The sequence below is a fragment of the Kocuria kalidii genome, from assembly GCF_044462225.1.
GTDB classification, from domain to species: domain Bacteria; phylum Actinomycetota; class Actinomycetes; order Actinomycetales; family Micrococcaceae; genus Kocuria; species Kocuria kalidii.
In genome coordinates, this window is record NZ_JBISWJ010000099.1 from 57,672 (window position 1) to 111,815 (window position 54,144).

General features: G+C 70.6%; 60 protein-coding genes and 1 other RNA gene (2 of these 61 running past the window's edge). 47 read left to right on the forward strand and 14 right to left on the reverse strand.

All coding sequences use genetic code 11. From position 1 onward, the window contains the following. The 3 genes from ACH9D3_RS14890 to secA all read left to right on the forward strand — a co-directional run. Positions 1–253, forward strand: the 3' end of a protein-coding gene (locus ACH9D3_RS14890) for a phosphoribosyltransferase family protein (protein WP_396411530.1). The gene continues 548 nt to the left of window position 1, outside the view; 253 of the gene's 801 nt are visible here — the last part of the coding sequence; its start codon lies beyond the left edge, outside the window; the stop codon is at positions 251–253. An 89-nt stretch (positions 254–342) separates the two neighbouring features. Beyond that, a complete protein-coding gene (gene hpf / locus ACH9D3_RS14895) occupies positions 343–1,029 on the forward strand; it encodes a ribosome hibernation-promoting factor, HPF/YfiA family (protein WP_396400216.1) in 687 nt (228 codons plus the stop codon). A 184-nt stretch (positions 1,030–1,213) separates the two neighbouring features. Further along, the gene (gene secA, locus ACH9D3_RS14900; protein WP_396411531.1) at positions 1,214–3,946 is read left to right on the forward strand and encodes a preprotein translocase subunit SecA; all 2,733 of its coding nucleotides are present in this window, start codon (positions 1,214–1,216) and stop codon (positions 3,944–3,946) included. 18 nt (positions 3,947–3,964) lie between these two features. On the opposite strand, the gene ACH9D3_RS14905 is transcribed toward secA, so the two are convergent. Both ACH9D3_RS14905 and ACH9D3_RS14910 read right to left on the reverse strand, forming a co-directional pair. After that, positions 3,965–4,486, reverse strand: a complete 522-nt coding sequence (locus tag ACH9D3_RS14905) for an Rv3235 family protein (protein WP_396400218.1) — start codon at positions 4,484–4,486, stop codon at positions 3,965–3,967. Between the two features lie 52 nt (positions 4,487–4,538). Beyond that, positions 4,539–5,315, reverse strand: coding sequence for a LysM peptidoglycan-binding domain-containing protein (locus ACH9D3_RS14910; RefSeq protein WP_396411532.1), 777 nt, complete (start codon positions 5,313–5,315; stop codon positions 4,539–4,541). 205 nt (positions 5,316–5,520) lie between these two features. Between ACH9D3_RS14910 and ACH9D3_RS14915 the strand changes: the two genes are divergently transcribed. Then, entirely contained in the window at positions 5,521–6,084 is a 564-nt protein-coding gene (locus ACH9D3_RS14915) for a hypothetical protein (RefSeq protein WP_396411533.1), read from the forward strand. 24 nt (positions 6,085–6,108) lie between these two features. Here the strand turns inward: ACH9D3_RS14915 and ACH9D3_RS14920 are convergent, their stop codons facing one another. Further along, positions 6,109–6,324, reverse strand: a complete 216-nt coding sequence (locus tag ACH9D3_RS14920; protein ID WP_396400221.1) for a helix-turn-helix domain-containing protein — start codon at positions 6,322–6,324, stop codon at positions 6,109–6,111. Between the two features lie 242 nt (positions 6,325–6,566). Here ACH9D3_RS14920 and ACH9D3_RS14925 point away from each other — a divergent pair, with 242 nt between their 5' ends. Genes ACH9D3_RS14925 through ACH9D3_RS14935 form a run of 3 tightly spaced genes read left to right on the forward strand, consistent with a single transcriptional unit; the run spans position 6,567 to position 10,184 of the window. Continuing rightward, positions 6,567–7,220 (forward strand): SAF domain-containing protein, encoded by a 654-nt coding sequence (locus ACH9D3_RS14925; RefSeq protein WP_396411534.1) that lies wholly within the window; start codon positions 6,567–6,569, stop codon positions 7,218–7,220. Continuing rightward, the gene (locus ACH9D3_RS14930; RefSeq protein ID WP_396411535.1) at positions 7,217–8,581 is read left to right on the forward strand and encodes a P-loop NTPase; all 1,365 of its coding nucleotides are present in this window, start codon (positions 7,217–7,219) and stop codon (positions 8,579–8,581) included. Before ACH9D3_RS14925 ends, ACH9D3_RS14930 begins: the two co-directional genes overlap by 4 nt. A 49-nt stretch (positions 8,582–8,630) precedes the next feature. Continuing rightward, the gene (locus ACH9D3_RS14935; protein WP_396411536.1) at positions 8,631–10,184 is read left to right on the forward strand and encodes a histidine kinase N-terminal domain-containing protein; all 1,554 of its coding nucleotides are present in this window, start codon (positions 8,631–8,633) and stop codon (positions 10,182–10,184) included. A gap of 111 nt (positions 10,185–10,295) precedes the next feature. Here ACH9D3_RS14935 and ACH9D3_RS14940 read toward each other — a convergent pair whose 3' ends face one another. Further along, positions 10,296–10,544, reverse strand: coding sequence for a WhiB family transcriptional regulator (locus ACH9D3_RS14940; protein ID WP_017833636.1), 249 nt, complete (start codon positions 10,542–10,544; stop codon positions 10,296–10,298). Between the two features lie 285 nt (positions 10,545–10,829). Between ACH9D3_RS14940 and ACH9D3_RS14945 the strand changes: the two genes are divergently transcribed. The 9 genes from ACH9D3_RS14945 to ACH9D3_RS14985 all read left to right on the forward strand — a co-directional run bounded on the left by ACH9D3_RS14945 (position 10,830) and on the right by ACH9D3_RS14985 (position 20,443). Continuing rightward, on the forward strand, positions 10,830–11,228 hold the full coding sequence (locus ACH9D3_RS14945) for a hypothetical protein (protein ID WP_396411537.1): 399 nt from the start codon (positions 10,830–10,832) through the stop codon (positions 11,226–11,228). 149 nt (positions 11,229–11,377) lie between these two features. Beyond that, entirely contained in the window at positions 11,378–12,556 is a 1,179-nt protein-coding gene (locus ACH9D3_RS14950; RefSeq protein WP_396400226.1) for a glycosyltransferase family 4 protein, read from the forward strand. Between the two features lie 103 nt (positions 12,557–12,659). Continuing rightward, positions 12,660–13,847, forward strand: a complete 1,188-nt coding sequence (glf, locus tag ACH9D3_RS14955; protein WP_396400227.1) for a UDP-galactopyranose mutase — start codon at positions 12,660–12,662, stop codon at positions 13,845–13,847. Beyond that, positions 13,844–15,847 (forward strand): glycosyltransferase, encoded by a 2,004-nt coding sequence (locus ACH9D3_RS14960; protein ID WP_396411538.1) that lies wholly within the window; start codon positions 13,844–13,846, stop codon positions 15,845–15,847. The genes glf and ACH9D3_RS14960 overlap by 4 nt, the downstream gene beginning before the upstream one ends. After that, positions 15,847–16,707, forward strand: coding sequence for an ABC transporter permease (locus ACH9D3_RS14965; RefSeq protein WP_396411539.1), 861 nt, complete (start codon positions 15,847–15,849; stop codon positions 16,705–16,707). Before ACH9D3_RS14960 ends, ACH9D3_RS14965 begins: the two co-directional genes overlap by 1 nt. Positions 16,708–16,709: 2 nt before the next feature. Next, a complete protein-coding gene (locus ACH9D3_RS14970) occupies positions 16,710–17,474 on the forward strand; it encodes an ATP-binding cassette domain-containing protein (protein WP_396411540.1) in 765 nt (254 codons plus the stop codon). Positions 17,475–17,622: 148 nt separating this feature from the next. Then, complete coding sequence (locus ACH9D3_RS14975; RefSeq protein WP_396400231.1) at positions 17,623–18,543, forward strand: ABC transporter permease; 921 nt, start codon at positions 17,623–17,625, stop codon at positions 18,541–18,543. 2 nt (positions 18,544–18,545) lie between these two features. Further along, the gene (locus ACH9D3_RS14980; RefSeq protein ID WP_396400232.1) at positions 18,546–19,610 is read left to right on the forward strand and encodes a taurine ABC transporter substrate-binding protein; all 1,065 of its coding nucleotides are present in this window, start codon (positions 18,546–18,548) and stop codon (positions 19,608–19,610) included. Beyond that, on the forward strand, positions 19,607–20,443 hold the full coding sequence (locus tag ACH9D3_RS14985) for an ABC transporter ATP-binding protein (protein ID WP_396400233.1): 837 nt from the start codon (positions 19,607–19,609) through the stop codon (positions 20,441–20,443). Before ACH9D3_RS14980 ends, ACH9D3_RS14985 begins: the two co-directional genes overlap by 4 nt. 28 nt (positions 20,444–20,471) lie before the next feature. Here ACH9D3_RS14985 and ACH9D3_RS14990 read toward each other — a convergent pair whose 3' ends face one another. Both ACH9D3_RS14990 and ACH9D3_RS14995 read right to left on the reverse strand, forming a co-directional pair. Further along, a complete protein-coding gene (locus ACH9D3_RS14990) occupies positions 20,472–22,520 on the reverse strand; it encodes a DUF6541 family protein (RefSeq protein ID WP_396411541.1) in 2,049 nt (682 codons plus the stop codon). Between the two features lie 31 nt (positions 22,521–22,551). Next, complete coding sequence (locus tag ACH9D3_RS14995; RefSeq protein ID WP_396411542.1) at positions 22,552–24,603, reverse strand: DUF6541 family protein; 2,052 nt, start codon at positions 24,601–24,603, stop codon at positions 22,552–22,554. A 132-nt stretch (positions 24,604–24,735) separates the two neighbouring features. On the opposite strand from ACH9D3_RS14995, the gene ACH9D3_RS15000 reads away from it, so the two are divergent. Together ACH9D3_RS15000 and ACH9D3_RS15005 are read left to right on the forward strand one after the other, a co-directional pair. Next, on the forward strand, positions 24,736–25,401 hold the full coding sequence (locus ACH9D3_RS15000; protein WP_396411543.1) for a glycosyltransferase: 666 nt from the start codon (positions 24,736–24,738) through the stop codon (positions 25,399–25,401). A 40-nt stretch (positions 25,402–25,441) separates the two neighbouring features. Further along, complete coding sequence (locus ACH9D3_RS15005; protein ID WP_396400237.1) at positions 25,442–25,858, forward strand: DUF2304 domain-containing protein; 417 nt, start codon at positions 25,442–25,444, stop codon at positions 25,856–25,858. Between the two features lie 16 nt (positions 25,859–25,874). On the opposite strand, the gene ACH9D3_RS15010 is transcribed toward ACH9D3_RS15005, so the two are convergent. After that, positions 25,875–26,822 carry a glycerophosphodiester phosphodiesterase gene (locus ACH9D3_RS15010; RefSeq protein ID WP_396411544.1) on the reverse strand — a complete coding sequence of 316 codons (948 nt, stop codon included), beginning with the start codon at positions 26,820–26,822 and terminating at the stop codon, positions 25,875–25,877. A 335-nt stretch (positions 26,823–27,157) separates the two neighbouring features. Here ACH9D3_RS15010 and ACH9D3_RS15015 point away from each other — a divergent pair, with 335 nt between their 5' ends. From ACH9D3_RS15015 to ACH9D3_RS15075, 13 genes are all read left to right on the forward strand, one after another. Next, positions 27,158–28,291 (forward strand): ATPase, T2SS/T4P/T4SS family, encoded by a 1,134-nt coding sequence (locus tag ACH9D3_RS15015; protein WP_396411545.1) that lies wholly within the window; start codon positions 27,158–27,160, stop codon positions 28,289–28,291. Then, positions 28,191–29,603 (forward strand): recombinase family protein, encoded by a 1,413-nt coding sequence (locus ACH9D3_RS15020; protein ID WP_396411546.1) that lies wholly within the window; start codon positions 28,191–28,193, stop codon positions 29,601–29,603. The genes ACH9D3_RS15015 and ACH9D3_RS15020 overlap by 101 nt, the downstream gene beginning before the upstream one ends. A 320-nt stretch (positions 29,604–29,923) precedes the next feature. Then, complete coding sequence (locus tag ACH9D3_RS15025) at positions 29,924–30,094, forward strand: helix-turn-helix domain-containing protein (RefSeq protein ID WP_396411547.1); 171 nt, start codon at positions 29,924–29,926, stop codon at positions 30,092–30,094. A gap of 272 nt (positions 30,095–30,366) precedes the next feature. Continuing rightward, the gene (locus tag ACH9D3_RS15030; protein ID WP_396411548.1) at positions 30,367–30,867 is read left to right on the forward strand and encodes a hypothetical protein; all 501 of its coding nucleotides are present in this window, start codon (positions 30,367–30,369) and stop codon (positions 30,865–30,867) included. Then, complete coding sequence (locus ACH9D3_RS15035) at positions 30,864–31,079, forward strand: hypothetical protein (RefSeq protein ID WP_396411549.1); 216 nt, start codon at positions 30,864–30,866, stop codon at positions 31,077–31,079. Before ACH9D3_RS15030 ends, ACH9D3_RS15035 begins: the two co-directional genes overlap by 4 nt. After that, positions 31,076–31,864: a helix-turn-helix domain-containing protein gene (locus ACH9D3_RS15040; protein WP_396411550.1), complete on the forward strand. Its 789-nt coding sequence runs from the start codon at positions 31,076–31,078 to the stop codon at positions 31,862–31,864. The genes ACH9D3_RS15035 and ACH9D3_RS15040 overlap by 4 nt, the downstream gene beginning before the upstream one ends. Before the next feature lie 101 nt (positions 31,865–31,965). Further along, a complete protein-coding gene (locus tag ACH9D3_RS15045) occupies positions 31,966–32,130 on the forward strand; it encodes a hypothetical protein (RefSeq protein ID WP_396411551.1) in 165 nt (54 codons plus the stop codon). A gap of 251 nt (positions 32,131–32,381) precedes the next feature. Continuing rightward, positions 32,382–32,654, forward strand: a complete 273-nt coding sequence (locus ACH9D3_RS15050; RefSeq protein WP_396411552.1) for a hypothetical protein — start codon at positions 32,382–32,384, stop codon at positions 32,652–32,654. Positions 32,655–32,828: 174 nt separating this feature from the next. Beyond that, entirely contained in the window at positions 32,829–33,041 is a 213-nt protein-coding gene (locus ACH9D3_RS15055) for a hypothetical protein (protein ID WP_396411553.1), read from the forward strand. A 27-nt stretch (positions 33,042–33,068) separates the two neighbouring features. Continuing rightward, positions 33,069–34,076, forward strand: coding sequence for a hypothetical protein (locus tag ACH9D3_RS15060; RefSeq protein ID WP_396411554.1), 1,008 nt, complete (start codon positions 33,069–33,071; stop codon positions 34,074–34,076). Between the two features lie 250 nt (positions 34,077–34,326). Continuing rightward, on the forward strand, positions 34,327–34,719 hold the full coding sequence (locus tag ACH9D3_RS15065; protein ID WP_396411555.1) for an HNH endonuclease: 393 nt from the start codon (positions 34,327–34,329) through the stop codon (positions 34,717–34,719). Positions 34,720–34,969: 250 nt separating this feature from the next. After that, a complete protein-coding gene (locus tag ACH9D3_RS15070) occupies positions 34,970–35,353 on the forward strand; it encodes a P27 family phage terminase small subunit (protein ID WP_396411556.1) in 384 nt (127 codons plus the stop codon). A 427-nt stretch (positions 35,354–35,780) separates the two neighbouring features. Then, entirely contained in the window at positions 35,781–36,263 is a 483-nt protein-coding gene (locus tag ACH9D3_RS15075; RefSeq protein ID WP_396411557.1) for a hypothetical protein, read from the forward strand. A gap of 124 nt (positions 36,264–36,387) precedes the next feature. Here the strand turns inward: ACH9D3_RS15075 and ACH9D3_RS15080 are convergent, their stop codons facing one another. Then, positions 36,388–36,885: a hypothetical protein gene (locus ACH9D3_RS15080; protein WP_396411558.1), complete on the reverse strand. Its 498-nt coding sequence runs from the start codon at positions 36,883–36,885 to the stop codon at positions 36,388–36,390. 558 nt (positions 36,886–37,443) lie between these two features. On the opposite strand from ACH9D3_RS15080, the gene ACH9D3_RS15085 reads away from it, so the two are divergent. The 5 genes from ACH9D3_RS15085 (at position 37,444) to ACH9D3_RS15105 (ending at position 40,211) form a co-directional block, all read left to right on the forward strand. Continuing rightward, complete coding sequence (locus ACH9D3_RS15085) at positions 37,444–37,770, forward strand: hypothetical protein (protein WP_396411559.1); 327 nt, start codon at positions 37,444–37,446, stop codon at positions 37,768–37,770. Between the two features lie 183 nt (positions 37,771–37,953). Next, positions 37,954–38,244, forward strand: coding sequence for a hypothetical protein (locus ACH9D3_RS15090; protein WP_396411560.1), 291 nt, complete (start codon positions 37,954–37,956; stop codon positions 38,242–38,244). Between the two features lie 353 nt (positions 38,245–38,597). Further along, positions 38,598–38,780: a hypothetical protein gene (locus ACH9D3_RS15095; RefSeq protein WP_396411561.1), complete on the forward strand. Its 183-nt coding sequence runs from the start codon at positions 38,598–38,600 to the stop codon at positions 38,778–38,780. Between the two features lie 170 nt (positions 38,781–38,950). Further along, on the forward strand, positions 38,951–39,655 hold the full coding sequence (locus tag ACH9D3_RS15100; RefSeq protein ID WP_396411562.1) for an Ltp family lipoprotein: 705 nt from the start codon (positions 38,951–38,953) through the stop codon (positions 39,653–39,655). 313 nt (positions 39,656–39,968) lie between these two features. Beyond that, the gene (locus tag ACH9D3_RS15105) at positions 39,969–40,211 is read left to right on the forward strand and encodes a hypothetical protein (RefSeq protein WP_396411563.1); all 243 of its coding nucleotides are present in this window, start codon (positions 39,969–39,971) and stop codon (positions 40,209–40,211) included. A gap of 60 nt (positions 40,212–40,271) precedes the next feature. Here the strand turns inward: ACH9D3_RS15105 and ACH9D3_RS15110 are convergent, their stop codons facing one another. Next, on the reverse strand, positions 40,272–40,556 hold the full coding sequence (locus ACH9D3_RS15110; RefSeq protein WP_396411564.1) for a hypothetical protein: 285 nt from the start codon (positions 40,554–40,556) through the stop codon (positions 40,272–40,274). A gap of 734 nt (positions 40,557–41,290) precedes the next feature. Here ACH9D3_RS15110 and ACH9D3_RS15115 point away from each other — a divergent pair. From ACH9D3_RS15115 to ACH9D3_RS15145, 7 genes are read left to right on the forward strand one after another with little or no spacing between them, the layout of a single operon-like run. Further along, positions 41,291–41,482 (forward strand): hypothetical protein, encoded by a 192-nt coding sequence (locus ACH9D3_RS15115; protein WP_396411565.1) that lies wholly within the window; start codon positions 41,291–41,293, stop codon positions 41,480–41,482. Further along, entirely contained in the window at positions 41,479–42,336 is an 858-nt protein-coding gene (locus tag ACH9D3_RS15120; protein ID WP_396411566.1) for a type II secretion system F family protein, read from the forward strand. Before ACH9D3_RS15115 ends, ACH9D3_RS15120 begins: the two co-directional genes overlap by 4 nt. Next, entirely contained in the window at positions 42,333–43,277 is a 945-nt protein-coding gene (locus ACH9D3_RS15125) for a type II secretion system F family protein (protein WP_396411567.1), read from the forward strand. The genes ACH9D3_RS15120 and ACH9D3_RS15125 overlap by 4 nt, the downstream gene beginning before the upstream one ends. Before the next feature lie 53 nt (positions 43,278–43,330). Continuing rightward, positions 43,331–43,555: a hypothetical protein gene (locus tag ACH9D3_RS15130; RefSeq protein ID WP_396411568.1), complete on the forward strand. Its 225-nt coding sequence runs from the start codon at positions 43,331–43,333 to the stop codon at positions 43,553–43,555. Between the two features lie 2 nt (positions 43,556–43,557). Then, positions 43,558–43,974, forward strand: a complete 417-nt coding sequence (locus ACH9D3_RS15135; protein WP_396411569.1) for a TadE/TadG family type IV pilus assembly protein — start codon at positions 43,558–43,560, stop codon at positions 43,972–43,974. Further along, positions 43,955–44,410 carry a hypothetical protein gene (locus tag ACH9D3_RS15140; RefSeq protein ID WP_396411570.1) on the forward strand — a complete coding sequence of 152 codons (456 nt, stop codon included), beginning with the start codon at positions 43,955–43,957 and terminating at the stop codon, positions 44,408–44,410. Before ACH9D3_RS15135 ends, ACH9D3_RS15140 begins: the two co-directional genes overlap by 20 nt. After that, positions 44,407–44,892 carry a pilus assembly protein TadG-related protein gene (locus ACH9D3_RS15145; protein ID WP_396411571.1) on the forward strand — a complete coding sequence of 162 codons (486 nt, stop codon included), beginning with the start codon at positions 44,407–44,409 and terminating at the stop codon, positions 44,890–44,892. The genes ACH9D3_RS15140 and ACH9D3_RS15145 overlap by 4 nt, the downstream gene beginning before the upstream one ends. 119 nt (positions 44,893–45,011) lie before the next feature. On the opposite strand, the gene ACH9D3_RS15150 is transcribed toward ACH9D3_RS15145, so the two are convergent. Next, on the reverse strand, positions 45,012–46,172 hold the full coding sequence (locus ACH9D3_RS15150) for a sugar phosphate nucleotidyltransferase (RefSeq protein ID WP_396411572.1): 1,161 nt from the start codon (positions 46,170–46,172) through the stop codon (positions 45,012–45,014). Positions 46,173–46,260: 88 nt separating this feature from the next. Here ACH9D3_RS15150 and prfB point away from each other — a divergent pair, with 88 nt between their 5' ends. After that, the gene (gene prfB / locus ACH9D3_RS15155) at positions 46,261–47,382 is read left to right on the forward strand and encodes a peptide chain release factor 2 (RefSeq protein ID WP_396411573.1); all 1,122 of its coding nucleotides are present in this window, start codon (positions 46,261–46,263) and stop codon (positions 47,380–47,382) included. A 37-nt stretch (positions 47,383–47,419) separates the two neighbouring features. Here the strand turns inward: prfB and ACH9D3_RS15160 are convergent, their stop codons facing one another. Then, positions 47,420–48,694 carry a polysaccharide pyruvyl transferase family protein gene (locus ACH9D3_RS15160; protein WP_396411574.1) on the reverse strand — a complete coding sequence of 425 codons (1,275 nt, stop codon included), beginning with the start codon at positions 48,692–48,694 and terminating at the stop codon, positions 47,420–47,422. 178 nt (positions 48,695–48,872) lie between these two features. On the opposite strand from ACH9D3_RS15160, the gene smpB reads away from it, so the two are divergent. From smpB to ACH9D3_RS15175, 3 genes are all read left to right on the forward strand, one after another. Further along, the gene (gene smpB / locus ACH9D3_RS15165; protein WP_396400249.1) at positions 48,873–49,349 is read left to right on the forward strand and encodes an SsrA-binding protein SmpB; all 477 of its coding nucleotides are present in this window, start codon (positions 48,873–48,875) and stop codon (positions 49,347–49,349) included. An 85-nt stretch (positions 49,350–49,434) separates the two neighbouring features. Then, positions 49,435–49,820, forward strand: a transfer-messenger RNA (tmRNA) gene (gene ssrA, locus ACH9D3_RS15170). Between the two features lie 197 nt (positions 49,821–50,017). Further along, complete coding sequence (locus tag ACH9D3_RS15175; RefSeq protein ID WP_396411575.1) at positions 50,018–50,779, forward strand: DUF4190 domain-containing protein; 762 nt, start codon at positions 50,018–50,020, stop codon at positions 50,777–50,779. Positions 50,780–50,924: 145 nt separating this feature from the next. On the opposite strand, the gene hisN is transcribed toward ACH9D3_RS15175, so the two are convergent. From hisN to aroA, 3 genes are all read right to left on the reverse strand, one after another. Continuing rightward, positions 50,925–51,722, reverse strand: a complete 798-nt coding sequence (hisN, locus tag ACH9D3_RS15180; protein WP_396400251.1) for a histidinol-phosphatase — start codon at positions 51,720–51,722, stop codon at positions 50,925–50,927. Positions 51,723–51,790: 68 nt separating this feature from the next. Further along, positions 51,791–52,900: a GTPase RsgA gene (locus ACH9D3_RS15185; RefSeq protein ID WP_396411576.1), complete on the reverse strand. Its 1,110-nt coding sequence runs from the start codon at positions 52,898–52,900 to the stop codon at positions 51,791–51,793. Continuing rightward, on the reverse strand, positions 52,890–54,144 hold the 3' portion of the coding sequence (gene aroA / locus ACH9D3_RS15190; RefSeq protein WP_396411577.1) for a 3-phosphoshikimate 1-carboxyvinyltransferase. The gene runs 128 nt beyond the window's last position; only the last 1,255 of its 1,383 coding nucleotides appear in the window; the start codon falls outside the window, past its right edge; it ends in the stop codon at positions 52,890–52,892. Before aroA ends, ACH9D3_RS15185 begins: the two co-directional genes overlap by 11 nt.

The following is a 54,144-nucleotide window of genomic DNA, read 5'->3' on the forward strand; positions in this document are numbered from 1 at the left end:
GCTGGGCACCGCGGGCCGGCGTGCCCGCCCCTCGGGCTCCCTGCGGTGCGCCGTGCCGCGGGGAGCCCGGTGCGTCGTCGTCGACGACGTGCTGACCACGGGCGCGACCCTGGCCGAGGCGCGCCGCGCGCTCCGGGCGGGCGGGGCCGAGGCGATCGGCGCCGTGGTGCTGGCGGCCGTGCGGCCACCGGCGGTTCCGCTCACCGCTGATTCGCTCCCGGGACGGCCGGGACCTGGTGTACATCACCTGTGATTCCACTAACGTTGAGTCACGGGAAGCAACAATCCTCCCGGGTGGGCGGCCCCATCCGCCCACGTCACCCCCGAGATTTGGAGGGCATCATGGAACTGAACGTCATGGGACGCAACGTCGCCGTACCGGAGCGGTTCAAGGAGTACGCCGCCGAGAAGGTCGTCAAGTTCGAGGAGCTGGGCGAGAAGGTCCAGCGCATTGATGTCAAGGTCACGAAGGACCACGCGCTGCCCGGCCACCAGGGCATGGGCGTGGAGATCACCGTCTCCGGCCGGGGTCCCGTCCTGCGGGCCGAGGCCCGCGGGGACGACAAGTTCGCCGCCTTCGACGAGGCCTACAGCAAGCTCCTCGAGCGACTCCGCAGGGCGCGCGACCGACGCAAGGTGCACCGCGGCGCCCACCGTCCCACGGCCGTTCACGAAGCCACCGGCACCCTGCCCGTGGTCCCGAGTTCCGGGCCCATCTACTCCACCGCCGAGGAGCTCGCGAACGCCGAGCAGGAGGCGTTCGACCAGACCGTCAGCCTCTCCGACGCGGTCACCCCCGTCGAGATCCGGCGCAAGCGGTTCCCCGCCGCCGAGCTGAGCGTCGACGAGGCCGTCGACCACATGGAGCTCGTCGGCCACGACTTCTACCTCTTCGTCGACAAGGAGACGGGCGAGCCCTCCGCCGTCTACCGCCGCAAGGGGTGGAGCTACGGGGTGATCAGCCTCAGCGAGAACGGCGAGGAGTCGGAGGAGAGCGTCCGGGCCTACCAGACCGCACCCGCCGGCTGAGCACGCACGCCTGACGGACGGACCCGGCTGGGAGCCGGCAGGGTCCCGACCCGGAAGAGCCCGGTGGTCCCGGCCACCGGGCTCGTCCGCGCCCGACGACGGGGCCGACTCCCGTAGACTGGAGCAGGTGCCGGATCCCCCCATCAGTCCCAGCACGGCAGTCGAACACGAGGAGCGTGTGCACGTGGCGTCATTCCTGGAGAAAGTCCTCAGGACCGGAGACAAGAAGGTCCTGACGAGGCTGCGGTCCTACACGACCGCCATCAACAGCCTCGAGGACGGGTTCCGGGAGCTCAGCGACGCGGAGCTGCGCGCCGAGACGGACGTGTTCCGCGCCCGGGCCGCCGACGGCGAGTCCCTGGACCGGCTGCTCCCCGAGGCCTTCGCCGTGGTGCGCGAGGCCGCCTCCCGCACCCTGGGGCAGCGCCACTACGACGTCCAGCTCATGGGCGGCGCGGCCCTGCACCTCGGGAACATCGCCGAGATGAAGACCGGCGAGGGCAAGACCCTCGTGGCCACGGCCCCCGCCTACCTCAACGCCCTCGCCGGCAAGGGCGTGCACGTCGTCACCGTCAACGACTACCTGGCCGAGTACCAGGCCAACCTCATGGGCCGCGTCTACCGGTTCCTGGGCATGGAGACCGGTGTGGTGCTGGCCAACCAGGACCCGGCGACCCGCCGCCGGCAGTACGTCGCCGACATCACGTACGGCACGAACAACGAGTTCGGCTTCGACTACCTCCGCGACAACATGGCGTGGAGCCCCGACGAGCTCGTGCAGCGCGGGCACAGCTTCGCGATCGTCGACGAGGTGGACTCGATCCTGATCGACGAGTCCCGCACCCCGCTCATCATCTCCGGGCCCGCCTCCGGGGAGGCCAACCGGTGGTACACCGAGTTCGGGCGTCTCGTGCAGCGGCTGGACGCCGGCACGGACTACGAGGTGGACGAGAAGAAGCGCACCGTCGGCGTGCTCGAGTCCGGGATCGAGAAGGTCGAGGACTGGCTCGGCATCGACAACCTCTACGAGTCCCAGAACACCCCGCTCATCGGCTTCCTGAACAACGCCATCAAGGCCAAGGAGCTCTTCCGCTCCAACAAGGACTACGTGGTGCTCAAGGGCGAGGTCATGATCGTCGACGAGCACACCGGCCGCATCCTCGCCGGCCGCCGCTACAACGAGGGCATGCACCAGGCCATCGAGGCGAAGGAGGGCGTCGAGATCAAGGCCGAGAACCAGACCCTCGCCACGGTCACCCTGCAGAACTACTTCCGTCTCTACGACAAGCTCGCCGGCATGACCGGAACGGCCGAGACCGAGGCCGCGGAGTTCATGAACACCTACGGGCTGGGCGTCGTGTCCATCGACACGCACCGACCGCTCGTCCGGATCGACCGCTCCGACCTCGTCTACAAGAACGAGGTCGCCAAGTTCGCCGCCGTGGTCAAGGACATCGAGGAGCGGCACGCGAAGGGCCAGCCGGTCCTGGTGGGCACCGTGTCGGTGGAGAAGAGCGAGTACCTCTCCAAGCTCCTCGCGCAGCGCGGCGTCCGCCACGAGGTCCTCAACGCCAAGAACCACGCCCGGGAGGCCGCGATCGTCGCCCAGGCGGGCCGCAGGGGCGCCGTCACCGTGGCCACCAACATGGCCGGCCGCGGCACCGACATCATGCTCGGCGGCAACGCCGAGTTCAACGCGGTGGACCGGATGCGGGAGCTGGGACTGGACCCGCAGCGCGACGCGGAGGAGTACGAGCGGGTGTGGCCGGAGGTGGTGGCCTCGTGCGAGGAGGACACCCGGGCCGAGCACCAGGAGGTGGTCGCCGTCGGCGGTCTCTACGTCCTGGGCACCGAGCGCCACGAGTCGCGCCGGATCGACAACCAGCTGCGCGGGCGCTCCGGGCGCCAGGGCGATCCGGGGGAGTCCCGGTTCTACCTGTCCCTCGCGGACGACCTCATGCGGCTGTTCAACGCCGGCGCCGCCCAGCGGCTCATGGCCGGCGCGCCGGACGACACGGCCCTCGAGCACAAGATCGTCTCCCGCGCCATCGCCTCCGCGCAGAGCCAGGTCGAGGGGCGCAACGCCGAGCAGCGCAAGAACGTCCTCAAGTACGACGACGTCCTCAACCGCCAGCGCGAGGCGGTCTACCGGGACCGCCGCAGGGTCCTCGAGGGCGACGACCTGCAGGAGCAGATCGCGCAGTTCGTCGACGAGGTCGTCAGCTCCACGGTCCAGGACCGCACGGCGGTCGGCCACCCCGAGGACTGGGACCTCGACGGCCTGTGGGAGGCCCTGCGCACGGTCTACCCCGTCACCCTCACGGTCGACGAGGTCGTGGAGGAGGCCGGGGGCCGCACGCGGCTCACCGCGGAGTTCCTGCGCGAGCAGGTCCTCTCGGACGCCCGGCTCGTCTACGACCAGCGGGAGGACGAGGTCGGCGCGGAGGCCATGCGCAACCTGGAGCGGCGCGTGCTGCTGTCGGTCATCGGGCGCAAGTGGCCCGAGCACCTGTACGAGATGGACTACCTCAAGGAGGGCATCGGGCTGCGTGCCATGGCCCAGCGCGACCCGCTCGTGGAGTACCAGCGCGAGGGCTACGCGATGTTCCAGGAGATGATGGGCGCGATCCGCGAGGAGACCGTCTCGACGCTGTACCGGATGGAGATCCGGCGCCAGCGCGTGGGCGCCGACGGCGGGCCCGCCGATCTGCAGATCCCGCGCCAGCCCAGCTTCCTGCAGTACACCGCACCCGCGGAGACCGGTGGCACGCAGACGCGCGTGGAGCCGGCCGTGCCCGCCTCGCGGGGCGCCTCGCCGGACGGTGCGGCGGAACCGGCCGCCGCCGGGACGGCCACCGACCGGACGGGACGCCGGGTCCGCGCCCGGGCCGGGAGCCCGGAGTCCTCCGAGGGCTGAGCGGGGCGGGGAGCCCGCTCAGCCGACCTCGAGCTGGGTGACGCTCCAGCCCCGGCCCAGGCGCTCGACGCGCATCGCCACGGCCCGGCTCCGCCGCGGTTCCACGACCACGAGCGCCACCTCGTAGACCCCGTGGTCCACCCGGCAGACCCGGCACCTGCGGACGTGGGGGTTGCGGTGCAGCTCCTGCAGGGCGGCCTTGCCCTCGAACTGCTCCTGCAGCAGCCGGAGCATGTCGGCGCGCTGCTGGAAGCGCTGCACGATCTCGGGAGTGGTCCACCGGCCCAGCTGCGCCGCCGGCCGGGTGCCGCCCAGCACCTCCACGGCCGCCTGGGCGATGGACCGCGCGAGGGCCGTGACCCGGCCGAGCTCGTCCTCCGTGTCGTGGTCCAGCACGCGCGTCGCACCCCACGTGTACCCACCGGCTGCCGTGGGCGGCACCGGCCGCGCCCGGCGGGCCGGCGGACCTGCCGCGGGGCGCCGGCTCCCGGGCGCGAGCTGACGGGCGACCGGGTCGGAGCCGGTGGTGGGTGCGTTCATGACGGGCCTCCTGGTGTCGGTGCTGCGGTCTCGTGCTGCGGGGGTCGGTGGGTCAGCGGTCCGCGGTGTCCGGCACCAGGAGCCGTTGGCCCGGGAGCAGCCGGTGGGGCCCGTCCACGAGGACGTGCCGGTTCAGCTCGTACCAGCGGGGCCAGGCGCGGGCGATCCGCTCGTCCGTGGCGTCCGGCCCGAGGTGCGCGGCGGTCAGCGACCAGAGCGTGTCCCCGCGCACGACCGTGACGGCGCCGTCCGTCGTGCGCGTCCGCGCCGACGAGTCGGCCTGCGGGGCGCAGGAGTCCTCCGGCGCCGCAGGCGCGGGCGCCGGTCCCGGGGCGGGAACGGTCCCCGGGCCGGGCGGCGGCTCCTGTGCCTCCGCGGTGGAGGCCGGCCCCCGTGCGTCCGGGCCGGAGGGCGGCGCCTCGCGCACCGCCGCCCCGCCCGACCAGAACGGGGAGGGCCTCTCGTCGGCGACCGCGGCCGGGACGGCCATGAGCTGGAGGCCCAGGGCCGTGGCGACCGCCCGGCGCAGCAGGACGGGGGAGCACCTCCCGCACACCTCCGCCAGCCGAACCCAGCGGCGGCGTCCGGCCAGCACCGCCAGCACGGCGAGGGCGGCGGCGAGCGCCCAGGCCAGGACCACGGCGCAGCCGGTCACCGCCGCCGCCAGGCCGATCAGCCTCCCGGCGTCGGGCCCACCGATCGGCCGGACGCGGCCCTCGGCGGCCAGGGCGGCGCCGCAGGCGGCGAGGCCCAGGCCCAGGACGGGGACCACGAGGGCCGGCCACAGCGGTCCCGGGATGCTGCGCTCGCGATCGGGCCTGCCGTCCACGTCGTCCCCCTCGGGTGATTCTGGACCGATTTGATGTCGTTTGATGTCGTTTGACGCTCTGGTGCATTGGTAGCACCGGTCAGGGTCGGCTGTAAAGGGTGCGATCACGTCGGTGGACCCGGACGGCCTTGACGGCCCCGGGGGCGGCGCCTACCTTGAGGCCCTGCGTGACCGGAGGTCCCGGGAGCCGGAGGGAGGCACCGCAGTGCGCTGGGAGCAGCTGTTCGCGGACATGGAGGCGCAACTGGCCTCGGCGCGCCAGCTGGATCTGGAGGAGGAGGCCGCGGAGCAGGCCCGGGCGGAGTACTCCCGGGTGCGGCTGGCGGACCGGCTGCGTCTCCGGCGCGGCGAACCCGTGCGGGCCCTGCTGACCGGGGCCGTGCCGGTCGAGGGCCGGGTGCGCGCCGTCGGGTCCGGGTGGGTCGCCCTCGAGGACAGAGGGGTCGAGCACCTCGTGCCGCTCGGAGCCGTCCTGTGGTGGGAGTCCCTCGGCCGCGGGTGGACCCCCGGCGAGGACGGGGTGGCGCTGCGGCTCGGCCTGGGTCACGCGCTGCGGGCGCTCGCCCGCGACCGGGCGAGGGTGCGCGTCCGGCTGGCCGGGGGCGGACCGCTCGGCGAGCTCGACGGAACGGTCGACCGGGTGGGCGCGGACTTCGTCGACCTGGCGCTGCACCCTGACGACGACTACCGGCGGCGGGGCAGCGTGACCGCTCTGCGCGCCGTGCCGTTCTCCGCGGTGGTCTGCGTGTCCTCCCTCACCGCCGGGTGACGGCCGCGCGCCGTGGGTCCCGGCTCAGTCCAGCGCACCGGAGCGCACGGCCTCCGCGGTCCGTTCGTAGCCGCGGGCGATGTACTCCTCCAGCTTGGCCGTCTCGACGCGCCACTGGCCGCGTCCGCCCACCTGGATGGCGGGCAGGTCCCCGCTGCGCACGAGAGCCCTCGCCTGCGTCGCCGAGACGTTGAGGATCTCGGCGACGTCCGCCAGGGTCAGGAAGCGCTGCTGCGCCATTCTCCGCCTCCTCGATCGTGGTTGCTCTCCTGTTCCAGTCTGCCACCGAACGAGCGGCGCGGGCTCCTGTCCACATGCGGCGACACCCCGTGCGGCGGGAGCGGTCCGGGGTGCGCCCGCGACGCGATGCTGTCCCCAGTTGTGCACCGACCCGTTCCCGGGGCCGTCGCCCGCGGGCAGAATGTGGGCGACGAGCGCGGTCCCCACGGCCGTGCCGGGCATCGACAGAGAGGCGGTCGCCGATGAGCGGCACGGTCCGGGGCGAGGAGGCCCCCTCGGCCCGGTTCCGGAGGCCGACCTGGCGGGATCCGCGGCTGCTCACCGGACTGCTGCTCGTGCTGCTCTCCGTCGCCGGGGTGACCGCCGTGGTGACCGCCACGAACCGGACGGATCCCTACCTGGCAGCCGCACGCGACCTCGAGGTCGGGCAGACGGTGACCGAGGACGACGTCGTGGCCGTCGACGTCCGGCTGCAGGACGCGGCGGACCTCTACGTCCCGGCCGACGCCGGTCCCGGACCGGGCGCGGTCGCCACGCAGCGGATCCCGGCGGGCCAGCTGCTGCCGGGGACCGCCCTGGGCACGGCGGACCGGCTGGACCGGAAGCCGGTCGCCGTCCCTGTCGAGCACCCCCTGCCCCACGACGCCGGAGCCGGATCGCGCGTGGATGTCTGGGTCGCCGCGCAGAAGCCCTCCGGGCGCGGCCACGAGCCGGCGCGCCTGCTGCTGCCCGCCGCCGAGATCGCCGGCGTACAGGCGGAGGAGACGGCCCTCGGCGCGGGCCGCGGCACGGTGGTGCACGTGCTCGTCGGCGAGGAGCCGATGGAGGAGCTCGTGGACGCGCTCGGCAACGACGCCCGGGTCACGCTCGTGTGGAATCCCGCGGGTGCGCCGTGACGGTCCTCCCGGTCATGGCCCTGGGGGTCTCCACCTGGCCCCTCGTCGACGGGATCGAACGGCTGCACGGTCCTGTCACGGTGGTCCGCCGCTGTCTCGACCTCACCGAGCTGCTGGCCGCGGCGCGCGCCGGACTCGGTCGGGCCGCTCTCGTCGCGGAGGGTGCCGAGGACCTCACGGCGAGCCTCCTGGAGCAGATCCGGCTCGGTGGCGCCGCGCTGCTCGTCATGGAGGGCCACGACCACCGCCGCCTCGCCGGACTGGGGGCCGTGGTCGTCCCGGAGCGTGCGGACCCCCAGGACGCCGCCCGGCTCGTCGAGGAGGCCGTGGCCGCCGCATCCGCGGCACCGAGTGCCGTGGGGTACTCCGACGTCGTCGCCGCGGACCCCGCGCGGGAGACGGCGGTCCCGGCCGGGGCGGCGGCGCAGGACGACTCGGACCTCGACGGCGCAGAGCCGCCGTCCGTCCGGCGCACCGGGCGGATCGTGGCCGTGTGGGGGCCCACGGGGGCGCCGGGCCGCACGACCGTGGCCATCAACCTCGCCGCGGAGCTCGCCCTCCTCGGCGAGGACACGGCCCTGGTGGACGCCGACACCTACGGGCCGTCGGTGGCCGCAGCCCTCGGGATGCTGGACGAGGCGGCGGGCCTGGCGCAGGCGTGCCGCCTGGCCGACCAGGGGCGGCTGGACGGCGCCGCCCTGCGCCGGACGGCCGCCGACGTGGCCGTGGCGGGCCGGACCGTCCGGGTGCTCACGGGGCTGACCCGCCAGGACCGCTGGCCGGAGCTGCGCTCGAGCGCCGTGGCGGCCGTGCTCGAGCGTTCGGCCCACGAGTTCGGGACCACGGTCGTGGACTGCGGCTTCGCGCTGGAGACCGACGAGGAGTTCACCGTCGACACCATGGCCCCCCGTCGGCACGCGGCGGCCCTGACGGTGCTGGAGCGCGCCGACGTGGTCGTGGCCGTGGGCGCCGCGGACACCATCGGCGTCCCCCGCCTGCTCAAGGGCCTGCCGGAGGTCGCCGCTTCCGCGCCCGGTGCCCGGCTCGTCGTCGCCGTCAACAAGCTGCGCCGGTCGGCGGCGGGGCGTTCCCCGGAGCTGGGGATCCGCGAGGCATGGGCACGCTTCGGGTCCGGGCCTGCGGTGGAGCTCTTCGTGCCATGGGACCCGGAGGCCCTCGACGAGGCGCTGCTGGCGGGTGCCGTCCTGGCCGAGACCGCGGCGGGCTCGCCCGTGCGGGCCGCGTTCCGGACCCTGGCGGAGCGCGTGCTGTCGCCACCGGAGGCGCCGGGGGAGGAGGCGGACCCGCCCGTGCGCGGTACTAGGCTGGGCGGCAGGATCGGCGCCTGGCTGCGGCGCTGATCGCGGGGGCGCCGTCCGGCCCCTCGGCCCCGCGACGACCGGAGACGATGTGCCGTTCACGGAACTCCCCAAGGACACCAAGGACTTCGGGCCCGCGGACCACGAGTGGCTCCACCTGCTCGTGGGGGACTGGCAGCTCATCTCCGACCTCGCCTTCGCCGACCTGATCCTCAGCTTCCCGGCCGACTACGTCCCCGCGGCGGGCAGCGGCAGCGGCCGGGGCATGCCGGCCCAGGGCAGTCCCTTCCGGGTGCTCGCCCACGTGCGGCCCGCGACGGGTCCCACGGTCTTCCACAAGGACATGGTGGGCGAGCTGCTGGCCGACGAACTGGCCGGTCCGCTGCGGGCCGCCTGGGTCGGCCGGCGCATCGAGCCGGTGCGCCCGGCCGGGGACCGGGCCGGCCCCGCCGCGCAGGTCAAGGTGGTGCCGCTCGTGCGCAAGGGCCGGACCCTCGCCCTGCTCACGCTGCACGCGGGCCGGGCGCCGGGACAGGTGGTCTCCCGGCAGGAGGTCGTCTACCGGGAGACCGCCGAGGTGCTGCTGCGGATGGCCAACGAGGGGCTCTGGCCGGACTTCTCCGCCCCGACCGGGTCGCGCCGGGGGGCGCCGCGCGTCGGGGACGGGGCGATCCGGCTCGACGCCGAGGAGCGCGTGACCTACGTCTCGCCCAATGCGGAGTCCGCGCTGCGGCGGCTGGGGATCGACGGCGAGCTCCTCGGGGAACGGCTCATGGACCTGGTGCCGCCCGTGCTGGGCCCGGGGGCGGACGCCGACGAGACCCTGGCCCCGGTGCTCAGCGGGCGGACCGCCTGGCGCAGCGAGGTGGAGGGGGCCCGGGTGAGCGTCAACTTCCGCTCGGTCCCGCTGCGGGACCGGTCCGGCCGGCTGGGCGCGGTGCTGCTCTGCCGGGACGTCACCGAGCTGCGCCGCCGGGACCTGGAGCTCGTGTCCAAGGACGCGACCGTCCGCGAGATCCACCACCGCGTGAAGAACAACCTGCAGACCGTGTCCGCCCTGCTGCGCCTGCAGGCGCGGCGGATGACGACGGACGAGGCGCGGCACGGCCTGGAACAGGCCATGCGCCGGGTCGCGACCATCGCGATGGTGCACGAGACCCTCTCGCAGGGCTTCTCGCAGAACGTCGACTTCGACGAGCTCGTCGCCCGGCAGTTCCGGCTCGCCGCGGAGGTCGCCTCTCCCGAGCAGACGGTGCGCACGCGCATGATCGGCGAGTTCGGCGAGCTGCCGACCCGTCTCGCCACCCCGCTGGCCCTCGTGATCAACGAGCTCGTCACGAACGCGGTCGAGCACGGTCTCGCCGGGCGGACCGGGACCGTGACGCTGGAGGCCGCCCGCATGGAGGACGAGGAGGGCGCCGGTCAGCTGCTCGAGGTCGTGGTCAGCGACGACGGCGCCGGCATGGGGGACGTCGTCATCGAGGAGTCCGGCGCCGGGGCCTTCCGCCGGGCGGGAGCCGGGGAGGGGCTGGGGATGCAGATCGTGCGCACCCTCGTGGCGGGCGAGCTCGGGGGCTGGATCCGCTGGGTGCCGCGGCAGGACGGGGGCACCCAGGTGACGGTGTGCGCCCGGGTGGACGAGTAGGCACGACCGGGCGGCCCGCCCCGCACCGCCGGTCCGTCGCGAGCCGGACCCGGGAAGCACCGAGGACCGGGACCCCCGTGGGGTTCCCGGTCCTCGGCGCGAGCGGAACGCTCAGGAGGCGCGGCGGGCCCGTGCGGCGCGGCGCTTGAGGGCGCGGCGCTCGTCCTCGCTCATCCCGCCCCAGACCCCCGCGTCCTGACCGGACTCGAGGGCCCACTGGAGGCACGTGTCCATCACCGGGCAGCTGCGGCACACGGCCTTGGCCTCCTCGATCTGGAGGAGAGCAGGTCCGGTGTTGCCCACGGGGAAGAACAGCTCGGGATCCTTCTCCAGGCATGCTGCGCGGCTACGCCAATCCATGGTCAGCGATCGCTCCTTTCAAGGACGGGTCCCGAGCACAGGGCAGGGGGATCCTGCGGAGGTGGTGTCCGGGACAAGAGAAAAGGCCCATTCGCACGGGCCTTGTGAAGAACTGTCGTCCACCTTCCCATGCCGCAGGGGTGTGGACAAGGGTTTTGGGGTCCGGGTCACACCGCGCCCGGTGAGGCGTTGCTCACAGCGGGCCGGGCACGGTCGCCGCCGGACTAGGGTGGCGGGGAGCGCGTCAGCCCGCGCCCGACGCCCGGCCGGAAGGAGACCGCCGCCATGCCCACCCCCTCCCGGGACCCCCGGCCGCGCGCGGTCGCCGTCCTCACGGCCGTGGTGCTGCTCGAGGCGCTGGTCCTGGCCGGCGCCGCGCTGCGGCTGGTCTGGACGCTCCTGTTCGAGGAGCCCCTGACCGTGGGCGGAACGGTCTTCCTCGCGGCGGTGTCCTTCGGGGGCGGTCTGTGGCTGCTGCACGTCGGCCGGGGCCTGTGGCGCGGCTTCCGGTGGCCCCGCGCCGCCGCGCTCGTGGTCCAGCTCTTCCTCCTGGTCGTCGCCTTCCCGCTGCTCCGGTCGGAGCAGTGGGCGGCCGGGCTGGTGCCGACCGTGCCGGCCGTGGTCGTCCTCGTCCTGCTGTTCCGCCCGGACGTGCTCGCCTGGACGAGCCGCACCGTCCGCTAGGCCCCCGCCGCCGTTCCCGGGCCCGCCGGGGCGCGCCCGCTCCGCGCCGGCCGACCCGGACCAGTACAGTTGGACCGCCTGCGCCCGGCGCCGTCGTGCCCGGGCACCGTCCCGTCCTCCCCGTCGAGCAGCTCCGAACAGGTGGTCCCGTGACTCCCCGTCGCATCGTCATCGTCAGCCGCATCTTCGCCCCCGAGCCGGCCGCGGCGTCCTTCCGCCTGCGTGCGCTGGCCCGCGGCCTGACGGAGGCGGGGGCGGAGGTCACGGTCCTCACCACCCGCCCACCGGCCGGGTCCCCGATCGAGCCGGAGCCCTACCGGGTGCGCCGGTGGCCCGTGCTGCGCGACCGGTACGACTACGTGCGGGGCATCGTCCAGTACCTCAGCTTCGACGTCCCCGTGCTCTTCCGGCTGCTCGCCACCCGTGCCGACCTCGTGGTCAGCGAACCGCCCCCCACCACGGGCATGGCCGTGCTCGCGTCCTCGGTGCTGCGGGGCCGGCCCTACGTCTGGTACGCGCCGGACATCTGGACGACCGCCGCCGAGAAGATGGAGGTCTCCCCGCTGGTCACGTGGGCCATGCGCACCATGGAGACCCTCGCGGCCCGGCGGGCCGCGGGCGTGCTCACCGTGTCCGAGGCGATGGGCCGGGAGCTGCAGTCCGTCACCGGCGTGGCGTGGGGAAAGGTGCTCGTGGCGGAGAACGGCATCGACACCGACGTCTTCCGCCCCGACGGTCCCGTGGCCGATCCCGGCGCGCCCTACTTCGTCTACGCGGGATCGATGTCCGAGTGGCAGGGCGCCGACGTCTTCGTCCGCGCCATGCCCCGGGTCCTCGCGGCCCACCCCGACGCACAGCTGCGCTTCTTCGGCCGCGGCTCGGACATCGACCGGGTCGAGGAGATCGCCGACCGCCTCGCGCCGGAGAACGTGCTCTTCGAGGGGCTGCGCCCCGCGGCCGAGACCGCCGAGTGGACCCGGGGCGCCGTCGCCGCCCTGGGCGCCGTGCTCCCGGGCATCGGCTACGACTTCACCAAGCCCACCAAGATCTACGCGGCCGCGGCGTGCGGGACGCCCGTCGTCTACGCCGGGGCCGGGGTCGCCGCCGAACTCGTGGAGGACGAGGGGCTGGGAACGGCCGTCGACCACGACGCCGACGCGGTGGCCGAGGCCATGATCGCCGCCCTCGACCGGCGGCTGGACCCGGCACTGGCCGAGGACGAGGACCGGGAACGCCGCCGGCGCGCCGCGTGGGCCGCCGAGAACGCCTCCCTGGGGGCCTCCGGGCGCCTCGCCGCCGAGTGGCTGCTTCAGGGCTTTCCCGACTGATCAGGTACTTTGGTACGCAGCGCACGCCCGGCGCGCCCGTGCCGCCCCCCACGGGCCGGACGCCGACCGGGCCGACCAGGACACCAACCTCAGGAGTTTGCCCGTGAACGCAGATCTCGTCGTCGTAGGGTCCGGCCTCTTCGGGCTGACCGTGGCCGAGAGGGCCGCCAACGAGCTGGACCTCAATGTGGCCATCATCGACCGTCGCTCCCACATCGGGGGCAACGCCTACACGGAGAACGAGGAGCAGACCGGGATCGAGGTGCACCGCTACGGCGCCCACCTGTTCCACACCTCGAACGAGCGGGTGTGGGACTACGTCAACCGGTTCACCGACTTCACGGACTACGTGCACCGCGTCTACACGCGGCACCACGACGAGGTCTTCCCCATGCCGATCAACCTCGGCACGATCAACCAGTTCTTCCGGGCGGCGCTCTCGCCGGCCGAGGCGCGGGCACTGATCCAGGAGCAGGCCGGGGAGCTGGCCGGGACGGACCCGCAGAACCTCAACGACAAGGGCATCCAGCTCATCGGCCGCCCGCTCTACGAGGCGTTCATCAAGCACTACACGGGCAAGCAGTGGCAGACGGACCCCAAGGACCTGCCCGCCTCGATCATCAACCGGCTCCCCGTCCGCTACACCTACGACAACCGGTACTTCAACGACAAGTACGAGGGGCTGCCGGTCGACGGCTACACCGCGTGGCTCGAGCGCATGGCGGACCACCCGCGGATCGACGTCCGCCTGGACACCGACTTCTTCGACGACGGCCACGACTACTCCCGCTCCGCCGTCTCCGGACAGGTGCCGGTCGTCTACACGGGACCCGTGGACCGCTACTTCGACTACGCCGAGGGCGACCTGTCGTGGCGCACCATCGACCTGGAGCAGGAGGTCCTGCCGGTCGAGGACTTCCAGGGCGCCCCGGTGATGAACTACCCGGACCCCGAGGTGCCCTTCACCCGGATCCTGGAGTTCCGCCACTTCTACCCGCAGCGCGACTACACCACGGACGCCACGGTGATCATGCGCGAGTTCTCCCGCTTCGCGGAGAAGGGCGACGAGCCGTACTACCCGGTCAACACCGCGGTGGACCGCGACAAGCTGCTCAAGTACCGCGATCTCGCCCGCGGCGAGGACAACGTCCTCTTCGGGGGGCGCCTCGGCACCTACAAGTACCTGGACATGCACATGGCCATCGGCGCCGCGCTGTCCATGGTCGACAACAAGCTCAAGCCCCACTTCACCGGCGGGGCCACCATCGAGAGCGGGGGAGTGGACGCGTGACCGCGACGACCCAGGACACCGACCGGACCGGCACCCGGAGCACCGCCCACCGGGTGCTGCAGGAGCTCGTCTTCCCGACGGCCGACCGGTCGCCCACCCAGCCGCTGTACCTGGACTCCCGGGCGGACACCGGCAGCTCCGTCCAGCAGGAGGACGCGAAGGAGCAGCGGCCCCAGATCGTGGTGAACGTGGGCTCCGAGGCCGTGAGCACCAACGGCGTGGCCATCACGGGCCGCACGTCCGTGCGCGTGCAGGCCCGCCGCACCGTGTCCTTCGCCACGTACTTCAACGCGTTCCCGGCCAGCTACTGGCGGCACAACACGCACCTGCGCGAGGTCGTGCTGCAGGTGCGCACCACGGGCCGCGGCACGGTCAACGTGCACAGCTCCAACGCGCGCGGCGAGTCCGTGCCCGTCTCCGTGCACGGCGTCTCCGGCGCCGAGCGGCTGACCGAGGTCCTGCTGCCCCTGAAGGCCTTCGCCGACGGCGGGTGGTACTGGTTCGACGTGGCCGCCGGGGACCAGGAGGTCGAGGTGCTGGGCGCCCAGTGGCTGGGCGACGGCGCGGGCACCACGGAGGGCTCCGTCACCCTCCAGATCACCACCATGAACAAGCCCTCCTACTGCCTCACCAACGCCCGCCTCCTGGACGAGCAGCGGGACAACCTCCCGCAGGTCGCGCAGGTCGTGATCGTGGACCAGGGCAACCAGAAGGTCGTGGACGAGCCGGGCTTCGACGAGGTCCGGGCACGCTTCGGGGACCGTCTGCGCGTCATCGACCAGGCCAACCTGGGCGGGGCCGGCGGCTTCGCCCGCGGCATGTACGAGGCCGTCCGCGCGGACAGCACCTACGTGCTGCTGATGGACGACGACGTCGAGATCGAGCCGGAGGCCGTGCGGCGGATCAGCGTGTTCGCCGACTTCTGCAAGCGGCCCACTCTGGTCGGCGGGCACATGATCGACCTGCTGAACCCGACGAAGATCCACAACTTCGGCGAGGAGATGGACCCGTACAGCTTCCAGTACGGTCCCGCGGGGGAGGGCGTGGAGATCGGCCACGACTTCCGGCGCAGCAACCTGCGCAGCACGTCCTGGATGCACCGCCGCATCGAGGTGGACTACAACGCGTGGTGGATGTGCCTGATCCCCACGCAGGTCGTCCGCGAGATCGGCCTGGCGCTCCCCGTGTTCATCAAGTGGGACGACGTCGAGTACGGCATCCGCGCGAAGGCGGCCGGCTACCGGACCGTGTCCCTGCCCGGTGTGGCCGTCTGGCACCTCGCCTGGGCGGACAAGGACGACACCATCAGCTGGCAGGCGTACTTCCACAAGCGCAACCAGCTCGTGGCGGCGCTGCTGCACTCCCCGTTCGACCGCGGGGGCGAGGTGCTCGGGCGCAACGGGGTCAAGGACCTGCGGCACCTGCTGTCCATGCAGTACTTCGCGGAGGAGGCCCGGGTCCTGGCCCTGCGCGACGTCCTGGACGGTCCCGAGGCCCTGCACGAGCTGCTGCCCCAGCGCATCCGCGACGTCCGCCGGATGATGACCCGGCACTCCGACGCCGTCTACCAGCCGGACCTGGACGCGTACCCGACGGTCGCGCCGTCGAAGCCGGTCCGCACGCGGCGCCTCTCCGCCCCGCACGGTCTGAAGGTGCTCACCTCCGCCACGACCGCCGTGGTGCGCCACCTCGCAGTGCGCCCCCCGGAACGGGCCGAGCAGCACCCGCAGGTGCACCTGCCCTACCAGGACGCGCGGTGGTGGCGGCTCGCCCGCTACGACAGCGCCCTGGTCTCCGCCTCGGACGGCACCGGCTACACCTGGTACAAGCGTTCGCCCCGTGAGGCCCGCGCCCTGATGGCGGAGTCCCTGCGGCTGCACGCCCAGCTGGCCCTGCGCTGGCCGGAGCTCTCCCGCCGCTACCGCGCCGCACTGCAGGACGTCACCTCCATGGAGGCGTGGGAGGCGACCTTCCGCGAGCACTCGGAGATCGGCGCCTGATGCCCGCGGCCACGGTCGTCCGGAGACCGTCCCCCGGCACGGGGCTCCCGGCGGTGTTCCGTCAGCGCTACCTGCTGAAGCTGCTCGTCGACAAGGAGCTGCAGATCCGCTACCGGGGCACGGTCCTCGGGCTCCTGTGGTCCTACGTCAAGCCGGGGATCCAGTTCGTGGTCTTCTACGTGGCGCTCGGCATCTTCCTCGGCCTGGAGCGGGGGATGGAGAACTACGCCGTCTACCTGTTCTCGGGGATCATCCTCATCAACTTCTTCTCGGAGTCCTTCGGCAACGCCGCACGGTCGATCGTGGCCAACGCCAGCCTGATCAAGAAGATCTACCTGCCCCGCCAGATGTTCCCGGTGGCCTCGGTGTGGGTGGCCGGCGTCCACCTGCTGCCGCAGCTGGCGGTCATGCTCCTGGCCGCCCTGATCGTCGGCTGGTCGCCCACGTGGCTCTCCCTGCTGGCGGTCCCGGGCGCCCTCCTGATCGTGGGTCTGCTGGGCGCCGGCCTGGGCATGCTCTTCGGCGCCGCCAACGTGTTCTTCCGCGACGCCGAGAACTTCGTGGACCTGATCGTCATGGTCAGCACGTGGTCCGCCCCGGTGCTCTACGCGTGGACCATGGTCCGCGACGTGCTCGGCCCGGTCTGGTTCGCGGGGTTCATGCTCAACCCCCTGACCGTAGCCGTGGAGCTCTCCCACGCGGCGTTCTGGCTGCCCACCACCACCCCCGGCGCCCACGAGGTCCCGCCCCACCTGTTCTCGCTGTGGACACCGGTGGCGCTGCTCGTGGTCACGGTGATCATGCTCCTGGGCGACCTGACGTTCCGTCGCCTCGAGGGCCGATTCGCGCAGGAGCTGTGACGATGACATCCGACCGGAGCACCGGCCCCGGCGAGCCCGCCGTGCTCGCCCGCCACCTCGCCAAGGAGTTCTCCCTCCGGCACGCCCGCTCGCTCAAGGAGACGGCGATGTGGCTGGCCCGGGGGCGGCGCCAGGACATCTCCAACCGGTTCCGCGCCCTGGAGGACCTCAGCATCAGCATCCAGCCGGGGGAGAGCGTCGCCCTCGTGGGGCTCAACGGCTCGGGGAAGTCCACGTTCCTCAAGCTGGTCTCCGGCGTGATGAGCCCCGACGGGGGCTCGCTCGCGGTCAACGGGCGCGTGGCGGGACTGATCGAGGTGGGAGCCGGCTTCCACCCCGACCTCACCGGCCGGGACAACGTGTACCTCAACGGCGCGATCCTCGGCATGACGAAGGAGGAGATCGACCGGAAGTTCGACCGGATCGTCGCCTTCTCCGAGATCGAGCAGTTCATCGACACCGAGGTGAAGTTCTACTCCTCCGGCATGTACCTGCGCCTGGCGTTCGCCGTGGCGGTGTTCACCGACCCGGACATCTTCATCATCGACGAGATCCTCTCCGTGGGCGACGAGCCGTTCCAGCGCAAGAGCCTGGGACGGGTCAAGGAGCTCTCCGCCGAGGGCAAGACCCTCCTGGTGGTCAGCCACGACTTCGACGTGGTCCGGAAGGTCTGCGACCGCGGGGTGTGGATCGAGCACGGCCGGGTGCGCAGCGACGGACCCATCGACCGGGTCATCGACGAGTTCCGCGCCGCCGCCGCCGGCTAGGCGAGCGGGCCCGGCAGCACGGCACGTCCGGCGGGTCCTCCCCTAGACTGGCCTGCAGTGCACGACTTCTGTACCGGAGCGCGGAGCGCGACGTGCCGGCCACGTCCCGCCCCGCACCCGGACGACGCCACCGAGACGGGGAGCTCGCATGACCGAGGACGTCACGGACCGGGAGGCACCACCGCCGGGAACGGAGCCGCTGGGCCCCGCTGCTTCGCGCGACTCGTCCCGGGCGGCGGCGGGCGCCCGCCGCGCCGCCCGCCGCCGGAAGGGCCGGCACCGGACCCTCCAGGCGGGCGTGCTGGTCGTCGTCGTGGCGCTGTGGTGGCTGATCACCGCGCTGCAGCTGGTCCCGGTCCTCTACCTGCCGTCCCCCGGGGCGGTGCTCAACGCCTTCGTGCAGGCGAACTCGTGCCGGCCGGTCGCCGAGGGCCTGTCCCGCACCGTGTGCGGCGAGTACAACTACTACCTGTGGGAGCACCTGCTCGCCTCGCTGCAGCGGATCGTGGTCGGCGTGGGCGGGGCCGTGGTCGTCGGACTCGCCGTGGGCTTCCTGATGGGCTCGTCCCGCTGGCTGCAGACCGCGTTCGAGCCGTACCTGAACTTCCTGCGCGCCCTGCCCCCGCTCGGCTACATCGGCCTGCTGATCGTGTGGCTGGGCATCGGCGACACGTCGAAGTACGTCCTGCTGTTCCTCGCGGCCTTCCCGCCGATCGTGATCGCCACGATCCACGGCGTCGGCGGGGTCCCCGCGGACCGGATCAACGCCGCGCTGTCCCTGGGCGCCTCCAGGGTGCAGACCGTGCGGCACGTCGTCCTGCCGTCCTCGCTGCCCAGCATCCTCTCCGGCATCCGCCTGTCCGTGGGCTTCGCCTGGACCACGGTGGTGGCCGCCGAGCTCAACAACGGCATCCCGGGGATCGGCGGCCTGGCCTACCTCTCCGGCACCCAGCTCAACACCCCGCTCACCATCGCCTGCATCATCACCATCGGGATCGTGGCGGTGGCGCTCGACACGCTCATCGTGTGGATCGGCCGCCTCCTGGTCCCCTGGCAAGGAAAGGCCTGACCATGCCCGTCACCTGGAAGCACACCCTCGCCCTCGCCGGCGTGCTCGGCGCCGTCGGCGCCACGACCGGCTGCGTCGAGTCCGGCCGCACGGCCAATCCGGACGCCGAGGTCGCCGTCGCGGACTGTCCCGTCGAGCCGGACCCGGGGATCACCACCACGGCGCGGATCGCCTGGCAGGCCATCCCCAACGCGGACCTGGCGGTCAAGGACATGCAGATGCTCGAGACGTGCATGCCCAACGCCGACATCAGCTGGTCCAAGTTCGACTCGGGCGCGGACGTGGTCCAGGCCTTCGGCGCCGGCTCCGTGGACCTCGGGCTGGTCGGCTCCAGCCCGGCGGTGACGGCCGTCTCCCCGCCCCTGGACATCGACCTGCGTGTCGTGTGGCTCCACGACGTCATCGGCGCCGCCGAGTCCCTGGTGGTGCAGGACCCCGCCGTCGACTCGGTCGACGGGCTCGCGGGGCGGACCGTGGCGGTGCCCTTCGGGTCCACCGCCCACTACTCGCTGCAGTCCGCGCTGCGGGAGGCGGGCGTCGACCGGGAGGTCGAGCTCATCAACCTGGCCCCGGACAACATGATCGCCGCCTGGGACCGGGGGGAGATCGACGCCGCCTGGGTCTGGGACCCCACGCTCACGGAGCTGAAGGACTCGGGCGAGGTCCTCCTCACCAGCGAGGAGACCGCGGAGGCCGGACACCCGACCTTCGACATGGAGGCCGCGACGTCGGAGTTCGTGGCCGAGAACCCGGAGTTCATGACCATGTGGACCACCCTCCAGAACGAGGCCGTCCAGCGCCTGGCCGAGGGCGACGCCGAGACGGTCGAGTCCCTGGCCGTGCAGCTCGGCCTCTCGCCGGACGTCGTGCGCACCCAGATCGAGGGGTACGTCTACCCGGACGCCGCCGCCCAGCAGGAGGAGTACTTCAGCGGAGCGCTCGGGGGCGTCCTGGCGGACACGGCAGGCTTCCTCGTGGACGTCGGCCAGATCGACACCGCGGCACCCGCGGAGACCTACCGGCAGATGCCGTACCCGGACGCGATCGAGGAGGTCGCAGCCCGATGAGCCCGTCGGGGGAGGGAGCGACGACCGGGTCCGCCGCCGCGGGGACCCACGGCGGGACGCCCACCCGGGACCTCGTCCTCGACGGCATCGCCCACCACTACGTGGCCGACTCCGGCGACGTCGTGCACGCGGTCTCGGAGACGACGCTGCGCATCCCGGGCGGGCAGTTCGTCGGCGTCGTCGGCCCCTCCGGCTGCGGCAAGACCACCCTCCTCAAGGTGCTGGCCGGTTTCCTGGCCCCGACGCAGGGCGAGGCCCGCTACGGGGACGAGGTCATCACCGGCCCGTCCCACGACCGCGGCGTGGTGTTCCAGCAGCCCAACCTCTACCCCTGGCTGTCGATCCGCAGGAACGTGGAGCTCGGCCCGAAGTTCCGCGGCGTGCCGAAGCCGCAGCGGGAGTCCCGCTCCGCCGAGCTCCTCGAGATGGTGGGGCTGTCCCGGTTCGGGGCTGCGAAGCCCTACGAGCTGTCCGGGGGCATGCAGCAGCGCGCGCAGATCGCGCGCGTGCTCGCCAACGAGTCGGAGGTGGTCCTCATGGACGAGCCGTTCGGCGCGGTCGACGCCATCACGCGCGAACGGTTGCAGGCGGACCTGCTGGGGATCCAGCGGCGGCGGCGCCAGACCGTCTTCTTCATCACGCACAGCGTCGAGGAGGCGGTGTTCCTGGGCGACCGCGTGCTCGTCATGAGCCCGCGGCCGGGCCGGATCGTCCTCGACGAGACCGTGGACCTCGCCTCGGTGTACGGGCCCGACGTGGGGGCCGAGATGAAGTCGACGCCGGAGTTCATCGCGCTCCGGGACCGCGTGGCGGCCGCCATCCAGGTGTCCTGACCGCGGGACCGGGGACCGGCCCGCACGCTCAGCAGGCCGTGACCTCCCACAGCTCGGCGTCGCCCTCCGAGGCCACCAGCTCGAAGGAGGTCTCCGGGGTCTCGCCCAGGGTGTCGATGGGCACGTACGGCCGCGCCCCCGGGGGGTCGGGCTCCAGGTACTGCCGGCCGAAGTCCAGGACGTAGTCGATGCCCTCGGACCGCGCCGTCCGGCAGGCCCGGGCGGGCTCGTCGGCGGTCAGGCCCGCCACGACCTCGGGCATCCGGGCGCGCTCCGGTCCGCCGATGTGGTACTGGGTCACCCGGCTCCCGGCCACCGCGTACGCCAGCGAGCCCCCGTTCCACGGGTTCACCAGGATCAGGTCGTCCTCGTCGGTCAGCCGCGGCAGCCGCTCGAGCAGGTCCCGCTCGTCCTCGGTGAGGATCCCGTCCGGCGTGTCCCAGCTGAAGCGCGCCCGGGTGTCCAGCAGGGTGTCGCGCATCGTGCGCACCTGGGTGAGCGGGACCGATGCGGCGACCAGGAGCACCGCCGTGCCGCCCGCGACCAGCCGCCGGACGCGGAGGGTGCGCCGCTCCGGGGCGAGGGCGGCCACGGCACCGCGCCGGAGCAGATCGGTGAGGGCGGTCGCACCCAGGGCGATCAGCGGGACGGCCACGACCGGGAGGCTGGCGGCCAGCCGGAAGGAGTCCTGGTACCACGAGCCCACAGCCCACTCCCGCCACGGGCCGGTGGGCGCGGAGGCCGCCACCACGTACAGGGACACGACCAGGAGCTGGGCGACCCCCAGCCAGCGCAGCTCGCGCCGCGCGAGCGTGGCGCCGACCCCGAGGACGGTGAGGAGCACCAGGAACCAGGGGACGTCCTGGCGGCCGTTCGTGGCGTAGAGGAGGGCCTCCCCGTAGGCGGCGGCGGGCGTGGTGTGCGCGAAGCGGATGAAGTCGTTCCCCAGGCTGTCCCACAGGTACGTCCACACGGCCGCCGACAGGGGCAGCAGCAGCACGACCAGCGCCGTCCTGCCGCCCTGCCGCGACGCGACCGCCCGCCGGAGCGCCCCCCACCAGGCCGTCAGGACCATGGGGACCAGCAGCACGAGCAGCAGCGTCCCGACGTTCGGGTGGGCCAGCATCGCCCCGCCCGTGACCACCAGCCAGCACAGGCCCAGGTGGACCAGCCGGGCGGGCGGGCGGCGGGCCCGGCCGGCCCGGGAGTCGGCGTCCAGTCCGAGCAGGGTCGCCAGGTGGGCCAGGGCCACCGGGGCCACGCTCAGTCCCAGCAGGTTCGGCAGCAGGGGGCCGAACTCGAGGACGGAGAACGGGAGGACGGCGAAACCGGCCGAGGCGACACCGGCCACGACCAGGGCCACGGGGGAGGGGCCCACCAGGGTGCGGGTGAGGAACAGGCACGACGCCGGCCACACCAGCGCCGCCACGACGAACAGCACCACGTTACCGGCGACCATCGGGCTCTGCTCCGCCAGGGGGTACGCGAGGCCCGCGAGCCCGTGCCAGACGGCGGGATAGATCGCCACGGCCTTCTCGGGATCGACCATCCGGCCGAGTGTCAGCGACGAGGCGGAGGCGGTGTCCACGACGTAGCGGACGGCGTTGAGGTGGAAGACGTTGTCGTAGCGCTGGGCGAACCGCCCGGGCTCCTGCACCACGAACAGCAGGCGGCGCACGAGCAGGGCGGCCCCGAGCAGCAGGCCCAGCACCACGGCCCCCCGGTACACCGTCACGGGGGGCAGCCCGAACATCCCGGTCCGGTCCGCGGCGGCGGCCGCGGCGCCGGGGCGCGTCCCGCCCGCCGGGCCGCGCGCCCGCCGGGACAGGAGCCCGACGACGCCGGCGAGCGCCCACAGCGCGAGGGTGAGGACGCCGAGGGTGAGCAGGGAGAACCCGACGTCCAGCAGGTCGAGCACGATCCCGGCCGTGCCGATGACCGCCAGGCCGTAGGCCGGGGCCGCGAGGGGGAACAGCGGCCTGACGTCGCGCAGCACGAGCTGGAGGGCGAGCCCGGGCGCCCAGAGCAGCACGACGACGAGCACCAGGGCCGGGACGTGCGGCATCCAGTCGCTCACCGGGAGCCCTTCCACGGGGTGCGGCGCGCGGTCAGGGGGTCTCGCAGCCGACGATCTCGTACAGGGCGGCCTCACCGTTGCGCTCGACGAGGACGAGATTGGACGTGTCCTCGAGGTCGTCGACCGAGTTCAGGGCGGTGTAGCCGAGCGCGCGCTTCTCGTCCGGGATGATGAACTGGGAGCCGAAGTCCAGCACGTAGTCGACACCCAGCTCCGCGACCGCCGTGCAGGCCGCGCTGCCCGGCGCGGCGTCGTCGACGCCCGCGACGAGGTCCTCCAGGACGGGTCCGGGGGTGCCGATGTGGTACTGCGTCACCGGCCGGTCCGCCACGGCGTAGGCGAGGGACCCCCCGTTCCAGGGGTTCACCGCGATCAGGTCCCCGGCGTCGGTCAGCTCGTCGAGGTCCTGCAGCAGCTCGTACTCGTCCTGGGACAGCAGGTTGTCGGGTCCTTCCCAGTCGTAGTGCCCCTTCGCCTCGCTGGTCGTCCCGGTGAGGGCGGCCACCTGCGACAGGGGCGCCACCAGCGCCAGCAGCACGACGGCCGCGACGGGGTAGGCGGCGGCGCCGACGCCCTGCCGGCGCGTGCCGGCACTCGTGCGGGCCGTCCAGACGGCAGCCGCCCGCACGAGGTGGGCGGCACCCAGCGCGATGAGGGGGACGCCGGTCAGGGGCAGGGTGGCCGCGAGGCGGTAGGAGTCCGTGTACCAGCCCGCGGTCAGCCACTGCCGCCAGGGTCCGTCCTCGCCGGCGGCGGCCGTGGCGTACAGGTACACGAACAAGAGGTGCGCGAGCACGAGCCAGCGCAGCTGCCGGCGGCTGAACGCCGCGTACACCCCGGTGGCGGTCAATACCACGAGCACCCACGGCACGTCCACCCGGCCGTCGGTGCCGTAGAACAGCCCCTCGCCCAAAGCCTGGGCGAAGGTGCCGCCGGGCGCCCACCAGAACTCGGTGGTCAGCGTGCTCCAGAGCAGCAGCCACAGGACGGCCGCGCCGACGGCGACGGCGACCAGCCGTCCCGCCCGGGCACGGCGACCCGTGCTCAGCGAGCTGCGCAGGCTCCGGGCGAAGGCCGTGACCAGCAGGGGAACGGCCACCACGAGCAGTGCCAGCACCGTGTTGGGCTGGGAGACGAGCAGCGCCCCGAGGGCCACGACGAAGCAGGCGAGCAGTCGCACGAGGCGCATCCCCCGGAGCGGGGCGTCGACGGGGTTCCCGGTCAGCGCCGGACCGAACGGCCGCACCATGAGCCCCAGCGCCACCGGCAGCACAGCCAGTCCCAGGATGTTGGGGAACAGCGGGCCGAACGTCATGAGGCCGAACGGGAACAGGCCGAATCCCGCGCTCGCGATGCCGGCGACGGCGGCCGCCACGGGCGACGGGCCGACCAGGACCCGGACCAGGTAGACGCACGACGCGGGCCAGACCAGGCCCGCCACGGCGAGCAGGGTGAGGTTCTGCGCCACCATGACGTTCTCGCCGGTGAGCGGCACCACGAGCGATGCCAGCTGGTGCCAGGCGGCCGGGTACAGCGCGATCGCCCGATCGGGCTCCATCATCCGGTTCAGGGTGAGGGTGGACCCGGAGCCGGTCTCGAAGATCCAGCGGACGGCGTTGAGGTGGAAGATGTTGTCCCACCGCTGGGCGAGGGCCTCCGGGCCGCCGATCACGGACATCATCCGGCGGAGCAGGAAGGTGCCGCCGACGACCAGTCCGGCCGCGGCACCGAGCGGGAACAGCCACGGCCGCCGGTCGACGTGCTCCAGCTCCGCGTCGTCACGGGCGTCCTCCGCGGACCGTGCGCCCTGTCCCGGGGGCCCGGTGCGGCCGGGGCCGGGCAGCAGGCGCCCCACCACCCACGCCAGGACCGCGAGCACCGCCGCGGCACCCGCCTGGGACGCCAGGCCGTACCGGATCCCGAGCAGGTCGAGCAGTACGCCCGAGAGGCCGACGACGGCCACGCTGAAGGCCGGTGCGGCGAGGAGCGTCCGGCCGGAACGCTCGCCGAAGGCCCACAGCAGCGCCAGCCCGGGCAGCCAGAGCACCGCCAGCAGGACCAGGAACGCCGGCAGGTACGGCATCCACGCCGTCAGCATGGCGGTCCGGCGTCGGTCGACTCGCGTGCAGGCACGATCTCGTCCTCGGGGCTCGGAGAAGGGGACGCCCCGAGTATAGGAGCTGGGCGTCGCCGCGCCCTGTGCAAGAATGTTCCGGTGAGTCGCGTCTGGATCGTCATGCCCGTGTTCAACGAGGCGGCAGTCGTGGGAGAGGTGCTGGCAGAGCTCCGGAAGACCTTCCCGCACGTCGTCTGCGTCGACGACGGCTCCTCCGACGACTCCGCCCGCATCTGCGCCGGGGCCGGCGCGGTCGTCGTCCAGCACCCCATCAACCTGGGGCAGGGCGCGGCGCTGCAGACTGGCTTCGAGTACGCCCTGCAGGACCCCGGGATGGACTGCGTGGTGACGTTCGACTCGGACGGCCAGCACCGCGTCGTCGACGCCTGGGACATGGTCGGTCGGATCCGGTCGGGGGAGGCGGAGGTCGTGCTCGGCTCGCGGTTCCTCGACCGGCGGACCAAGGTGTCCGCGCTCAAGCGGCTCGTGCTGCGCACGGCCGCGTACTTCTCGAGACTGTCCACCGGCATGGACCTCTCCGACGCCCACAACGGCCTGCGCGCCATCGACCGGGGCACGCTCGCGCAGATCCGGCTGACCCAGAACCGGATGGCCCACGCGTCCGAGATCGTCAACCAGCTCGCCGACATCCGGCCGCGCTGGGTCGAGCACCCGGTCGAGATCATCTACACGGACTACTCGAAGTCCAAGGGGCAGTCGCTGCTCAACGGCGTGAACATCCTCGCCGAACTGTTCGTCAAGTAGTCCGCACCCGGTCCGCACCACCGAAGGAGAGAGCCGCCCGATGATCTACGCCGTGCAGATCCTGCTGGTCCTGGCCGTGGCCTACGGTGCGCTCGCGCTGATCCGCGGCGGCGCCAACGCCAAGCACCAGGCGATCCGCCGGGTGCTTGGCCTGGCGTTCTTCGTCTTCGCGGCCCTGTCCATCTTCTTCCCCAACCTGCTCACGGAGGTCGCCCAGTTCCTGGGGATCGGCCGCGGCACGGACCTGGTGCTGTACGGGTTCGTGGTGATCTTCATGATCACCCAGGCCACCTCGGCGCTGCGCAACCGGCAGCAGGAGGTCAATGTGACCCGGCTGGCCCGGCACATCGCCGTCGCCGAGGCGGAGCGGCCGTGGGCGCCGGCTCCCGCCGACGCCGAGCCGGTCCCGGAGCGTCCCTTCGCGGAGACCTCGCCCGCCGAGCGTCCCGCCGACTGACCGGCCCCGGAACGGGTCAGGTCCCGCGGACCAGCCGGGAGAGCAGGTCCGGCCGGTCGGTCATGACGCCGTCCACGCCCCAGGCCAGCAGGCGGCGCATGTCCTCCTCCCGGTCGATCGTCCACACGTCCACCCGGAGACCGGCCTGCTGGGCGCTGCGCACGAGCTCGGGCGTGAGGATCCGCAGCCCCAGGAGGGTGTCGGGCGGCTGCAGCCCCTGGAACGGCAGGGCGTGGTGCCCGTGCCGGCCCAGGAGGCACAGGAGCCGGAAGGCCGCGAACTCCGTCACGGCGGCCGCGGTGGGGACCGTCCCGCCCGAGACCTGGCGGAACCGCCGGATCGAGGCCGTACGGTTCGTCGCGACGAGCGTGCGCCCCTCGGCGCCGGCCGCCCGGATGGTCCGCCAGACGATCGCCTCGGCGTCGGGGCGGTTGCCCTTCAGCTCGATCGCCACGCGACGGTCGGGGAACGCCTCGTAGACCTCTGCGAGCGTGGGGACGTGCACACCGCGCCCGCGCCAGGGAAAGGTCTCGCCGTCGCGCGTGAACGCGTGCCCCGCGTCCAGGTGCCGCAGGTCCGCGGTGGACAGCAGGGCGACGGCTCCCGTCCCGTCCGTGGTGCGGTCCACCGTGAGGTCGTGCATGAGCACGGCCGTGCCGTCGGCGGAGGCCTGCACGTCGAGCTCCAGCACGACGTCGCCGAGCGCCTCGGCGGCCCGGAACGCCTCGAGGGTGTTCTCGGGCGCGACCTCGGCGCCGCCCCGGTGGGCGAAGGTGGCCGGCCAGCCGGTGGGCACGGTCGCCCTCGGGCCCGGTGCCGGATCGTGCACGAGGCGGCCGAGGACCGCGCCGGCCGCGCCGGCGAGCTGGTTCCCGGCGAACGGCACGGACGCGCGCAGCAGCGCCCGGGTCCGTGCGGTGACAGCGGGGCGCGCGGCGTCCTGCGCGGCGGTCGAGTGGGTCACGGGGGGTCCTTCGGTCGGTGGCAGCAGCCGCAGCACGGGCAGTGCCGTGGCGGGACGCCCGGCACGGACCATGGTGGCACGCCGTGACCGTGGCAGGACGTGGACCCGGCCACGCGCCGGACGGAGCCGCGGAGGGATTTCCCATGTGACTGCATGCTGTGACAGATCATGAGTTTCCGGAGGGGAACAACGCCGCAGGTCAACGACGGCTGTCCACAGCGGGCGGGCACGGGGTTGCCGCCGGGACGGCGGACTGGCCTATGTTCCTGTGCATGCGCTCCGGGGGGAACGCTGCCGACGCGGAACCCGCGCCGGGGAACGGCGCAGGGGGACGGATGACGGCACTGCTCGCCGAGGACGCGCTCGGGCTGGTCGAGGCCGAGGTGCGCGAGCTGATCCGGCGCCGGGGCCTGGACCCGGTCCTGGAGCTCGAGCGGACCCGCGAGCTGGTCGACGCCGCGGTGCGCGACTACGACCAGCGATCGGCCCGCGGGGTGCTCCCGGCCCTGGCCGACCTCGACTCCGCCCGCCGGGTCCTGCTGGACCTGGTGGCCGGGTTCGGCCCGCTGCAGCCGCTGCTCGACGACCCGGGGATCGAGGAGATCTGGATCAACGGCCCGGCCGAGGTCTACGCGGCCCGCGGCGGGGAGTCCGCGCTGACGAGCCTGGTCCTGACGGAGCCCCAGATCCGCAACCTGGTCGAGCGGATGCTCAAGTCCTCCGGTCGCCGCCTGGACCTGTCCTCCCCGTTCGTGGACGCGGCGCTGCCCGACGGGTCCAGGCTGCACGTGGTGATACCGGACGTGACGCGCAAGCACTGGGCGGTGAACATCCGCAAGTTCGTCGCCCGGGCCCGGCGTCTGGACGACCTCGTGGAGCTGGGATCGCTGCCGCCGCGAGCGGCGCGGTTCCTCGACGCCGCCGTGGCCAGTGGCCTGAACATCCTGGTCTCCGGAGCCACGCAGGCCGGCAAGACGACCTTGCTCAACTGTCTGTGCGCCTCGATCGGCCCACGGGAGCGGGTGGTGACGGTCGAGGAGATCTTCGAGCTGCAGGTGCCCCTGCGCGACGTCGTGGGCATGCAGTGCCGCCAGTCCAATCTCGAGGGCACGGGCGAGATCCCTCTGCGGCGGCTCGTGAAGGAGGCGCTGCGGATGCGCCCGGACCGGCTCGTGGTGGGAGAGGTCCGGGAGGCCGAGAGCCTGGACATGCTCATCGCGCTCAACAGCGGGCTCCCGGGAATGTGCAGCCTGCACGCGAACTCCGCCCGGGACGCCGTCACCAAGATCTGCACCCTGCCCCTGCTGGCGGGAGCGAACATCAGCTCCCATCCGTTTGTCAATGCACAGCGGCAGCTAGGATGGGTCCATGCCCGTCGATTGCGTGATCTACGCCCGTATCTCCCAGGACTCCGAGCAGCAAGGGCTAGGCGTTGCCCGGCAGATGGAGGACGGGCGGCAGCTCGCTAAGCAACTCGGTTGGAACGTGGTGGGGGAGTACATCGAGAACGACACGTCCGCGTTCAGTGGGAAGCCTAGACCCCAGTACCTCGCAATGCTCGCCCGGCTCGACCGTGGCGGGATCGGCGGCGTCATCGCATGGCACCAGGACAGGTTGCACCGTTCACCGAAAGAGCTAGAGCGGTACATCGACGTTTGTGAGGCCCGGGGCGTGACGACTCACACCGTCCAGGCTGGGGAGATTGACCTCAGCACCCCGTCCGGTAGGGCTGTGGCCCGGACCCTGGGTGCGTGGGCGCGGTACGAATCCGAGCACAAGTCCGAGCGAGTGCGTCGGAAAATGCTCGAGCTGGCACAGCACGGCAAACGCCCGGGTGGGCCTATCCCGTTCGGGTACGCGCTCGAGGACGGCAAGCCGGTGGTCGTTGAGAAACATGCGGAGGAGGTCCGGAAGGCTTATGCGGCTGTCCTCGCGGGCCGGTCCATCGGCAGCATCGTGAAGGATTTGAACGTCCGTGGGATCAAGACCGGCAGGGGAGGAGAGTGGACCTCGACCAGCGTCCGCAACTTGATTCTGAGGCCGGCGAATGCGGGACTGACGAAGTATCAGGGCGCTGTGATGGAGGGAGTCACCAGCATTTTTCCGCCCATCGTGTCTGAACACATTTGGAGGGCGGCTGTAGGGGTCGTGAGTGACCCGTCACGGCGTCAGCACCGTGAGGATGCTGTGCGGCACCTCCTGTCCGGTCTCGTGTGCTGTGGCGGCTGTGGGGAGCCAATGAGGATCACGGCCCGCGCGAAATCGCAGCGCGGCGACTCAGGCAGGTTCTTGTACGTGTGCCGGAGGAAGGGGCCGGGGCCACATGTGGCGCAGCGAGCGGACCCGCTTGAGGAGTACGTGAGCGAAGTCGTCGCCGGTTACCTCGAGCTTGATGCAGTTGCGGAGGGGCTGGCGCGGCGTGATGCCCCGGAGACGGACACGGGCGTTCTCAGGGCCGAGGAGAAGGCCATACAGGACCGACTGACGGGTGCGGCAGATATGTTCGCGGCGGGGACCATCACGGGTGGACAGCTCGAGACGATTACGGCGACGACCAGGGGGAGACTCGCGGAGGTTCAGGAGCAGCTTGCCCGGGCGCAGGGTGCCGGGAGCCTCGTGGGCATCGCCGGCCCCGGTGCGGCTGGACGGTGGGAAGCAACCGACTTGGAGGGGCGCAGGGCGATCATTGGCTTCCTCGTGACCGTGAGCATCGCCCCGGTGGGGAAGGCGAGGCCCCGAGTCTTCGATCCGTCCCGGGTGTCCTTCGAGTGGAAGATCTAGGCGCTGTGGACGCGCGTACCACTGGAATGGCGCCCAGGGGCAGCGGTCCGCGTACATCGTTCCTTGTCAGAGGGCCTATACACGAACCGAAAGGAAAAAGCCAACATTCAAGCTAAAGGGGTTGTGCCCACGCGCAACATGCCGTAACATTGATCTCGGAAGCAGTATGCCTGTCGGCAGTGACCGGTCCGCAGACTAGCCTCCACCACAACTGAATAGCAGCGCCCCAAGGCCGACACATCCCGTGTCGGCCTTTCGCATTTAAGCCCCGAGCCCCGCCTAAACAGCGGGGCTCGACCTATTTAACGGAGTAACTCACCATGCAGCTTGTCACCGTCGCTAAAGCGGCCGAGGCCCTGGACCTCTCCACACGAACCCTTCAGAACATGTGCTCAGACGGACGACTGACGGCATACCGGCTATCCGGTGGGCGGTCCGTTCGCGTCGACCTCGACGAGCTCATGTCTCTGTTCGGAGTCAACGACCAGTGAGCCGATACGCGGAGCACGTCGCCGCAGTCCTCGCCACGGCACCACGGCCAACGGCAGAGGCCCTCGACGTCATTCACGCCAATCTCGCAAAAGCAAGCGGCCCCGGTGCTTCATCCGCCAAGACGCGCACCAGGACCGCTCATAGAAATGGATAGGTACTCCATCATGATTGACGACCATAAGGCCGCACCCTCGATTCTACCCGGCGATGCCGGCGTGTGGCATAAGGGCGACCGCCGCCGCTGGGTCGAGCATCGAAGGGCGGTCGTAGCATGAGCACCCACGCCAGCTTCGTCGCTGAGATGACTTCGACCCACGGCCCCGAATGGTTAGCCCGGTGGGAGAGCGCTACTGCGGGTGTTGTCCGCGAAGCTGTCCAGGTACGTGAAGACGCCGAGCAGCAGGCCCTCCAAGCCGAGTACAGCCAATGGATGCAGGAGAACGCGCAGGGCGTCCCGGTCACCCCGCAGGAGCCCGCACAGCCGCTTACAGCTCCGCCAGTGGAAGGCGACGACTTCGCGGCCGCAGCAGCCGCAGCACTCGACCGGATCAAAGGCGGCAAGGGCGACATGCTGTTCGGCATCTCCGAGAACCTGCAACCAATCCCGGCATCGGCGTACAAGGCCCGGCAGGATGCTTTAAAGCGGTCCAGGGCTTCGTCGTACATGGGAGGTCCCGTGGACCACGCGGGGCGCGTCCTCGTCCCCTACGACGGCCCCAACGCCTGGCACCTCGACCACCGCAACCCGTTGAACCGGAGGAACACCCCATGAGCCGCAAGCACCGGAGTAGCAGGGTCGGCAGGACCATCACCACGCCCGAGGTTCCCCTCCGGCTCTTGGCTGAGCACGCCGGCATGAGCGCCACCGAAGTGGCCGACGCGCTCGAGGACCTCATGGATCGCGGCTACGTCACGGCCCTGTCCATGAACCCGTGCCATGACGCCATTGCGTGGGCGGTCCACACTCCGGGCGGTGACGCATGAGCGACGGCACGAAGGTCTGGTTCGACTTCTTCAACGCCTACACCCGTGCGCCGAAGGAACTACTACCCCACGCCAGCAGGACCATCCTGGGCAGCTTGCTCTCCTTCGCCAACGGCCCGGACCGGCCCCCGGTGCTCGGCAACGCACGTCCCGGCGTGGACAGGCTCGTGACCCTCCTCGGCATGAGCGAGTCCACCGTCCGCAAGGCGCTGTCCGACCTCCGCCATACCGGTTGGATCACGTCGACAAGTGGTGCGCGTGGTGGCACCCACTACGCAACCACGTACCAGCTACAAGTGCCCACCGAAGTGCGGGTGTTCCTAGACCATCGCGATGCTGAGATGAAGGCGCGTCGTGACACCAGATCCGATGATGAAACCCATACCCCTCCGAAAAGTCCGAGCCCAGGGGTCCGGGAACCTGGAGGGGAGGGGTCCGAAAAGTCGGACCCTACCTACTCATTACCTACTCATGTACCTACTCAAGCGTTTCACGGGCAAAACTGCGTTTTGACCCCGCGAGAAGTCGTAGGGGAGCAGAACTGGAAGAAACTCCTCGACAACGTACAAGCGCTAGCAGCGGATCAGTGGAGCGCCGAAGCGGGGGACAACCTAGAAGAGACACTGCGGGAAGCGACCTACGAAGAAATAGCTGACTGGCAAGTCAACTATTTTCACACGCCGCCGCAAGCAGCAGTGGACCGGAGACTCGCCGGGAAATGGCTAAACACTCTCTTCAACACTGCACGGTCCGAAGGGTTCGACTACGCACCAGTGCCCGCCTAAGAGGCTAAAAGACCCAGACCTCATATCCTCACCATCGAAGGCCCATAAACGCTCTCAGCGGCGCCTATGGGCCTTCCCCATGCCCAAAAGAGAGACCCCGCATGAACTCCGAACTGAATCAGACACTTGTGGCCATGAGCATCACCCTTGCCAGCATTAGCACCCGCTTGGATCGAATCGAAGAACGCCTCGACAGCGCGCACCAACACCTGGATGAACTGATCCTCGAAACCCGCCGCCCTTGGAACTCGAAGTGGGCCGCGTGATCATCATCAGCCCAATTGCAGAACTGGCATTCAATGTCCTCGCCGCAGTAGCAGACCTACTTAGCTGAAAGGCAAAACCAATGACCACAAGAGTCAAGCCCTACACCTGGCACAACGGCGCCCAGGAAACCCCCGGTGCCCAGATCCGCCATTCCGGACGAGCGCAAGTATTTGTCCCGCTCGAAGAACTCGTCCGAGTCAGCAACGAACTCATCGACATCGTAGAGCAGCACGACCGAAAGGCTAACTAAATGTTCACGACCAGCCCCACCCGATACGACCAGAACGCGCTCCACTCACAGACGATCACGGCTTCCCCCGCGTTCATCAGAAACGACGAGGGAGATCACATCCCCGGCGTGGCCCTGTTCACCCGGGGCAAGGTCGCAATCGTCGTCACCACAGACGCAGCGCAGCGCGTGGCCCTCGAGATAGTCGAAGCCCTTGAGAAGCACAAGACGACGAAGCCGGTGAAGCGCGCCACCAGCACCAACGACGCCTTCGCAGACCTCGCGGACCGGTGACCACATGATCCCGAATCACCAACCATTCGTCGCGGTATTCGCGGACGGCACGACAATCCCCGCCGCAGCGTGGAACCCCAAAGGCCGGGCCATGATCCCAACCCCAGCCGGCGACCTCGTCATGGCCGCACAGCAACCCCGATTCATGCACATCACCGTGAAGGAGAACTAACCGTGGAAATCAGCACCACGTCCACCGACGACCTCAAGCAGCACCTCACCGAAATCGCCGTCGAACAGGGATACCGCCGCAACACCGGAATCCGCGGAGACAACGAATACCTCGCCGCAATGAACGACGAAACGCTCCGCGATCACCAGCTCTACATCGTCCGCGAAATCGCACGCCGCGAAGCCGGCCCCCGCTACTTCGCCACCATCAAGTAACCAAACTTCTCAGAAAGAGGACACACCATGAACGCAGCCATCCGCCACAACGCCCGCACTGGCCTCGCCGCCGACCTCCTGACCACCGCCGTCCCCGGGTGGGCCGACCTCCGCGACACCGCCGAAAGGCTCAAGTCCGAGATCATCCGTCGTCAGGGGGACCAGGCCCCGACCCTCGACGAGCGCCGCAACATTGGTGACGCCCTGCTCGCCGCGAAGACCCCGGCAGGCATCGAGAAGGCACTCGACCAGGCCCGCGCCGACGCCGCACGCCGGGACAACCTCAGTGGGGACATCGCCAACCTCGCCACCGCCCGGGACCGCGCAGAGGGCGAACTCAACCGGCTCGAGCGTGACAGTGTCCACGAGATCACCGCCGTCGTCCGCGAACGGGTCGAGGAAATCGCTGACGAGATCCGGGCCATGAAGCACCAACCCCTGTCCGCGCAGCACGCAATCGACCTGGACGCCGCCGCAGAGTGGAAGCAGCTCCAGCAGCTCACCGGCGACTGGACCGCCCTCACCGGAACGTGGTCCACGCTGTGCCGCGCCGGCATCGAAGGCCGCGACATCACCGTGCTGTCCAGTGCGGCGTTCACCGGGGACCCCCTGGCGGTGCACCCCTACTTCGTAGGGCGACGAGCACAGGCAGGCCACGCCAACGACCGGCCCCGCGCCGGAAGCTTCCACGAAGCCATGAACCTGTGGAGCCAGGACGCGTCCACCCCAAAGTTCGACACCACGGAACCCCGAGGCGGCGCAATTCCCAAGGGAGCCGACCCCCTCGAATGGCTCGTGTACCTCGTTGACCAGGACGCCGCGACCGTCCACGACCCCGAGCACGCCCTTGCACTGTGGAAGGCAGCAACGGCGGCGACCGACGACATCACGGCTCACAGCGCAGAGTCCCGTGCACTGGCCCGCGCGAAGTACGCCCGCCTCATCGGAGACGACGAGCTGGCCACGGTCGAGGACCTGCGCCCCGTCCTCGAGAACAGCCGGGGACGGAAGCGCCCCGCGTCCGTCTTCGCCTAGCCCCAGCACCAGAACTCCCCAGCCTGGACTCCCCACTGCGCCCCCGTTGCCCGCACCAGGGCGGCGGGGGCGCACCCATGCCCTGCACCACCCAGGGACCTGCACACGCCACAGAAGGGGGGAACAGGGCGACAGGACACCAGCAGGACCACACGCGGCTCTGCTGCTCACCACGAGCAGCAGAGCCGCGCCCGTGCACCACACCACGAGCACCACCAACAGCAGCAGCACCACGAAAGGACAACACCGAATGGCACTCAACCGACAACACAGGACATTCCGGGAAAGACGCAACGTCGCCAAAAGAATGTTCGCCAAACAGAACGCACCATGTCACATCTGCCAGGGGAAACTCGGACCAATCCATTACGACGGAGACGAAGGCAAAGTAGGAATGCCATTGAGCTTCGACCTAGATCATAAAGTCCCCGTTTCAAAGGGTGGTTCACTACTCGACCTCAACAACTTCGCCGCCTCACATGCCCGATGCAATAGAGGACGACAGGACACTGATCTTGATGAATACCGCGCGAAGGTCAACGGCCAGCAAAAACCGTCGACTCAGTTTCGACGCACCACGTATTGGGGAAACATGAAACCACCGCACGAGGGCAACAGCATTCCGCCATTCAAGTGGTACTGATATGGAATTGCGTCGGGTACCCCCATGTCCCCATCCCCCGCCCCTTTGGAGACCCCCGGTTCGCATTAGCCAAATACTTTCGGGCGGCGCGAGTATGACGAGCCTATTTTGGTGCCCTTGGGAGGCTCTGTGGGGCTGTGCGGCGGTGTTTTAGTTGTGCGGTGACCTTGGGTGTGTCAGGTGTTCTTGAGGCGCTTAGATCGCCGTTTGCGGGTTGTTGGTTTCTGTTAGTCATTGGAAGGTGATTGTTTTGGAGAAGTATCTACGTCCGGTTTCGGGTGTTGAGTCTGAGAAGAAGCGTGCGCCGAGGGTGCCGCGCGGTTTGGGTGAGGATGGGAAGGACCTCTGGCGGGCCGTCGTCAAGGAGTACGACCTCACTGAAAGTGAGCGGGAAATCCTGGCCGAGGCGTGTAGGTTGCGGGACACATTGAGGGCATTGCGGGAGATTGTCGCGGTCGATGGCATGATGCAGGACTCCCCGCAGGGCCGGCGCACGCACCCGGCTGTGGTGGAGGCCCGGAACAGCTCGAAGCTTTTGGGGCAGCACCTGGCGTCTCTGCGGCTCCCGTTCAACGACGAGCAGGGCGGTTCGGTCAATAACCGTGGGTTCCTAGGGGCGCGGAAGCTTGGCTAGGCGGAAGCGGCACGAGATACCAGCCGGCACGATGACGTTCGGCCCGTTCGCCGTGGAGGACAGTGGGGTGCCGGTCGTGGAGCAGCACGAGGAGTATCACCGGGAGCTCATCCGGTTCATGCACTCGGAGCACGGGGTCTACTTGGGCTTGGAAAGGTTCATGACTTTGTGCCAGCAGGCCCGGGAGACTGCCAGGGCGGCGGCGAATGCGCGTGGTGAGTTCTTCACGACGAGTCCGGGGGAGTGGGCTCGGCACTTGCTGGGCCCGGACACGGATAGGTGGGCGATCAACGACCTGACCATCCAGGTTCATCAGCGGTGGCGGGGCGGACTGTAACCACCCGTCCACATCAGCTGTAGCCCCTACAGACATGTGTAAGGTGACTTTCGCATCCTCGTCTGGTGGGATGAGTTGAGGGGAAAAATAATGGGGGTAGTAGTGCGTAAAAAAATTGGTGTTACGGTGGCGGCCTTGTGCATGTCGTCAATTATGGTGAGCCCTGCCGTGGCTGCACCTATGGACCAGGTGAGGGGCTCAGGCAAGGTCGATTTTGGGGGGACCGCCGCACACCTCACTATCTCCGCGGCGGGCACGGCGACTAAAGCGCGTGGTCATGTGAAATTCGATCACCCGACCCCGTATACCGATGAATTTGAAGACCTCAAGGCGGAAGTGACTTGCGTTAGCGTGCAAGGCAACATGGCGAGTGTGACGGCGCGTATCATCGATCCTGACCCGGACACGTTCATCAAGTACATTGAGGTCACTGTTCAAGATAATGGTACGCCTGGAAATAAGAAGGTTTCGGACCTGGTTTATGTGGCCTTGTCATCCGATAGCAATAACTGCTGGCAGGACACCCCTTGGGCTCCGCTGAAGTCGGGCAATTTCACTGTTAAGGATCGCTGATCAACTGGCTGGAATTTCAGTAGAGCAGAAAGACTGCTATTTATAGCGCTGACCTCTCGAAGTGGCCCCGGTTCCCTATATGGGAGCTGGGGCCGCTTTTGTCGTACGCGGGGATCGGCGGTGGTTAGTACTCCGTGGATGAGCAGAACGCGGATGCCCCGGTGCCGGTGGCGGAGACTTCGTCCACGACTTCGCCGTCCACCTCGATGGCGCAGGACACGTCGCCGTCCCTCGAGACGAAGTCACCCATGACGGTGACCGTCCAGTGGTCTGAGGCGTCCACGCCCTCGAAGGTTTCCGACCATGTGGTCCCGGCGGGGATGTCCGTCACGTTCCCGGAGCCGATGTCACCCCAGTGCGCGGTGCCGTCCGAGGCGGACGTGGCTGTGATGGTGACGGTGTTCGGGCCAGGCTTCGGGGGTTCGTCCATTTCCGTCATGTCCATGGGGAACTCGGACGGCACTTCCTCAGACGGCGGCTCCGTAGGCTCGGGCGGCGGGCCGATCACCTGCGGTTCCTCCGTGACAGTCTCAGGCTGCGGCACGGCCTGCGGTTCCTCTGCGTTCGCACCGCACGAGGCGAGGAACAGGGTTGCGGGAATGAGAATGAGGGTTTTTCGCATTGGGGGGTCTTTCGTTGCGGGTGCTGTCACGTTAGCGGGTGCAAAAGGCCCAGGTGGATCATTACGACGGTGTCCTCCCGGGGCGCCCTGTCCTTTCTATATCGTGCTCGTAACGCCGCGCTGTGGGTGTTGATTCACTCTTGACGTGCGCTTACGGTAAGCGCATTACATCCGAAGTGGGGGCCGCTGTGAAGGCATGGAAAAAGTCGTTGGCTAGCGTGGTTGCCGCTGGCTCACTGAGTCTGTCAAGTGCACTTGCCGTCGCGGGGCCCTCCGTGGCAGCACCGTCCGACAGCGCTGGGTGCACTGGTAAGACTGTTTCGTCGTCATCCAAGGAGTACACGCCCTTCGGTGGCACGGTAGTTGGCCCTACCGCGTCCACCTTGGGGCAGACTTCTGACGTGAATTTCGGCCAGGCGGTCATTGTGGAGGAAGCGACATATCCGCACGATAGGTGCGAGGAACTAGCTCAGTAGTGGAGTCACCTGCGCGTGCTGCGCAGGGGGTGAGTCTGCGTGGGAGGTAGTCATGGGTGTATGGAGTAAGGCGACTGGTGCCATGCTCGCCGTGGGAGCACTGGCGGCAGGGTCGGTGTTCATAAATGCTGCGGACAGTATTCCACGGGACTTTGGTCTCGCCGCGACGAAGGCCGATTCGAAGGCGCAGGCAGACAGGTGGGGCCTTTTTGTGGGCGAATGGACAGAGAATGACTATGGGTATCCGGTGACTGACGAGTATTCGGCCAGTACTTCCAGCTATTGGGGTGATGGGACATTCCTACTAGCTGGCTCGCCGGCATACACCCCACCGCGAGTCTCTCCCTTCGCGGACGTCGCCACGGCGCAGGGCTTCTACAAAGAAATGGCCTGGATGCGCAGCTGGTGAATAGTAGCCGCACGAAGTAGTAGCGCATGCGGGTGCCCGTGTAGCACTAGACCGTCTCATCGCCCTGGTAGACGTATCTGCGTGTGGGAACATTTGGGATGCGTAGACGACGAGACCAACGCCCGCCGCCGTAGGGTGTCTGGTTCGCACTGCTACCCGGGCGGGCCCGAACTCACCGAGAAAATGGCCGCCGCAGTCCGCGGTGTCTCCGCGCCGGGAATGACCCCCGGTGCCAGTGCCCGCCGCTTCCCGTACAGCAGGGAGCCCTACGGACGAGCCTGTATCGCCACCGTCCTGGGCGAGTTCGTGATCGACGGCAAAATCCTTATGACGGAGGACGGGCCACTAGTCAAGCTGTGGCGACACTACGGGTCCGGGCAGGTCCTCTACGCCTACATACCCACAGCCTGGGTCCGCCGGATCAGGCGGGACGAGTCCGGCTGGACCGGCGTCTACGACATCGTCGATAACTGACAGCAACCTCCGCTTTTCACCACGGAGGCCGGCGGTCGCTTTTGCCGCGCCCGGGCTCAGCCATGGGCATGTATGAACTGGTGCCGGACCTCACAATGTTTGAACCGTGGCCATACTGCCGCCGTCTCGCCGTTGATGCGCCCCTGACATGGTCTTATGCTGAACGTGTCTATATTACCTGGAGGTTGTCATGGGCACATGGAAAAAGGTTCTGGCGAGCGTGGCTGCGGCCGGGTTGCTCTTGGTCGGGATGGCTCCAGCTTCTGCGGGCGATCATGCCTATACGGCTGGGTTCGTGTCCATAGGGCTCAGTTTCAATTCGTTGGGATAAGGCCCTTTATTTGGAGGCAGTCATGGGCACATGGGGCAAGTCAATCGGTGCAACGCTCACGGCGGGAACGCTCGCGCTAGGTCTGGTGGGAGTTTTCGCGGCAGATTCGAAGAGGACGGATTTCGCGGTGGCGGCGAAAGGAGAGAATGTTCGGGTGTTTATTGGTTCGGCTGCAGAGCAGGATCTTTCTTCGGTCATTGGATGATTCGTAGTAACTGAGACACACGAACGGCCCCGGCTCATGAGGAGCCGGGGCCGTTCGTCTGCATGGGCAAGTGATCACAGTATGGACACGTCGCCGGGTCGCAGTGGGACACATCAACAGTGGTTCCCTATGGTGAACCTGACGCTATCGCCCCCAACGAGAGAGACCTCATGTCGTACAACGCCCCAGCCGGTCCCGGCCCCGAAGGGCCCCAGTACAACCAGCAGCCCGGTCAGCAGCCGCCGCAGAAGAAGGGCAAGAAGAAGTGGGCCCTTGGCTGCCTTGGCCTGTTCGTCGTTGCCATCCTCCTGTTCGCGGGATGCGGCGCCCTCTTGGGTGGTGGAACCGAGGATCCGACGCCGACAGCTAACGATTCGACTAGCGCTCCGACTGCCGAACCCACAGAGGACGACTCAGCAACCGAAGACGCTGAGGCTGCTGAACTCGAGGCCGCTGAACGAGAGGCGCAGGCAGCGGAAGCGAGGGCCAAGGAAGCAGCGGATGCGGAGGCCCAGGAGGCCCAGGAGGCCCAGGAAGCCCAGGAGGCTGCGGATGCGGAGGACGCGGAAAGCGAGCAGTCATCGTTGACGGTGGCTCAGCAAAACGCGATCCGCTCGGCTGAGAGCTACATCGACTTCTCGGGGTTCTCGCGGACTGGACTCATCGAGCAGTTGGAATTCGAGGACTACTCGACCGAGGACGCGACTCTGGCCGTCGACAGTCTCGACATCGACTACAACGAGCAGGCCGCAAAATCTGCCCAGAGCTACATCGACTTCTCAGGCTTTTCCCGTGGGGGACTCATCGAGCAACTGATGTTTGATGGTTATACCGCGGAGCAGGCGGCGTATGGCGCTGACCAGGTCGGGCTCTGAACGCTTATGTGGGTCGTGTGAAAACGTCCCGGGTTAGGGCTTCGTGCGCGTCTTGGGTCTGACCTAAAACGCGTACACACCACAAGATGCGGCTCCGGTTCCCTGGGATGGGAGCCGGGGCCGCTTTTGTCATGCCCGGGCTCAGTTGAGCTTATGCCCCGCGGCGGGCCGTGCCAGTCGCATAGTTACGCTTCGGTAACAGGCGTGTCGCTTGAGGGGTGCTGGGTGGATCACCGGGTAGACTTTTGTCCAGTTGATGACACGTCACCGCTGCATCGGTTCGCCTCGATGCCCCCCACGGAAGGTGCTTCACATGAAAATGCTGACTACCGACTTCGCCCCCAGTGTCGGGGCGCTGGTAATGCTCGTGTCGCTGGTCGGCATGGTCTACTCACTTATCGCAGGCGAGGTTGTGGGACCTGTGGCGGGAGGCGGCGTGACCTTGGGTGTCATCTTGATGGGGTGGGGGGCGTTCAACAGCTTCCATGTGCCCGAAGTATCTGACATGCAGTTGGGCCAAGCGGTGGAGCGGATCCGCCTTGCACAACGCTCCTGAATCCGTGACCGCACAGCAGCACCCCGGCAGAGTCGCCGGGGTGCTGCTGTCTTCGGTGCATTAGTCGAGCTTGCTTTCTGCGCGGAGGGCCTGGTCGATGGAGTGGCGGAGCCCGATGAGGTCTGACTTGGTCAAGGTGAACATGTCGGTGTCGCTCGACACTCCGAAGCAGAAGCCTTCCGGGGTCCACAGCAGCTTGACGCCGTACTCTTCTCGGCGGTCGCGGAACTCGGGGCCCTCGTAGAGTTCGCCCTCGTCGATGACCTTCCAGTCGGCGGGGCGTGCCGGGGGGCCGAAGATTCCGAGGTAGTCGGGGCTGGTGTTGGGGGTGGTGTTCTCAGGCATGGGGGTGCCTTCCTATCGGGGGTCAGTAACCGAGGGTAGTGATGAGGTAGCCGGCAGTGGCGAACGGCCCGAGGATGGGCGCGGTCACGAGCACGGACCAGGCGAAGGCCCGAGCCGTAATCTGGTGCGTTGGCATTCCCCGGTGGAACAGGGGGCGGTAGCCTGCGGTGCAGACATATGGGAACTTCCTTTCCCGTGGTCTGTGGCCCGTTCCGGTGTCTTCCCACTGGGGCGGGCCGTCCTTATGTGGTGGTGGGGGAGGAGCCAAGCGGAGCCCGGAGGGCGCTGGTGGCTGAAGCCCTCTCCCCAAAGCGCCCCGATCAACCGGCCCCCCGCAATCGGAGTAGGTGCCCACGGCGACTAGACCCCCCGGTGTCCGGGGTGGTGTCGTATGGGCGCTAGTTCAGGCTGGCCGGCCTTCCCTCGTTCCCCCGCTCTGGAACGTTCACAGGGCTGTGAGCGGGCGTCCTGTCGGATTGGCGGGGTAAGGACGATCAAGCAAGAAACCCCGGGAGCATCGGCTCGACCGGGGTGCACAGGTTCCCACGAATGGGTATCGTGGTGCCTGAGTCGACGGTCTGAACGTCTACTCCATGCCCCGGGACGTTGGTAGCGTCGCCGGGGCTTTTAGTTGCGCTCTGAGACTAAGATGGTCGGGTTTCGTGGTGCCCACGGTGGCGTCGTGCTTCGACCTCGTGGTTCACTGCCACCGTGACCGGGACGGTCGGCGCCGCGTGAGCGAGATCCTCGCGATCGGCAACCGCGTGGAGAACGGCGTGATCGAGACGTACCCGGTCTTCGCCGAGGCCGGCGGGTCCCTCGCCGCAGTGGCCGCGGAGGCGCCGGCGGAGTGGAAGTTCGAGCGGGCCGGACACCGTGTGCGCGACCTGCTGGCGGACGACGGCCCCGTCGGAGGGGCGCCGTGAGCGCGGCGCTGGGCGTGCTGCTGGGAGCGGGGGTGTTCCTCGTCTGGTGGTCCTGCTGGGCCGGGCCCGACCGGCGACCGGTCGGGCCCCGGAGGCCGGGTCCGGTGCGCGAGATGCTCGCACGCGCGGACCTGGCCGGGGTCAGTCCCGGGCTCCTGCTGGTCGCCGGCGTCGTGGCCGGGACCCTGAGCGCGCTGCTGGTCGCAGCGGTCACCGGTGCGGCCGTCCTCGGCCTGTGCGCCGCCGTGCTCGGAGCCTGGCTCCCCCTGGCGGTCGTCCAGCACCGCGCCCGGAGCCGGGCGGCCGCCCTGCGGGAGGTGTGGCCCGACGTGGTCGACCACCTGCGCTCGGCCATCCGGGCCGGGATGTCCCTGCCCGAGGCCCTGATCCAGCTGCAGTACCGCGGGCCCGAGCCGGTGCGTCCCGCGTTCGCCCGGTTCGCCGCCGACTATCGTGCCTCGGGACAGCTGCAGGGCGCGCTCACACTCCTCAAGGACCGGCTGGCCGATCCCGTGGCGGACAACATCGTCGAGGCGCTGCGGGTGACCCGGGAGGTCGGCGGGACCGACCTCGGCCGGCTGCTCGGGACGCTCTCGGAGTTCCTGCGCGAGAACGCCCGCACCCGGGGCGAGCTGGAGGCCCGCCAGTCCTGGACGGTCAACGCCGCCCGCCTGGCGGTGGCCGCACCGTGGATCGTCCTCGCGCTGATGGCCACCCAGCCCGCGGCGATCCGGGCCTACGACACCCCCACCGGCGCGCTCGTGCTGATCGGCGGTCTGGTCGTGTCCGCGGTCGCCTACCGGCTGATGCTGCGGATCGGGGCGCTGCCGGAGCCTGCGCGGGTCCTGCGATGAGCGTCTCGCCCGCCCTGCTGGTCCTCCTCGGCCTGGTGCACGCCGCCGGGCTGTGGCTCGTCCTCACCGGGTCCCGGGTGACCGGCGGACCCTCCTTCAGCACCCGGATCGCGCCGCAGCTGCGCTCGGTCGAGGTCGAGTCGGCGCTGCTGGCACGGCCGGGCCGCCGATCGTCCGGGACCTCCGGCCGGACGGCGGTGGGGCCGGGCCCGATCGTCCGCCGCCTGGCCCACCGCGTGGTCCGGCACGCCGCCCCGTCGGCGACCCTGGAGAGACGGCTGGTCCGGGCGGGGGGCGGCACCACGGCGGCGGACTTCCGGGCCGAGCAACTGCTGTGCGCGACCGGTGGTCTGCTGCTCGGGGTCCTGTGCGGCGTGGCCGGTGCGGCGCGCTGGGGCACGGGTGCCGGCGGCATGCTGCTGGCCGTGGGTGCCACGACGGCCGCCGGGTACCTGCTGCGCGACCACCTGCTGCGGCGCAGGATCCGGATCCGTGAGTCGCGGATGCTGGCGGAGTTCCCCGCCGTGGCCGAGCTGATGGCGCTGTCGGTCGGCGCGGGCGAGAGCGCGGTGGCTTCGCTCGAGCGGGTGTGCCGGGTGGCGGAGGGAGAGCTCACCGCGGAGTTCCGGGGCGTGCTGGCCCAGACCCGTTCCGGTGCCGGACTCGTGCACGCCCTGCAGGACTTCTCGGCACGCACCCCGGTGGCCCCGATCGGGCGGTTCGTGGACGGCATCGTCGTGGCCATCGAACGCGGCACGCCCCTGGCGGACGTGCTCCGGGCGCAGGCGCAGGACGTGCGGGACAACGACAAGCGCGAGCTGATGGAGGCGGCCGGCCGCAAGGAGATCGCCATGATGGTGCCCCTCGTGTTCTGCGTCCTGCCGCTGACCGTCGTGTTCGCGGTGTACCCGGGGCTCGCCGTGCTCGAGCTCGGCTTCTGACCCCTCATCCGGGCGGCCGGGAACGGGACGCCCTCCAGGAAAGGACACACCCCATGACACACCTCCACCGGCTCGCCGCCCTGCTCGGCGTCGCCGCCCCGACACTGTCCGCGCTGCGCGAGCGGCTCTCCGCCGACGATCCCGACCGCGGCGACGTCCCCGGCTGGGTGATGCTGACCCTGATGTCCGCGGTGCTCGTGGCCGGTCTGCTGCTCGTGGCCCAGCCCGCGCTGGAGGGTCTCTTCCAGGACGCCATGGCCCGCGTGAGCCAGAACTGACCATGCGCGCACTCCGCACCCGGCGCGCCCGGTCGGCTGCCCGGGTCCGGGCGGCGGACCGGGGCAGCGCCGTGGTCGAGTACGTGATGGTGGCCGGCCTGGTGGCGATGATCTTCGCGGGCACGCTGCAGCTCGCCCTGGCCCTGCACGTGCGCAACACGCTGATCGACGCGGCCGCGGCCGGCGCCCGGTACGGCACCCTGGCCGACCGCTCGCCCGAGGACGGGGTGGAGCGGACGCGCCGGATCGTCTCCGGCGCTCTCGGGCCCCGGTACGCCCAGGACGTCGTGGCGGCTCCGGCGACGGTCGGCGGGCTGCGGACCCTGGAGGTCGTCGTGGTGTCGCCGCTGCCGGTGGTGGCGCTCTTCGGCCCGCCCGACTCCCTGGAGGTGCGCGGTCATGCCGTCCTCGACGGCTGAGCCGCGGCCAGGGGTGTGCGGGCCCCCGGGCGGTGACGAGGGCAGCGCGGTCGTGGAGTTCGTCGCGCTGGGGACGCTGCTGCTCGTCCCGGTGATCTACTTCGTGCTCGCGGTGGCCCAGGTCCAGGCCGGGGCCTTCGCGGTCGTGGCCTCGGCGCAGCAGGCCTCCCAGGTGCTGGCCCGGGCCGAGCCGGGGCAGCTCTCGGAGTCCGGGCTGACCGCGGCGGCGCAGCTGGCCGCGGCGGACCAGGGGTTCGCGCCCGACCGCCTGGCCGTCCGGCTGGAGTGCTCCGACGGCACGTGCGCCACGCCCGGTGCGGTGGCCACGGTGCACGGGACCCTGGAGGTCCCGCTGCCGCTGGTGCCCGGGTTCACGGATCTGGAGGTCGCGGTGCTGACGTCCTCGGCCACCGTCGTGCTGGGTCGCTACGGATGAGCGGGCGGACCGCCGGCCCGGACCACGGGGGCCGCGACGGAGGGCCCGAGGGACCGGACGACGGCCAGATCACGATCCTGGTCATCGGCTTCGCGGTCGTGTCGCTGCTGCTGACCGTGGTGGTCATGGGCGTCACCGCGGTCTACCTGGGGGAGCGCCGGCTGCAGGTGCTGGCCGACAACGCCGCGCTCGCCGCGGCCGACACCTTCGTGGAGCTGCGCCCGGGCGAGGACGGCGCCCCGCCGGCGACGGTCCTGGACGACGACGCCGTGACCGGAGCCGCCGCGAGCTACCTCGACACGGTCAGCGCCTGGGCCGGCACCCCGGGGCTGGCCCTGGCCGCACCCACGGGGAGCCCGGACGGGCGGACCGCCGAGGTCACCCTGTCCGCCGTGGTGCACCCGCCGGTGGTCAACCTGCTGGTGCCCGACGGCATCCCCATCACGGCCACGAGCGAGGCCCGCGCCCGGATCGGGCGGTGACCGCGGCCGTCGGCGTCGCCCTGGGGCGCCGGGGGACGCTGTTCTCGACCGGCGAGGGAACCCCCGCCGCCGTCGGGCGGGCGACCACCCGCGCGGTGATCGGCCTGCCCCCGGCGGGCTCAGACATCGCGCGGCAGGGTCGCGCCGCGGTCGAAGTCCTCCGTGGCGGACACGGCACCGGTCTCGTCGATCAGGGTGACCGCACCGGGGCCGCCGTGCCGTCCCGTGCGGATCTCGGCCCCCACGTCCGCCACGACGTTCTCCAGCGTCACCCCGGCGGCGACCCGGACGTCGTCCAGGAGCACCGATCCGCGCACGGTGGCGCCCTCCTCGACGACGACGCCGGGTCCGAGCACCGAGTGCTCCACGGTGCCGCGCACGATCGAGCCCGCGGCGACCATGGACCGGTGCACCTCGGCGCCGCCGGCGATGCGGGCGGGCACCCGCTGCGGCTGGGCCGACAGGACCGGCCAGGCCGGATCGTCCAGGACGATGCCGTCGCCGTCGAGCACCTGCAGATGGGCGGTCCAGTAGGACTGCAGCGTGCCCATGTCCATCCAGTAGCCGTCCAGGCGGTGCTCGACCACGGTCCGGTGCGCCACGAACCACGGGACCAGGTCGTCGCCGTAGTCCTCGAGGCCGCCCTCCTGCTCGTGCAGGAGGTCCAGCGCCTCCAGCAGCCGGTCCGCGTCGTAGAGGAACATCTCGCCGGCGACGAGCCGGCCCTCCGGCCGCTCCGGCTTGTAGTCGAAGCGGGTCACCCTCCCGTCGTCGTCGGTCTGCACCACGCCGTAGCGGGAGGGGTCCTCGTCCACGAGCGTCGTGACCATGGTCAGGTCGGCGCCCTGCCCGAGGTGCGTCTCGATCACGTCGAGGAAGTTGAGGGTGTACAGGTGGTCGGCGCTGAGCACGAGCACGAGGTCCGGGTCGAAGTCCCGGATGAGGTCCTTCTGCCGGTAGATCGAGTCCGCGTTGCCCTCGGCGAAGCCCTCGTCCTCGGTGCCCTCGTACGGGGGCAGCACCTGGAGGCCGCCGTGGGTGCGGTCCAGGTCCCACGGGCGACCGTTGGCCAGGTGCCGGTTGAGGCTGTGCGGGAGGTACTGCTGCACGACCCAGACGTCGGAGACGTGGGAGTGCACCAGGTTGGACAGTGCGACGTCGACGAGCCGGTAGGTGCCCGCCACGGGCAGCGCCGGCTTGACCTTCTTCTCGGTCAGGGCGCCGAGGCGGGAACCCTTCCCACCGGCGAGGATCAGGGCCAGCGTGCGGGGTAGGCGCATCGTGCTTCCTCTCTCTCGGTCCCATCCTGCCAGAGCGGCGCCCGTCCGGGCCGGGGGGATTTGCCCCCATGGGATAATCTTGGCTTCCATGGCCTCCCTTGACTTCCCGGCAGAGATCTCCGCCCTCCGATCCACGTTCGCGTCCATCGAGGCCGTGAGCGACGTCGACGCGATCAGGCGGGACATCGCCGAGCTCTCGCAGCAGGCGACCGCCCCGGACCTCTGGGACGACCCCTCCGCGGCGCAGAAGGTCACCTCCAGGCTGTCCCACAAGCAGTCCGACCTCGAGCGGCTCGAGAAGCTGGGCGGACGCATCGACGACATCGAGGTCATGGTTCAGCTCGCCGCGGAGGAGGACGACGCCGAGACCCTGGAGCTCGCCGTGGAGGAACTCGCGTCGGTCAAGAAGGCTCTCTCCCTGCTCGAGATCCAGACCCTGCTGTCCGGGGAGTACGACGAGCGCGAGGCCGTGGTGACCATCCGCTCCGGCGCCGGGGGCGTGGACGCCGCGGACTTCGCCGAGATGCTCATGCGCATGTACCTGCGCTGGGCCGAGCGCCACGGCTATCCGACGACGGTCCTCGACACCTCCTACGCCGAGGAGGCGGGACTGAAGTCCGCCACGTTCGAGGTCAAGGCCCCCTACGCGTTCGGGACCCTCTCCGTCGAGGCCGGCACCCACCGGCTCGTGCGCATCTCGCCCTTCGACAACCAGGGCCGGCGGCAGACCTCGTTCGCGGCCGTGGAGGTCATCCCGCTGATCGAGCAGGACGACTCGGTCGAGATCCCCGAGAACGAGATCAAGGTGGACGTCTTCCGCTCCTCGGGCCCCGGCGGTCAGTCCGTGAACACCACGGACTCCGCGGTGCGGATGACCCACATCCCCACGGGCATCGTCGTGTCCATGCAGAACGAGAAGTCCCAGCTCCAGAACCGCGCCGCGGCGCTGCGCGTGCTCCAGTCCCGCCTGCTGCTGCAGCGACAGGAGGAGGAGAGCGCCAAGAAGAAGGAGCTGGCGGGGGACGTCAAGGCGTCCTGGGGGGACCAGATGCGCTCCTACGTCCTGAACCCGTACCAGATGGTCAAGGACCTGCGGACCAACCACGAGGAGGGCAACCCCTCCGGGGTCTTCGACGGCGCGATCGACGCCTTCATCGACGCCGGCATCCGCTGGCGCGCCGACCTGCGCCACGCCCCGGCCGACGCCTGAGCGGCGGACGTCCGAACGGGAAGGGAACGGCGACGGCTCAGCCGCGCCGCCGCAGCCTGCCGATCGTCCGGCCCGGCAGCCCGCGGCCCGTGGGTGACGGGCGCCCGGGCTCGCCGGACCGGCTCGTCGGTGCGGGTGACGCCGCCGCCGGCACGTCGGCGACAGGGTACAGCTCCTCGGCCTCCCGCAGCTTGGTGCGGTGCAGCCGCGCGGCCGTGGCCGGGAAGGACGGCGACCGGGTGGGAGCGGCCGCTTCCGCGCTGCCGGTCGGTGTGACGGACCACCCGGTGCCGGCGTCGAGCAAGGACCCGTGCTTGACCCGGTAGTAGTCCGAGCTGACCTCCAGCGCAGTGCCTGCGGCCCCGCACGCGGCGGCCAGCAGGTGGAAGTGGAACCGCGAGGTGAGCCAGGTCTGCCCCGGCCGGCCCGGGAAGCCGTCCTGCCAGACCTGGGTGAACGGCACGAAGTTCTCCTCGGGGACGAGGTCGGCGAGCCGGTCGAAGGCCGCGCGGTCCGCACCGGGGATCGCCTCCAGGTAGCGCACCGTCCGGCCGGCCAGTTCCGGGCCCGTCAGCGCCGTCCGCACGGCGGAGACGGCACTGTCGAGGACCCCGGGCTCGGACATGTCGCTCTGCAGGCACACCCACACGTCGCCCTCGGCGGCTTCCTCGGCGGGGGTGCCCGTGAAGCCCGCGAGGTCGGGCAGACCGAGGAAGGCGTCGTCGGGCGCGCGGTCGGCCCGGGAGAGCTGGGCGCTGGGCGCATCCCGGACCGTGGCGTGGTCGAAGGAGCCGAGCGCCGCGAGCAGCCCCTCGGCGTCCTCTGCGGGGGTGAGCCCCAGGCCCGTGGCCGCCAGCCGGGCGCCGGAGATCTCCCGCAGCCGCAGCACCGCGCGCAGCAGCCGGGCGTGGTGGGGCCAGATGGAGTTCAGGTACCCGCCCCCGATGAGGTGGACCGAACCGGCCCGGCGGGCGCCGAGCAGACCGAGGTCGTAGCGCGGGGAGCCCAGCGACGTGACCACCCGGTCCACGTGGGCGTCCGCGTCGGCCGGGTCCATGCCCGTGGTCTCGAAGACGAGCCGCCACAGGGTGTCGGTGGTCCGCAGCCCGGGGTGCAGGCCGCCGAACAGGTGGGACGCCAGCCCCGGGTTCGGGCAGTCGAGCCACACCTCCGCGCCGGGCCGGGCCCGGGCGAGGAAGCGCAGCCACGAGGCGGCGATGAACTCGTCGCCGAAGTTGGGGTGGCCGCTCGTGCCGACGAGGTAGAGGATGTCCGCGGCGGGCGGCCGTTCGGTGTGCGCAGAGTCCAGCATCCGACCAGCCTAGCGGGTGCCGCACGGGTGACCTGGGGTGATGCGCCTGCCCCGCGAGCAGCCCGGTGCGCTGCCCGTCGTCGGGTCCGCGGCACCGGGGTGGCGTAGGATGGAGGATCTGCCGCGTGCCCCGGTGCGCGTCGGGTGCCCGTCCGCACCGACCTCGGGAAGGAGGCCCATGGCCAAGAAGGACACCGGCCGTCAGGTCGTCGCCAACAACAAGAAGGCCCGGCACGACTACCACGTCCTCGACACCTACGAGGCCGGCCTCGCGCTCATGGGCACCGAGGTGAAGTCCCTGCGCATGGGGCGCGCCTCGCTCGTGGACGGGTTCTGCCAGTTCACCGACGGCGAGCTGTGGCTCGAGGGCGTCCACATCCCCGAGTACCTGCAGGGCTCCTGGACCAACCACTCGGCCCGGCGCCGCCGGAAGCTGCTGCTGCACCGCAGCGAGATGGACAAGATCGCGCAGAAGACCCGTGAGTCGGGCTTCACGATCGTGCCGCTGTCCCTGTACTTCGTGGACGGCAAGAAGGCCAAGGTGGAGATCGCCGTGGCCAAGGGCAAGCGGGAGTACGACAAGCGCCAGGCGCTGCGCGAGCAGCAGGACAACCGCGAGGCCCAGCGGGCCATGCGCTACAAGAACCTGGGCTGAACGCCGGTCCGGAGTCTTGCGGACGCCGGTACCGCGCGGTAGACTCTGATATCCCGCTGCGGCGGGATGCTTGAAAAACGAATACGGGGATGATCGGTTTCGACGATGTGAGTTGAGACAGGGGAAGCGGGTCGAGAATGCAGAGTTATCTCGTAAACGCCCTCTGCAAAACAATAGTTGCCAATTCTAACAGCAACGCCACCGCAGTTAAGTCTGACCTCGCGCTCGCCGCGTAACCAGACCTAGGTGACTGCCAGCCCGAGGACGCCTTCGCCCCGGGGTCTGGCATCAGATAGAAGGCCACTGCTCCAGCCGTACGTCGTGGACGTCTGGAGAACACTTTCGCGACTGAGTCCGTCGGCCACGTGTCTGCACGAGGGCCGGGACTGAGAAAACGCACCGCAGACTGCACCCGGAGAAGCCCTGACAATGCTGCATCGGACGGGGGTTCAATTCCCCCCATCTCCACGAGATCCCTGACCGGGGAGCGCCGCGAGGCGCTCCCCGGTTTTTTCGTACCCGGACTGACCGCTGTCCTGGGAGCGCCGGCCGGCGAGGATGCAGCGACGGCCCGTGCGGCCGTGCTGGGACCGGTGTCGGTGGACGCAGTCCGGGCGGACCGTGTGACAAGCTGGTGCCGTACCGCCGACGACCGAAAGGGCAACGCCATGAGCCAGAACGACAACACGCCAGACCAGAGCGGCACCGGTGCCGGCGGGTCGTCGAGCTCCGGCCGCAAGGACGTGCCGGAGTACGGTCAGCGCGTCGAGGGAGCGCCGTCGGGTCCCTCCTACGATCCGCCGCGCTACGGCCCGGGCGCCGCCGGCGACCAGAACTCCGCGCCGCAGTACGGCCAGGATCAGTACGGCCAGGGCCAGTACAACCAGGGTCAGTACGGCCGGGGCCAGTACAACCAGGACCAGTACGGCCGGGACCAGTACCACCAGGGGCAGTACAACCAGGACCAGTACGGCCAGGGCCAGGACGGCTACGGGGGGCAGTACGGTCAGGACCAGTACCACCGGGGCCAGCCGGGCTACCAGGGGCAGTACGACATGGGCCAGAACGGCGCCGGCCCCAAGCCGGCGGGCACGGGGCTGGGCATCGCCGCCCTGATCCTGGGCATCGTGGCGCTGCTGACGTGCTGGCTCGTCATCGGCATCGTCCCCGGCCTCGTGGGACTGGTGCTGGGCATCGTCGCGCTGCGCAAGCTCGGGCGCACCCCGGGGGCGTCCAAGGCGCTGCCGATCATCGGCATCGTGCTCAGCGTCCTGGGCATCCTGGCCAGCATCTTCTTCCTGGTCATCTACGGGGCCGTGTTCGACGCGGTCCTCAACGGCGAGTGCAGCCAGTACCTGGAGGCCAACGACCAGGCCGGTTTCCAGCAGTGCCTCGAGCAGCAGATGGGAGCCGGCACAACCGTCCAGTGAGCCGCCCCAGGAACGGCGCGACGCCGGGCACGACACGACGAGGGCCCGCACCGACCGGTGCGGGCCCTCGCGTCACCGGTCCCTCTTCCCAGGTCCCTCGTCCCCGGCCCCGGACCGGCGGAGTGCCGGGGACGGCCGCGCCGGATCAGCCGGCGGGCGCCAGCAGCTCCAGCACCTCGTCGTGGAGCAGCCCGTTGCTGGCGAGCGCGTTGCCCCCGAAGGGTCCGGGCTCGCCCTCGAGGGACGTGAAGCGGCCGCCGGCCTCCTCGACCACGGGCACGAGGGCGGCCATGTCGTGCAGACTGAGCTCGGGCTCGCAGGCGATGTCCACGGCCCCCTCGGCCAGCAGGCAGTAGGACCAGAAGTCGCCGTAGGCCCGGGTCCGCCAGACCTCGTCGGTGAGCTCCAGGAAGCGGTCGCGCACGCCGCGGTCCCGCCATCCGGTGAGCGAGGAGTAGGACAGCGAGGCGTCGGAGAGCCGACCGACCTGCGAGACGCGGATGCGCTGGGCATTGGCCAGCGACTTGCCGGTGAACGCGCCTGTGCCGGCCGCCGCCCACCAGCGCCGGCCGAGCGCCGGCGCCGAGACCACGCCGACCACCGGGCGCCCCTCGTCGACGAGGGCGATCAGGGTGGCCCACACCGGCACGCCGCGCACGAAGTTCTTGGTGCCGTCGATGGGGTCCACGACCCACTGCCGGGCGCCGCTGCCGGTGGCCCCGTACTCCTCGCCGATCACGGCGTCCCGGTTGCGGGCGCGCCCCAGCTGGGCCCGGATGAGCTGCTCGGCCTCGCGGTCGGCGTCCGTCACGGGCGTGAGGTCCGGCTTGGTCTCCACGACGAGGTCCTGGGCCTTGAACCGGCGCATCGTCATGCGGTCGACGGCGTCGGCCAGGATGTGGGCGAGGCGGAGGTCGTCGGTGTAGTTGCTGGGACTGCGCATTGGACCAACCTACCCCGAACCGGTCGCGGGCCTGGTCGGACGGCAACGGGCCGCCGCGGCCCGGAGGCTCACTGGACGCCGAGCTCCTTGTCGTCCCGGTGCTCTCCCGGGCGCTCCCCGGCCCCGAGCAGACGGCGCAGGGAGACCAGGCGGGACACGCCCGCGTCCCCGGCGCGGCCGTGGGCCACCCAGGCGTCCAGGGCGCAGCCGGGGGAGGCGTCCGTGTGCCGGCAGCCCTTCGGGCACTCGGCGATCGCCTCGGCGAGCTCGTCGAAGGACTCCACGATCCGGTCGTGGTCGACGTGCGCGAGGCCGAAGGAGCGGATGCCGGGGGTGTCGATGATCCAGGAGCCTGAGCAGGCGTCCTCGACCTTCAGGGCCAGGGCCGACGACGACGTGTGCCGCCCCCGGCCGGTCACCGCGTTCACCCCGCCCGTGGCACGGTCGGCGCCCGTGAGGGCGTTGACCAGCGTGGACTTGCCCACGCCGGAGTGTCCGAGCAGCACGGAGACGTGGCCGTCGAGGCGTTCGCGCAGGGCCTCCACGAGCGTCGGGTCGAGCGGCAGCGTGGTGCCGTCGTCGTCGGCCGGGACGTCCCGGGCGGGCCCCGAGACCAGCACGGGCAGCTCGAGCGCGGTGTAGTGGGAGATCAGCTCGGCGGGGTCCCGCAGGTCGGTCTTGGTGATGCACAGGAGCGGCTCGATGCCGGCGTCGTAGGCGGCCACGAGGGAACGGTCGATGAAACCGGTGCGGGGTTCGGGGTCGGCCGCCGCGACCACCACGACGAGCTGGTCGGCGTTGGCCACGACCACGCGCTCGACCGGGTCGGTGTCGTCCGCGCTGCGCCGCAGGACGGTGGAGCGCTCCTCGATCCGCACGAGGCGGGCGAGGGTGTCCGGCGCCCCGCTGACGTCCCCGACGAGACCCACGTGGTCCCCGGCGACCACCGGGCGGCGGTGCAGCTCCTTGGCGCGCACCGCCACGACCAGCCGTTCCTGCGGCGTGTCCTCCTCGAGGATCGCGGTGTACCGGCCGCGGTCCACGGTGACGATCCGGCCGGTGACCGCGTCCTCGTGCGCCGGCCGCTCCTTGGTGCGCGGGCGGGAGCCGGACTTGCTGGGACGGACGCGCACGTCCGACTCGTCCCAGTCGCGCCGGACGGAGTCCCTACGCGCCACGGCTCGGGCCCGTGAGATCCGCCCACAGCTGCGGGAACTCGGGCAGGGTCTTGGCGGTGGTCGCGATGTTCTCGACCCGGACGTCCGGGACCACGAGGCCGATCACGGCGCCGGCGGTGGCCATGCGGTGGTCCTCGTAGCTGCGGAACGTGCCCCCGTGCAGCGGCGCCGGCCGGATCAGCAGGCCGTCCGCGGTCTCCTCGGCGTCGCCGCCCAGCCGGTTGATCTCGGCCACGAGCGCCGCGAGCCGGTCGGTCTCGTGGCCGCGCAGGTGCGCGATGCCCCGCAGCCGCGAGGGCGTGTTGGCCACCGCGCACACGGCCGCGACGGTGGGTGCGAGCTCCCCGGCCTCGCCGAGGTCGAGGTCCACCCCGGCCACCCGGGCGGGACCGGTCACGGTGAAGGTCCCGTCCGCGAGCTCGACCTCCGCGCCGAACGCCGTCAGGAGGTGCTTCCAGTGGTCACCGCCCTGGGTGGTGCGCTCGGGCCAGCGGGGGACCGAGACCCGCCCGCCGGTCACGACCGCCGCAGCGAGGAAGGGCCCCGCGTTGGAGAGGTCCTGCTCGATCTCGACGTCGAAGGCCCGCACGGGCCCGGGAGCCACCCGCCACTCGTCCGGCGCGGAGTCGTCCACGGCGACGCCCAGCCCGCGGAGCACGTCGACGGTCATCGCCACGTGCGGCATGGAGGGCACCCCGCGGCCCGAGCCGTCCGGACTGCGGTGGCGCAGCACGAGCCCGTCGTCGAAGCGCGCCCCCGCGAGCAGCAGGGCGGAGACGAACTGGCTGGAGCCGGTGGCGTCGATCTCCAGCTCCCCGCCGCGCACGCGGCCGGTGCCGTGCACGGTCAGGGGCAGCCGGCCCCGGCCGTCGTCCTCGACGTGCAGGCCCAGTCCCCGCAGGGCGTCGACCACCGGTCCCATGGGGCGCACCCGAGCGCCGGGGTCGCCGTCGAAGGTGACGGGACGCCGTCCGAGGGCCGCGACGGGCGGCACGAAGCGCATCACGGTCCCGGCGAGACCGCAGTCGACGGTGACCGGCTCCGTGGCGTCCCACGCGGCGGGCTCGACGACCAGGTCGGGCCCGAAGTCGCCGTTCCCCGGCACCTCCTCGACCCGGGCCCCCAGGGCACGCAGGGCCTCGACCATGAGCCGGGAGTCCCGGGAGTGCAGGGGCGAGCGCAACCGGCACGGACCGTCCGCGAGGGCGGCCAGCAGCAGGTACCGGTTGGTCAGGGACTTCGAG

Excerpts from the sequence above, each read along its gene's own strand:
- ACH9D3_RS15065 (WP_396411555.1), top strand. The coding sequence starts at position 34,327 with ATGGCACTCAACCGACAACACAGGACATTCCGGGAAAGACGCAACGTC.
- ACH9D3_RS15030 (WP_396411548.1), top strand. The coding sequence starts at position 30,367 with ATGAGCACCCACGCCAGCTTCGTCGCTGAGATGACTTCGACCCACGGC.
- ACH9D3_RS15085 (WP_396411559.1), top strand. The coding sequence starts at position 37,444 with ATGCTCGCCGTGGGAGCACTGGCGGCAGGGTCGGTGTTCATAAATGCT.
- ACH9D3_RS15135 (WP_396411569.1), top strand. The coding sequence starts at position 43,558 with ATGCGCGCACTCCGCACCCGGCGCGCCCGGTCGGCTGCCCGGGTCCGG.
- ACH9D3_RS15125 (WP_396411567.1), top strand. The coding sequence starts at position 42,333 with ATGAGCGTCTCGCCCGCCCTGCTGGTCCTCCTCGGCCTGGTGCACGCC.
- ACH9D3_RS15150 (WP_396411572.1), bottom strand. The coding sequence starts at position 46,172 with ATGCGCCTACCCCGCACGCTGGCCCTGATCCTCGCCGGTGGGAAGGGT.
- ACH9D3_RS15110 (WP_396411564.1), bottom strand. The coding sequence starts at position 40,556 with ATGCCTGAGAACACCACCCCCAACACCAGCCCCGACTACCTCGGAATC.
- prfB (WP_396411573.1), top strand. The coding sequence starts at position 46,261 with ATGGCCTCCCTTGACTTCCCGGCAGAGATCTCCGCCCTCCGATCCACG.
- ACH9D3_RS15145 (WP_396411571.1), top strand. The coding sequence starts at position 44,407 with ATGAGCGGGCGGACCGCCGGCCCGGACCACGGGGGCCGCGACGGAGGG.
- ACH9D3_RS14905 (WP_396400218.1), bottom strand. The coding sequence starts at position 4,486 with ATGAACGCACCCACCACCGGCTCCGACCCGGTCGCCCGTCAGCTCGCG.
- ACH9D3_RS15005 (WP_396400237.1), top strand. The coding sequence starts at position 25,442 with ATGATCTACGCCGTGCAGATCCTGCTGGTCCTGGCCGTGGCCTACGGT.
- ACH9D3_RS15130 (WP_396411568.1), top strand. The coding sequence starts at position 43,331 with ATGACACACCTCCACCGGCTCGCCGCCCTGCTCGGCGTCGCCGCCCCG.
- ACH9D3_RS15095 (WP_396411561.1), top strand. The coding sequence starts at position 38,598 with ATGGGCACATGGGGCAAGTCAATCGGTGCAACGCTCACGGCGGGAACG.
- ACH9D3_RS14920 (WP_396400221.1), bottom strand. The coding sequence starts at position 6,324 with ATGGCGCAGCAGCGCTTCCTGACCCTGGCGGACGTCGCCGAGATCCTC.
- ACH9D3_RS15175 (WP_396411575.1), top strand. The coding sequence starts at position 50,018 with ATGAGCCAGAACGACAACACGCCAGACCAGAGCGGCACCGGTGCCGGC.
- ACH9D3_RS15060 (WP_396411554.1), top strand. The coding sequence starts at position 33,069 with ATGAACGCAGCCATCCGCCACAACGCCCGCACTGGCCTCGCCGCCGAC.
- ACH9D3_RS15080 (WP_396411558.1), bottom strand. The coding sequence starts at position 36,885 with ATGCGAAAAACCCTCATTCTCATTCCCGCAACCCTGTTCCTCGCCTCG.
- ACH9D3_RS14940 (WP_017833636.1), bottom strand. The coding sequence starts at position 10,544 with ATGGATTGGCGTAGCCGCGCAGCATGCCTGGAGAAGGATCCCGAGCTG.
- ACH9D3_RS14965 (WP_396411539.1), top strand. The coding sequence starts at position 15,847 with ATGCCCGCGGCCACGGTCGTCCGGAGACCGTCCCCCGGCACGGGGCTC.
- ACH9D3_RS15040 (WP_396411550.1), top strand. The coding sequence starts at position 31,076 with ATGAGCGACGGCACGAAGGTCTGGTTCGACTTCTTCAACGCCTACACC.
- ACH9D3_RS14995 (WP_396411542.1), bottom strand. The coding sequence starts at position 24,603 with ATGCCGTACCTGCCGGCGTTCCTGGTCCTGCTGGCGGTGCTCTGGCTG.
- ACH9D3_RS14985 (WP_396400233.1), top strand. The coding sequence starts at position 19,607 with ATGAGCCCGTCGGGGGAGGGAGCGACGACCGGGTCCGCCGCCGCGGGG.
- ACH9D3_RS15160 (WP_396411574.1), bottom strand. The coding sequence starts at position 48,694 with ATGCTGGACTCTGCGCACACCGAACGGCCGCCCGCCGCGGACATCCTC.
- smpB (WP_396400249.1), top strand. The coding sequence starts at position 48,873 with ATGGCCAAGAAGGACACCGGCCGTCAGGTCGTCGCCAACAACAAGAAG.
- ACH9D3_RS15105 (WP_396411563.1), top strand. The coding sequence starts at position 39,969 with ATGAAAATGCTGACTACCGACTTCGCCCCCAGTGTCGGGGCGCTGGTA.
- ACH9D3_RS14925 (WP_396411534.1), top strand. The coding sequence starts at position 6,567 with ATGAGCGGCACGGTCCGGGGCGAGGAGGCCCCCTCGGCCCGGTTCCGG.
- ACH9D3_RS15090 (WP_396411560.1), top strand. The coding sequence starts at position 37,954 with ATGGCCGCCGCAGTCCGCGGTGTCTCCGCGCCGGGAATGACCCCCGGT.
- hisN (WP_396400251.1), bottom strand. The coding sequence starts at position 51,722 with ATGCGCAGTCCCAGCAACTACACCGACGACCTCCGCCTCGCCCACATC.
- ACH9D3_RS15015 (WP_396411545.1), top strand. The coding sequence starts at position 27,158 with ATGACGGCACTGCTCGCCGAGGACGCGCTCGGGCTGGTCGAGGCCGAG.
- ACH9D3_RS15020 (WP_396411546.1), top strand. The coding sequence starts at position 28,191 with ATGCCCGTCGATTGCGTGATCTACGCCCGTATCTCCCAGGACTCCGAG.
- ACH9D3_RS15045 (WP_396411551.1), top strand. The coding sequence starts at position 31,966 with ATGAACTCCGAACTGAATCAGACACTTGTGGCCATGAGCATCACCCTT.
- ACH9D3_RS15025 (WP_396411547.1), top strand. The coding sequence starts at position 29,924 with ATGCAGCTTGTCACCGTCGCTAAAGCGGCCGAGGCCCTGGACCTCTCC.
- hpf (WP_396400216.1), top strand. The coding sequence starts at position 343 with ATGGAACTGAACGTCATGGGACGCAACGTCGCCGTACCGGAGCGGTTC.
- ACH9D3_RS15035 (WP_396411549.1), top strand. The coding sequence starts at position 30,864 with ATGAGCCGCAAGCACCGGAGTAGCAGGGTCGGCAGGACCATCACCACG.
- ACH9D3_RS15050 (WP_396411552.1), top strand. The coding sequence starts at position 32,382 with ATGTTCACGACCAGCCCCACCCGATACGACCAGAACGCGCTCCACTCA.
- ACH9D3_RS14970 (WP_396411540.1), top strand. The coding sequence starts at position 16,710 with ATGACATCCGACCGGAGCACCGGCCCCGGCGAGCCCGCCGTGCTCGCC.
- ACH9D3_RS14945 (WP_396411537.1), top strand. The coding sequence starts at position 10,830 with ATGCCCACCCCCTCCCGGGACCCCCGGCCGCGCGCGGTCGCCGTCCTC.
- ACH9D3_RS15075 (WP_396411557.1), top strand. The coding sequence starts at position 35,781 with ATGGGGGTAGTAGTGCGTAAAAAAATTGGTGTTACGGTGGCGGCCTTG.
- ACH9D3_RS14980 (WP_396400232.1), top strand. The coding sequence starts at position 18,546 with ATGCCCGTCACCTGGAAGCACACCCTCGCCCTCGCCGGCGTGCTCGGC.
- ACH9D3_RS14975 (WP_396400231.1), top strand. The coding sequence starts at position 17,623 with ATGACCGAGGACGTCACGGACCGGGAGGCACCACCGCCGGGAACGGAG.
- ACH9D3_RS15100 (WP_396411562.1), top strand. The coding sequence starts at position 38,951 with ATGTCGTACAACGCCCCAGCCGGTCCCGGCCCCGAAGGGCCCCAGTAC.
- ACH9D3_RS15140 (WP_396411570.1), top strand. The coding sequence starts at position 43,955 with ATGCCGTCCTCGACGGCTGAGCCGCGGCCAGGGGTGTGCGGGCCCCCG.